Origin of the sequence: Kribbella sp. VKM Ac-2568 (assembly GCF_004345365.1) — a bacterium.
In the GTDB taxonomy this organism is placed as follows: Bacteria; Actinomycetota; Actinomycetes; order Propionibacteriales; family Kribbellaceae; genus Kribbella; species Kribbella orskensis.
On the sequence record NZ_SLVF01000025.1, the window covers coordinates 1 to 52317 of the forward strand.

The 52317-nt window shown below is 66.7% G+C and carries 54 protein-coding genes, 1 tRNA gene and 3 pseudogenes; 38 read left to right on the forward strand and 20 right to left on the reverse strand.

The features are described from left to right. The coding region (locus EV648_RS41515) for an ISL3 family transposase (protein ID WP_132301846.1) at nt 1-723 on the forward strand (723 nt) is incomplete at its 5' end. Nucleotides 724-1034: 311 nt separating this feature from the next. Here EV648_RS41515 and EV648_RS41520 read toward each other — a convergent pair. Together EV648_RS41520 and EV648_RS41525 are read right to left on the reverse strand one after the other, a co-directional pair. Further along, entirely contained in the window at nt 1035-2498 is a 1464-nt protein-coding gene (locus tag EV648_RS41520) for an XRE family transcriptional regulator (protein WP_132301848.1), read from the reverse strand. A 147-nt stretch (nt 2499-2645) separates the two neighbouring features. Then, nucleotides 2646-2993, reverse strand: coding sequence for a GntR family transcriptional regulator (locus EV648_RS41525; protein ID WP_132301850.1), 348 nt, complete (start codon nt 2991-2993; stop codon nt 2646-2648). 117 nt (nt 2994-3110) lie between these two features. On the opposite strand from EV648_RS41525, the gene EV648_RS41530 reads away from it, so the two are divergent. From EV648_RS41530 to EV648_RS41605, 16 genes are all read left to right on the forward strand, one after another. Then, entirely contained in the window at nt 3111-3359 is a 249-nt protein-coding gene (locus EV648_RS41530; protein WP_132301852.1) for a helix-turn-helix domain-containing protein, read from the forward strand. A 112-nt stretch (nt 3360-3471) separates the two neighbouring features. After that, nucleotides 3472-3873 carry a hypothetical protein gene (locus tag EV648_RS41535; RefSeq protein WP_132301854.1) on the forward strand — a complete coding sequence of 134 codons (402 nt, stop codon included), beginning with the start codon at nt 3472-3474 and terminating at the stop codon, nt 3871-3873. Beyond that, nucleotides 3870-4388: a Pycsar system effector family protein gene (locus EV648_RS41540; RefSeq protein ID WP_132301855.1), complete on the forward strand. Its 519-nt coding sequence runs from the start codon at nt 3870-3872 to the stop codon at nt 4386-4388. Before EV648_RS41535 ends, EV648_RS41540 begins: the two co-directional genes overlap by 4 nt. Further along, the gene (locus EV648_RS41545; RefSeq protein WP_132301856.1) at nt 4385-6655 is read left to right on the forward strand and encodes a type IV secretory system conjugative DNA transfer family protein; all 2271 of its coding nucleotides are present in this window, start codon (nt 4385-4387) and stop codon (nt 6653-6655) included. The genes EV648_RS41540 and EV648_RS41545 overlap by 4 nt, the downstream gene beginning before the upstream one ends. Beyond that, nucleotides 6652-6993, forward strand: a complete 342-nt coding sequence (locus EV648_RS41550; RefSeq protein WP_132301857.1) for a hypothetical protein — start codon at nt 6652-6654, stop codon at nt 6991-6993. The genes EV648_RS41545 and EV648_RS41550 overlap by 4 nt, the downstream gene beginning before the upstream one ends. Further along, nucleotides 6990-7724 carry an RRQRL motif-containing zinc-binding protein gene (locus EV648_RS41555; protein ID WP_132301859.1) on the forward strand — a complete coding sequence of 245 codons (735 nt, stop codon included), beginning with the start codon at nt 6990-6992 and terminating at the stop codon, nt 7722-7724. Before EV648_RS41550 ends, EV648_RS41555 begins: the two co-directional genes overlap by 4 nt. After that, a complete protein-coding gene (locus tag EV648_RS41560) occupies nt 7721-7918 on the forward strand; it encodes a hypothetical protein (protein ID WP_132301861.1) in 198 nt (65 codons plus the stop codon). Before EV648_RS41555 ends, EV648_RS41560 begins: the two co-directional genes overlap by 4 nt. Beyond that, the gene (locus EV648_RS41565) at nt 7918-8661 is read left to right on the forward strand and encodes a hypothetical protein (protein WP_132301863.1); all 744 of its coding nucleotides are present in this window, start codon (nt 7918-7920) and stop codon (nt 8659-8661) included. The genes EV648_RS41560 and EV648_RS41565 overlap by 1 nt, the downstream gene beginning before the upstream one ends. Then, on the forward strand, nt 8658-9503 hold the full coding sequence (locus EV648_RS41570) for a hypothetical protein (RefSeq protein ID WP_132301865.1): 846 nt from the start codon (nt 8658-8660) through the stop codon (nt 9501-9503). Before EV648_RS41565 ends, EV648_RS41570 begins: the two co-directional genes overlap by 4 nt. Before the next feature lie 247 nt (nt 9504-9750). Beyond that, nucleotides 9751-14406 carry a MobF family relaxase gene (gene mobF / locus EV648_RS41575; protein WP_199235147.1) on the forward strand — a complete coding sequence of 1552 codons (4656 nt, stop codon included), beginning with the start codon at nt 9751-9753 and terminating at the stop codon, nt 14404-14406. 311 nt (nt 14407-14717) lie between these two features. Next, a complete protein-coding gene (locus EV648_RS41580) occupies nt 14718-14951 on the forward strand; it encodes a hypothetical protein (protein ID WP_132301869.1) in 234 nt (77 codons plus the stop codon). A gap of 83 nt (nt 14952-15034) precedes the next feature. Then, complete coding sequence (locus tag EV648_RS41585) at nt 15035-16579, forward strand: DNA cytosine methyltransferase (RefSeq protein WP_132301871.1); 1545 nt, start codon at nt 15035-15037, stop codon at nt 16577-16579. Between the two features lie 108 nt (nt 16580-16687). Beyond that, complete coding sequence (locus tag EV648_RS41590) at nt 16688-17542, forward strand: hypothetical protein (protein ID WP_132301873.1); 855 nt, start codon at nt 16688-16690, stop codon at nt 17540-17542. A 3-nt stretch (nt 17543-17545) separates the two neighbouring features. Continuing rightward, nucleotides 17546-17995, forward strand: coding sequence for a hypothetical protein (locus EV648_RS41595; RefSeq protein ID WP_132301875.1), 450 nt, complete (start codon nt 17546-17548; stop codon nt 17993-17995). Beyond that, entirely contained in the window at nt 17992-18216 is a 225-nt protein-coding gene (locus EV648_RS41600; RefSeq protein ID WP_132301877.1) for a hypothetical protein, read from the forward strand. Before EV648_RS41595 ends, EV648_RS41600 begins: the two co-directional genes overlap by 4 nt. Further along, nucleotides 18213-19136 carry a bifunctional DNA primase/polymerase gene (locus EV648_RS41605; RefSeq protein WP_132301879.1) on the forward strand — a complete coding sequence of 308 codons (924 nt, stop codon included), beginning with the start codon at nt 18213-18215 and terminating at the stop codon, nt 19134-19136. The genes EV648_RS41600 and EV648_RS41605 overlap by 4 nt, the downstream gene beginning before the upstream one ends. Before the next feature lie 77 nt (nt 19137-19213). On the opposite strand, the gene EV648_RS41610 is transcribed toward EV648_RS41605, so the two are convergent. After that, nucleotides 19214-19639, reverse strand: coding sequence for a hypothetical protein (locus EV648_RS41610; protein WP_132301881.1), 426 nt, complete (start codon nt 19637-19639; stop codon nt 19214-19216). 294 nt (nt 19640-19933) lie between these two features. Continuing rightward, entirely contained in the window at nt 19934-20092 is a 159-nt protein-coding gene (locus tag EV648_RS42965; RefSeq protein ID WP_158294229.1) for a hypothetical protein, read from the reverse strand. 234 nt (nt 20093-20326) lie between these two features. On the opposite strand from EV648_RS42965, the gene EV648_RS41615 reads away from it, so the two are divergent. Further along, complete coding sequence (locus EV648_RS41615; RefSeq protein ID WP_158294230.1) at nt 20327-23080, forward strand: ATP-binding protein; 2754 nt, start codon at nt 20327-20329, stop codon at nt 23078-23080. Nucleotides 23081-23660: 580 nt separating this feature from the next. Next, nucleotides 23661-25296 (forward strand): annotated as a pseudogene (locus tag EV648_RS41620) (IS1634 family transposase). Between the two features lie 216 nt (nt 25297-25512). On the opposite strand, the gene EV648_RS41625 reads toward EV648_RS41620, so the two are convergent. After that, complete coding sequence (locus tag EV648_RS41625) at nt 25513-26400, reverse strand: hypothetical protein (protein ID WP_132301885.1); 888 nt, start codon at nt 26398-26400, stop codon at nt 25513-25515. Nucleotides 26401-26885: 485 nt separating this feature from the next. On the opposite strand from EV648_RS41625, the gene EV648_RS41630 reads away from it, so the two are divergent. Continuing rightward, nucleotides 26886-27218 (forward strand): Lsr2 family protein, encoded by a 333-nt coding sequence (locus tag EV648_RS41630; RefSeq protein WP_132301887.1) that lies wholly within the window; start codon nt 26886-26888, stop codon nt 27216-27218. A gap of 303 nt (nt 27219-27521) precedes the next feature. Here EV648_RS41630 and EV648_RS41635 read toward each other — a convergent pair whose 3' ends face one another. Beyond that, nucleotides 27522-27839 carry a hypothetical protein gene (locus EV648_RS41635; RefSeq protein WP_132301889.1) on the reverse strand — a complete coding sequence of 106 codons (318 nt, stop codon included), beginning with the start codon at nt 27837-27839 and terminating at the stop codon, nt 27522-27524. Between the two features lie 63 nt (nt 27840-27902). Between EV648_RS41635 and EV648_RS45515 the strand changes: the two are divergent. From EV648_RS45515 to EV648_RS41655, 4 genes and pseudogenes are all read left to right on the forward strand, one after another. Continuing rightward, nucleotides 27903-28181, forward strand: a pseudogene (locus tag EV648_RS45515) (SOS response-associated peptidase family protein); the annotation flags it as partial. A 199-nt stretch (nt 28182-28380) separates the two neighbouring features. Beyond that, on the forward strand, nt 28381-28827 hold the full coding sequence (locus EV648_RS41645; protein ID WP_132301891.1) for a hypothetical protein: 447 nt from the start codon (nt 28381-28383) through the stop codon (nt 28825-28827). 587 nt (nt 28828-29414) lie between these two features. Further along, on the forward strand, nt 29415-29594 hold the full coding sequence (locus EV648_RS41650) for a hypothetical protein (RefSeq protein ID WP_132301893.1): 180 nt from the start codon (nt 29415-29417) through the stop codon (nt 29592-29594). A 147-nt stretch (nt 29595-29741) separates the two neighbouring features. Further along, on the forward strand, nt 29742-31250 hold the full coding sequence (locus EV648_RS41655) for a hypothetical protein (RefSeq protein WP_132301895.1): 1509 nt from the start codon (nt 29742-29744) through the stop codon (nt 31248-31250). Here EV648_RS41655 and EV648_RS41660 read toward each other — a convergent pair. Continuing rightward, entirely contained in the window at nt 31243-32133 is an 891-nt protein-coding gene (locus EV648_RS41660) for a DNA adenine methylase (RefSeq protein WP_241996119.1), read from the reverse strand. The genes EV648_RS41655 and EV648_RS41660 overlap by 8 nt on opposite strands. A 444-nt stretch (nt 32134-32577) precedes the next feature. On the opposite strand from EV648_RS41660, the gene EV648_RS41665 reads away from it, so the two are divergent. After that, nucleotides 32578-32979, forward strand: a complete 402-nt coding sequence (locus EV648_RS41665; protein ID WP_132301897.1) for a hypothetical protein — start codon at nt 32578-32580, stop codon at nt 32977-32979. Between the two features lie 603 nt (nt 32980-33582). Here the strand turns inward: EV648_RS41665 and EV648_RS41670 are convergent. The 3 genes from EV648_RS41670 to EV648_RS41680 are packed head-to-tail and all read right to left on the reverse strand — an operon-like array spanning nt 33583 to nt 36733. Continuing rightward, nucleotides 33583-34671, reverse strand: coding sequence for a DNA methyltransferase (locus tag EV648_RS41670; protein WP_132301899.1), 1089 nt, complete (start codon nt 34669-34671; stop codon nt 33583-33585). Then, the gene (locus tag EV648_RS41675) at nt 34668-35615 is read right to left on the reverse strand and encodes a hypothetical protein (protein ID WP_132301901.1); all 948 of its coding nucleotides are present in this window, start codon (nt 35613-35615) and stop codon (nt 34668-34670) included. Before EV648_RS41675 ends, EV648_RS41670 begins: the two co-directional genes overlap by 4 nt. Then, a complete protein-coding gene (locus tag EV648_RS41680) occupies nt 35615-36733 on the reverse strand; it encodes a ParB N-terminal domain-containing protein (RefSeq protein WP_132301903.1) in 1119 nt (372 codons plus the stop codon). The genes EV648_RS41675 and EV648_RS41680 overlap by 1 nt, the downstream gene beginning before the upstream one ends. 620 nt (nt 36734-37353) lie before the next feature. On the opposite strand from EV648_RS41680, the gene EV648_RS45520 reads away from it, so the two are divergent. The 3 genes from EV648_RS45520 (at nt 37354) to EV648_RS41695 (ending at nt 38840) form a co-directional block, all read left to right on the forward strand. Then, complete coding sequence (locus tag EV648_RS45520; RefSeq protein WP_132301905.1) at nt 37354-37641, forward strand: HNH endonuclease signature motif containing protein; 288 nt, start codon at nt 37354-37356, stop codon at nt 37639-37641. Beyond that, a complete protein-coding gene (locus EV648_RS41690) occupies nt 37572-37913 on the forward strand; it encodes a hypothetical protein (RefSeq protein ID WP_132301907.1) in 342 nt (113 codons plus the stop codon). The genes EV648_RS45520 and EV648_RS41690 overlap by 70 nt, the downstream gene beginning before the upstream one ends. A 462-nt stretch (nt 37914-38375) precedes the next feature. Beyond that, nucleotides 38376-38840, forward strand: coding sequence for a hypothetical protein (locus tag EV648_RS41695; RefSeq protein ID WP_132301909.1), 465 nt, complete (start codon nt 38376-38378; stop codon nt 38838-38840). A 131-nt stretch (nt 38841-38971) separates the two neighbouring features. On the opposite strand, the gene EV648_RS43645 is transcribed toward EV648_RS41695, so the two are convergent. Next, the gene (locus EV648_RS43645; RefSeq protein WP_199235148.1) at nt 38972-39502 is read right to left on the reverse strand and encodes a GntR family transcriptional regulator; all 531 of its coding nucleotides are present in this window, start codon (nt 39500-39502) and stop codon (nt 38972-38974) included. Nucleotides 39503-39617: 115 nt separating this feature from the next. Here EV648_RS43645 and EV648_RS44620 point away from each other — a divergent pair, with 115 nt between their 5' ends. Beyond that, nucleotides 39618-39779, forward strand: coding sequence for a hypothetical protein (locus EV648_RS44620; protein ID WP_241996120.1), 162 nt, complete (start codon nt 39618-39620; stop codon nt 39777-39779). On the opposite strand, the pseudogene xerC reads toward EV648_RS44620, so the two are convergent. Continuing rightward, nucleotides 39702-40358 (reverse strand): annotated as a pseudogene (gene xerC / locus EV648_RS45525) (tyrosine recombinase XerC); the annotation flags it as partial. The gene EV648_RS44620 and the pseudogene xerC overlap by 78 nt on opposite strands. Here xerC and EV648_RS44625 point away from each other — a divergent pair. Continuing rightward, nucleotides 40287-40676, forward strand: a complete 390-nt coding sequence (locus tag EV648_RS44625) for a hypothetical protein (protein ID WP_241996121.1) — start codon at nt 40287-40289, stop codon at nt 40674-40676. The pseudogene xerC and the gene EV648_RS44625 sit on opposite strands and share 72 nt — an antisense overlap. 176 nt (nt 40677-40852) lie before the next feature. On the opposite strand, the gene EV648_RS41705 is transcribed toward EV648_RS44625, so the two are convergent. Then, nucleotides 40853-40925, reverse strand: a tRNA-Lys gene (locus EV648_RS41705). A 218-nt stretch (nt 40926-41143) separates the two neighbouring features. Here EV648_RS41705 and EV648_RS41710 point away from each other — a divergent pair. From EV648_RS41710 to EV648_RS41725, 4 genes are all read left to right on the forward strand, one after another. Then, entirely contained in the window at nt 41144-41569 is a 426-nt protein-coding gene (locus EV648_RS41710; RefSeq protein WP_132301911.1) for a DoxX family protein, read from the forward strand. A gap of 63 nt (nt 41570-41632) precedes the next feature. Next, on the forward strand, nt 41633-42142 hold the full coding sequence (locus EV648_RS41715) for a sigma-70 family RNA polymerase sigma factor (RefSeq protein WP_132301913.1): 510 nt from the start codon (nt 41633-41635) through the stop codon (nt 42140-42142). Beyond that, nucleotides 42139-42801, forward strand: coding sequence for an anti-sigma factor (locus tag EV648_RS41720; RefSeq protein WP_132301915.1), 663 nt, complete (start codon nt 42139-42141; stop codon nt 42799-42801). The genes EV648_RS41715 and EV648_RS41720 overlap by 4 nt, the downstream gene beginning before the upstream one ends. 313 nt (nt 42802-43114) lie before the next feature. Continuing rightward, nucleotides 43115-43789 carry a GAF and ANTAR domain-containing protein gene (locus EV648_RS41725; RefSeq protein ID WP_132301917.1) on the forward strand — a complete coding sequence of 225 codons (675 nt, stop codon included), beginning with the start codon at nt 43115-43117 and terminating at the stop codon, nt 43787-43789. Nucleotides 43790-44029: 240 nt separating this feature from the next. Here the strand turns inward: EV648_RS41725 and EV648_RS41730 are convergent, their stop codons facing one another. Both EV648_RS41730 and EV648_RS41735 read right to left on the reverse strand, forming a co-directional pair. Next, entirely contained in the window at nt 44030-44269 is a 240-nt protein-coding gene (locus tag EV648_RS41730) for a hypothetical protein (RefSeq protein ID WP_132189198.1), read from the reverse strand. 63 nt (nt 44270-44332) lie between these two features. Continuing rightward, the gene (locus tag EV648_RS41735) at nt 44333-45040 is read right to left on the reverse strand and encodes a helix-turn-helix transcriptional regulator (RefSeq protein WP_199235149.1); all 708 of its coding nucleotides are present in this window, start codon (nt 45038-45040) and stop codon (nt 44333-44335) included. 65 nt (nt 45041-45105) lie between these two features. Here EV648_RS41735 and EV648_RS41740 point away from each other — a divergent pair, with 65 nt between their 5' ends. Then, entirely contained in the window at nt 45106-45750 is a 645-nt protein-coding gene (locus tag EV648_RS41740; RefSeq protein WP_132301919.1) for a flavin reductase family protein, read from the forward strand. Here the strand turns inward: EV648_RS41740 and EV648_RS42970 are convergent. After that, nucleotides 45701-45862 (reverse strand): hypothetical protein, encoded by a 162-nt coding sequence (locus EV648_RS42970; RefSeq protein WP_158294231.1) that lies wholly within the window; start codon nt 45860-45862, stop codon nt 45701-45703. The genes EV648_RS41740 and EV648_RS42970 overlap by 50 nt on opposite strands. Before the next feature lie 63 nt (nt 45863-45925). Here EV648_RS42970 and EV648_RS41745 point away from each other — a divergent pair, with 63 nt between their 5' ends. Continuing rightward, nucleotides 45926-46321 (forward strand): RidA family protein, encoded by a 396-nt coding sequence (locus EV648_RS41745; RefSeq protein WP_132301921.1) that lies wholly within the window; start codon nt 45926-45928, stop codon nt 46319-46321. A gap of 49 nt (nt 46322-46370) precedes the next feature. Here the strand turns inward: EV648_RS41745 and EV648_RS41750 are convergent, their stop codons facing one another. Both EV648_RS41750 and EV648_RS41755 read right to left on the reverse strand, forming a co-directional pair. Continuing rightward, on the reverse strand, nt 46371-47243 hold the full coding sequence (locus EV648_RS41750) for a serine hydrolase (RefSeq protein WP_132301923.1): 873 nt from the start codon (nt 47241-47243) through the stop codon (nt 46371-46373). Further along, on the reverse strand, nt 47240-48121 hold the full coding sequence (locus tag EV648_RS41755; RefSeq protein ID WP_132301925.1) for a LysR family transcriptional regulator: 882 nt from the start codon (nt 48119-48121) through the stop codon (nt 47240-47242). Before EV648_RS41755 ends, EV648_RS41750 begins: the two co-directional genes overlap by 4 nt. A gap of 144 nt (nt 48122-48265) precedes the next feature. Here EV648_RS41755 and EV648_RS41760 point away from each other — a divergent pair, with 144 nt between their 5' ends. Beyond that, nucleotides 48266-49231, forward strand: a complete 966-nt coding sequence (locus EV648_RS41760; RefSeq protein WP_241996122.1) for an MBL fold metallo-hydrolase — start codon at nt 48266-48268, stop codon at nt 49229-49231. Between the two features lie 11 nt (nt 49232-49242). Here EV648_RS41760 and EV648_RS41765 read toward each other — a convergent pair whose 3' ends face one another. Together EV648_RS41765 and EV648_RS41770 are read right to left on the reverse strand one after the other, a co-directional pair. Beyond that, nucleotides 49243-50109: an oxidoreductase gene (locus EV648_RS41765; RefSeq protein ID WP_132301927.1), complete on the reverse strand. Its 867-nt coding sequence runs from the start codon at nt 50107-50109 to the stop codon at nt 49243-49245. A 116-nt stretch (nt 50110-50225) separates the two neighbouring features. Continuing rightward, on the reverse strand, nt 50226-51002 hold the full coding sequence (locus EV648_RS41770; protein ID WP_132301929.1) for a GntR family transcriptional regulator: 777 nt from the start codon (nt 51000-51002) through the stop codon (nt 50226-50228). A gap of 130 nt (nt 51003-51132) precedes the next feature. On the opposite strand from EV648_RS41770, the gene EV648_RS41775 reads away from it, so the two are divergent. Next, nucleotides 51133-52227: a YeiH family protein gene (locus EV648_RS41775; RefSeq protein ID WP_241996123.1), complete on the forward strand. Its 1095-nt coding sequence runs from the start codon at nt 51133-51135 to the stop codon at nt 52225-52227. Nucleotides 52228-52317: the final 90 nt, after the last annotated feature.

Here is a 52317-nt window from a genome sequence, read left to right on the forward strand (position 1 = left end):
CCCGCCCGGCTGCTCGACATGGTCGAGGGCCGCTCCAAGCAAGCGTTCAAGTACTGGCTCGCCGACCGCGACGAGGCCTGGCGCGACGCCGTGGAGGTCGTTGCGATGGACGGCTTCACCGGCTTCAAGACCGCGGCTGCCGAAGAGTTGCCCGACGCGATCGCGGTCATGGATCCCTTCCACGTCGTCCGGCTGGCCGGCGATGCGCTGGACCTGTGCCGCCGCCGCGTCCAGCAAGCCATCCACGGCCACCGCGGCCGCAAGGACGACCCGCTCTACTCGGCGCGCCGGACGCTGCACACCGGCGCCGATCTCCTCACCGACAAGCAGACGCGGCGACTCACCGACCTGTTCGCGACCGACGAGCACGTCGAGATCGAAGCGACCTGGGGGATCTACCAGCAGATGATCGCCGCATACCGCGAACCCGACCGCACCCAAGGCAGGAAGCTGATGCAGCAGCTCATCGACTCGGTCAGCCACAGCGTGCCCGCCGCGCTCGTCGAAGTCATCACACTCGGCCGGACCCTGAAGAAGCGCGCCGCTGACGTGCTGGCCTACTTCGACCGGCCCGGCACATCCAACGGGCCGACCGAGGCCATCAACGGCCGACTCGAACACCTCCGCGGCTCCGCACTCGGGTTCCGCAACCTCACCAACTACATCGCCAGATCCCTGCTCGAGACCGGCGGCTTCAGGCCGCAACTACACCCTCGATTGTGAAGAGCCAGATTAGCTCTCAATCGGCCATTTGATTCGCAGCCTTTCGAAGGCGACAGCCGGCAACCGGCAAGGAGAACACTGTGCACTGCAATGGCAGTAAGCAGACGATCGCCGCGACCGGCATCGTCCCAGCTCGACGGTGCGCCATCAGCGGATGAAGTGACCGCGACGTCGTGACATCTGCCCTGTCCACGTGTCACGTGTATCGGTTCATGCATTTGCTTTCGGCGGGGACGACGTAGCGGGTTTTGGGAGTTGCCGACGCTCGCTGCCCGGCCGCATGCTCCTTCTGCGTTCGCGACGCCAAAGGATTATGTAGATGCCGGACCAATAATGCTGTGGCGATGCCGCCACGCCAGGCTCAGGCAGGCGGCGCTGGTTTGGCCCAGTGGCTCCGCTGTGATGAGGCGGGTGACGGTCTCCTGGTCGAAGGGCAGGCCGCGGATTGACTTGTTGTTGTCGAGGGAGAGTACGACCTCGCCTTCGGGGTTGGTGGCGACCAGGTCGCGGAAGAGGTGGTCGAAGGTGCTGGCGTCGATGACGGTGACGGTGGCGACGGATGCGTTGAGGCTGAGTGCGTCGAGGATGACGCCGAGCGCGTAGGCCTGGAGCCTGCCGGTGTTCTTGGCCTCGGTCATGTCGCGGTAGAACGGCCATACGTCGTAGTCGACCGGTGTGCCGGTGCTGCCGTCGTGTTCGGGGTGTCCGAGCATCTCTTCGCTGTACTCGCGGACCATGTTGCGCCAGATGTTTAGGTCGGTCTGGATGCTCTCGGTGGCGATGCTGGCGGGCTGAAACTCGCCCGCTGGCAGCAGACTGTAGTGTCGGCCGTTGGTGACCTGCGTTGGATCGCGGCGTAGCAGGAAGAAGGTTCCTGATCCGTCTGAGGTATTGCGGCGGATGGTGAGGGTCGAGATGCCGGGGTTGACGATCCGCGCCGACAGATCAAAGGGGTCGGCGACGAGGGCGCGGAACGGGAGCCGCGGCCAGCTGAGGTCTCCGGCCATCTCGGCCTGGGCCGATTCGTGCGCGATCGGCTCGGAGACGTCGAGCTTGTCGAAGAACGTCGCCAGCCCGAACGTCAGCTCGCCGGCGCCCTCGCCCCAGTTGAGGTCGGTGAGGCGGTAACTGTGCCTGTTCTCGAACAGGGCCGGTGGCCTGAGGTAGCGGATGGCGGCGGTGTATCGCTGGAATGCGTGGCCCGGAGCGCGCAGCGGAAGGGTTGGCCGAGCTTCCGCCTGCTCGCCAGTGACCCGCGGTACAGGAGGATTTGCCGTCCATCGGAGGGTGAGGTTGTCGAGCGCCACCGGCGCATCCGGCAGCCAAGCCTGAGGCGTAAGTGCCGGCACCTCTCCTACCCGCAATTGCTTGTCGTACAAATCGGCGGTCCGTGCGGCAAGTCCGATGCCGCTCTCGATGAGGTACTGCCGCACCTCGCGCCACGCGGCTTGGCTTGCCTCGACCGCCGCTACGGGCAATGGCCGAGAGTCGGTCGTAACTGTAGCGGTGGCGGGCCGCAGGACGTCGGCTGCTCCGTCCTCCGCTGCCGCTAACAGCAGCCCGAAGCGGCGCTGGACTGCGTCCCCGGCGTCGGCCAGGGCAGTGTCGAGGATCTCTTGCATTGCCGGGGATAGCACCACGTCCGGTTTCGCCTCCCAGTTCGCCCCGGTGCGGACGCCCGCGCCGAGCCGGTTGGCGAATGCCTCGTTGCTCATCCGCAGTGATGCTCGGAGCGCCGACGCGCGCCGACCTGTCCAGATGTCCACTACGTCCATCGCGGGTGTCCTTCCGCAAGGTCAGCGCAGGGTCGGTGCACTGCGGTGGCACTGTCGATGCATCGTGGTGGCATGTTGCTCAAGGCAACGTGAGTATTCACTAGTTCCTATGAACGCAGGAGCAAACGGGAGCCGAGTGGACCACTCTCACGTCGAGGCCCCATCGCTTGTATCCAGGCGTTTCTCGACCGCAGCGAGTCTGCGCCCGAGATTCTCGACCGTCTCACGCAATGCTGCGAGGTTGTCGGTAGGGACATCGCCGTCCCCGGCAGCTACGAAGACGCCGCGGCCCTGCTGGGAGTACACAAGACCTTCGTCGCGAAGTTGGTCGATGGCCTTCTGGAGAGTCATCAGGGCTACCCCCCACTCCCTGGAGAGGTCGCGGCCCGAGGGCAGCTTTGTGCCGGCCGCCAGTGTGCCGGACTGGATTGAGGCGCGCAGACCATCGGCGACCTGCATGTACGCCGGGCGAGGGTCGTTGGTGTCCACCTTCATGTTCCAAGGGTAGTCGACCTAGATAACTAGATCAGCTCGCACGGCGAAGTCTTGTACAGGCAAGCGGCCTAGGTTAACCTAGGTCAACCTAGATAACCTTTGATAAGGAGAGCGGTAGTGAGAGAAGACACAAGGCCCAGTGAGGTCGCACGGAAGTTCCTGAGTGTGGCTGCAGCAGCCGAGGTGCTCGGGCTGTCCGAGATGACCCTCTATCGGGTGATTCAGGCGAACTCGTTCCCGGCGGTCCGGGTCGGTCGCAGGTTGTTCATTCCGAGTCAGGCGCTGGACGACATGGCCACGGCGGCTATCGCCAGCGGGGGAGTCGTCGATGCGGCTGAGTGGCGGCCCTCGCAGGTAGCGGGATGAGACGCCACCCGCCATCGCAAGGCCAAAACGTTAAGACCGGCCCCGCACAGGCGCCAACCAGAACAGGGCCGGTTCTCCCATCACTCAGCAACGAGTTCGAGAGGTCTACAGCATGACTGACGCAGGTGAGAAGGGCACGGAGTGGGTGCCGCGGTTTGGGATGTTGGAGGTGTCGCGGGAGCGTGCGGAGCTGGTCCGGGGGTTGTTCGAGCTGGCGGCGTTCGTGGCCGATCACCCCGAGGTGCCCGTGCCGGCGGTGACCGCGTGTGTGCCGACGCGGTACGACGGCTGGGACGCTGAGCGGTCTCTGGTTGCTGACGTGGCTGCGGCGCTTGGCGTCGAGCCGGAGTTCAGGGCCGGCGGCGGCCACTACGAGGCCGAGAGGCTTTTCGGGCCGGTGCGGACGTACTCTCTGGCGATCACCCCTGAGCACATGGCGGCCTACGAGGCGTGGTCGTCGTACAGGGGCCTTGTCCAGCCTGTGGAGGATGTCGCGGCGGGTGAGTCGCGATGAGTGGGCGCGCGGAGCTTGATTTGGCGTGGCGGATGCACGACTCGGCGGCGCTGGCGGTTGACCGTGCCGACACGAAGGCTGGTTTCGCGGCGGCGGCGGAGACCGCTCTGTCGGCGGCGGTGTTGACGTTGGTGTCGCAGTCGCAGACCGCCCCGATCGGTGCGCGCGCGTTGTTCGGGTTGGCGCTGGTCGCGTTGGCGGTGGCGTTGGGTTCGGCGTTGCTGGTGGCGGTTCCGCGGCTGCACCGCCCGGCCGATGCGCTGGTGCCGGGGGAGTTCCTGTACTTCGGCGCGGTGCGCCGCCGCTCGATCGACCAGCTGCTGGACCGCCACCTCTCCTCGACGTACTCCGCCGACAAGGTCGCCGACCCGCTGGCGGCGGTCACCCACCAGGCCAAGCGGCTGGCCGACATCGCGTGGACGAAGCACCAGTGGCTGCGGGTGTCGTTCCTGGCGGTCGTGGTCGGCGCGGCGTTGACGGTGGCCGGCCTGCTGCTGGGCGGTGGTTCCCGATGAACCGGCGGCCGACGACCAGGGAAGGCGCGATGGTTCCGCGGTTCACCCTCGCGATGGTCGCGCTGCTGGCCGCCGGTGTCGCCGCGATCGCGGCCGACCAGACCCCGGGGCTGACCGAGGTGGGGTACTGGGCCGGGGCGGTCGGCGCGGTCGGGGTGGTGACGGCCGGTCTGTTGTTTTGGCGGTTGATGCACGGCGCGGTGATCGCGGCCCCGTTGTGGGTGTTGCTGGCCGGTGCGGTCGGGCTGCGCGCCGGCGCGCCGGGTGGTGCGGCGGGGTGGGTGATCGCTGCCGGGGTGTTGCTGCTGGTGACGCTCGGCCTGGTCGCGGTGAACCGCCCGGTCGGTGGCGGTCTGGCGGTCTCGCTGTGGCTCGGCTACGCCGGGTTCTTGCTGCGCGCGCTGCCGGCCGAGGTGGAGGCGTCGTCGCGGTGGTGGTTGGTGCTGCTGGCGGCCGGTGTGTTGGCGGCCGGGACGGCCGGGTTCACGCTGCGGTCGCGGTCCAGCTCGCGTGGCCTGCTGCGGCGGCTCGGCCGGGCCGGACGGGTGACCGATGGGTTGGCCTCGGGTTGGGACGTGCACCGGGTGTCGTCGGGCGGGATGCTGCGGAAGAAGGCGAAGGTCATCCGCCCGGCCCTGGCGCAGCTGCCGGCGTGGAGGCGGCGCTTCGTGCCGTTGACCGATCTGGGTACGACGGTCGCGACGGTCGGCTGGTCGCGGCTGCGGTCGTCGGCCGAGGACCACACCGCGACGTTCGCCGGGCCGCGGGCCGGTAAGACCGGCCTGCTGATGGGGCATCTGCTGGACGCCCCGGGCGCGGTGATCGCGACCTCGACCAAGACCGACATTCTCGACGTGACCCGCACCCTGCGCGCCAAGCGGGGGCCGGTGTGGGTGTTCGACCCTGACGGGCTCACGACGGATGGTTCCACGATCACGTTCGACCCGCTGACCGGGTGCACCGATGCGGCGGTGGTGATGGACCGGGCGGCGGACCTGCTCGACGGGGTCGGTGGCAAGTCCGACGACGCCGCGCACTGGGTGGACCTCGCTAAGCAGGCCCTGACCGCGGTGATGCACGCCGCCGCGCTGGGCGGCTACTCGATGGCCGACGTGCAGCGGTGGATCGCGCACCCTGACGACCGCGCGAAGGGTGACGTGCTGTACGAGCTGCGGGCCGCGAACGCGACCGGGTTCGAGCAGCAGGCCACGCAGTTCTTCACCAACAACGAACGGACCCGCTCCAGCATCAGCACGACGATCATGCCCGCGCTGAGCTGGCTGTCGGTGCCGGCGGCCGCCGCCGCGGCGGCACCGGGTGGGGTGCCGTTCGATGTGGAGCGGCTGCTGGCCGAGACCGGCACCGTGTACCTGCTGGGCGCGGACGACCGCAAGACCGCGCCGCTGGTGACCGCGTTGACCGCGCACATCGCCCGCCACGCCAAGGCGCTCGCGGTCCGTACGCCGGGGCGGCGGCTGGACCCGCAGCTGACGATGGTGCTGGACGAGGCCGCGCTGATCTGCCTGATCCCGCTGGACAAGTGGACCGGCGACTTCGGGTCCCGCGGGATCACGCTGCACATCTCGGCCCAGTCCAGGGCACAGCTGCGCGACCGGTTCGGCGAGGCCGCGACCGGCGCGCTGATGACCAACGTGACCACAAAGGTGCTGCTGGCCGGCACCAGCGACGACGACGACCTGCAGTTTTGGTCCACGCTGTGCGGCGAACGCCTCGAGCAGGTCGCGACCCGCGACCGCACCACCGGCGGGGTGTCGGTCAGCGACCGCCGGGTCGCGGTCCTCACCCCGGGCCAGGTCGCGCAGCTGCGCGCCGGGCAGGCGCTGATCATCACCCGCGGGATGCCGCCCGCGATCGGGCGGGTCAAGATGGCGTGGAAGCGCCGGGACCTGCGGCTGGAGCGGTTCCACAACCACCGCGCCGTGCAGTGGGCCAGCCGTCAGTTGTCGGCCCTTGAGAGCCGGGCCGGTGCCCGGCTGCTCGCCGACGCTGCCTGGCTGCGCGACGAGATTCTGGCGCTGGCCGACCGGGCCGCGGCGGCCCGTCGGCGGGTCACCCGACCCGCCGTAGGCCGGGTGATGGATGGTCTGGCGGCCGCCTTGGCGTGGCTTGAGGTCAACGACCCGGCCCGGGAGCTGATCGCCCGGCTCCGGCTGGCCAGCGCGACCCGGCGGGCCCGCGCGGCGCTGGCCGCCCGCGGCACCGAGCAGCCTACGTCGGTGAACGAGCTGGACGGAGGCCGGCGATGACGTGGCCGACGGCAACGACCGTCACGGCCGGTCGCCTGTCCGTGGTCACGATCTGCGGTTCGACTCGGTTCCGGGCCGAGATGGCCGAGGTGAACCGGGAGCTGACCCTGGCCGGACACATCGTCCTCGCGCCGGGTGTGTTCGCCCACGATGGCGACGAGATCACCGACGCGGACAAGGCCAAGTTGGACCGGTTGCACCTGGCCAAGATCGACCTGGCCTGGTGGGTCTACGTGGTCAATCCCGGCGGCTATGTCGGCGACTCGACCCGACGCGAGATCGAGTACGCCAGGACTACCGGCAAGCCCGTGTGGTTCCTCGTCGAGGTGGCGTCGTGACGGGGCGCGGGGTGGAGTGGGTGCTGTTGTGGGACGGCCGGCGCTGGCCGGGCCGGGTCCGCGACGGCCTGCCCGAGTTCACGTTCGGGCAGGCGCCGTCGGGGCTGTCCACGCGGCGGCAGTTGCGTGAGCGTGGCCTGTGCCGTGGTGGCCAGGAGCCGTTCGCCCGGCTGACGTGGAAACGCGACCGTCGGTTCGCGTGGCTGTACGTGGACGACAAGGCGAGGGCGAAGCGGACGCCGAGCGACAAGCAGCTTGCCGCGGTGAACAAGGCGCTGGCCGCACGGAAGGTCTGCGCCCAGTGCGGCCCGGTCGATCACTACGTACGCACCAGCGACCAGCTGTGCGGTGACTGCCACACCGCCGGAGCCACGCCCACCGCGAGCGGCACCGCCGGATGGCGCACCGTCCAGCGCTGGCAGGAAGAAGCCCCCGACGCCGACGACGAGGCGCAAGACCGGGCCGACAACGCGGCGGACGAGCACGGGGCCGGTCGGCTCGAGCGCCACGAGGGCTCGGCGGTGGCTGCCCGCGCCGCCGAGGCCCTCGCGCAGTCCGCCGCCCGGTTCGATCACACCGACCGCGCCGAGCCTCACGGCGGTGGCGAGGCGGAGCGCGACGAGGAGCTCGCGCGCTGGCACGACGACGACCGCGCCGCCCGGCTCACCGCCGAGCAGGCCGACATCAGCGCCAGCCAGGCCCAGTGGCGCGACGAGAGGGGAGTGGCATGACGGCACCGATCGGAGCCGGAGGCAACGACCTGCGCGCCCGCTGGGCGTGTGCCCACTACGCCGACACGCGGGACCTCCCCGCCGTACCGGCCTTCGACGAGCACGGCCGGCCGGCCGGGTGGGTCGCGATCGACCCCGCGGCCATTGACGCCTGGCTCGCCGCCCACCGCGAGGAAGAGGAGGAGGACGACTGATGCAGTACGACGATGAGAAGGACCCCGGCACCGCTGCGCTCGCGGCGGTGGCCGGGCTGGCCCGCTCGGTCGAGTCTCTGACCAGGGATGTGGCCGCGATGAAGACGGGCCTGCAGCAGACCGCCAGCAAGGCCGCCGTAACGCGGCTCGGCGACACCGTCGCCTCGCTCGGCAACACCGTTGCGTCGTTCGAGGACCTGCTCAGCCGTATCGCTGCCAAGCCCGGCAAGGGCAAGGCGGAGCCGAGCTCGGCTGAGCCGGTGCGGTCGTGGCTGCGGCTGCCGGAGGACCAGGCCGCGGCCGAGACTGTTCTGAGCGAGCTGCTGCCGTGGATGCAGACGACCTATCTGCGCTACGCCACCGCCCGCGAGGCGTTGCCGCCGTGCTGGCTGTGGCACCCCGAGATCGTCGAGGAACTGCTGTGGCTGATGGACGCCTGGGCCGGCGCCTACGAAGGCCCCGAGGCGTCGAACAAGCTCGTCGGTGACTGGCACGACCGGCAACGCCCCGGCGTGACGCGCCGCATCGGCGAGTACGCGCCGAGTTGTGACGTGCTCGCCCATCGCGACGGCGCAGGGCAGCCCGCGGTGACGGTGCCGCTCGCGGCCGACGCCGACCCGTTCGTGACCTGGTGGGCCACCGGCCGCGACGACAACGGCCCCGCGCCGACCCTCGAGCAGATCAAGGCAGGTCGCCGCGGCGGCCTGACCGCCGTCTCCGACACCGCTGGAGGTCAGCGATGAGCATCCTCACTGTTGCCCCGCGCAACTTCCTCGACCGCCTGCCGACCATCGGCGACGTGATGTGGCCGATGGCCGCGGCCGGCGGAGTGGGACTCGTCTTGGCCGCAGGTCTGGCGGTCGTGCTGGTCTGGCCGCTGGACGCCGCCAAGGCAGCCCGCAGCGCGTGCCTTCAAACGATCCGCGACGGACTCCTGTCCGCCAGCGACCTGGCCGCCCTCCTGCCGGCCGCCGGCCGCCTGAGCCCGGGCGAACTCCTCGCACTGGTCGACTCCGCCGCGCTTGGACTGACCGCCCCCACCGCGCCGGCCGAGGCGACCGGTCCGGATGGCCGCGCGACTGCACCGACGACCACTGCACCGTTCTGGCTGGTCGCCTACCTGCTCGGCGCACTCCGCGTCGGGTCGCCTGCACCGGTGCACGACACCACCCGCACCGATCTGCCCGCACCGGTGCAGCAGACAGACCGTGTCGGTGCGTCCGCACCGGTGCACGCACCGCACCGCACCGACACCACCGACGTAGACACCGCCGCACCAGCCAAGCCCACACCGTCGAAGCCGCGGGCGCGGCGCTCCGACGATGACGACCTGACCGAACTGCGGCGGGTCTCCGACACCGACCACGGCGGTGCGCCGCTGCCGCAGCGCGAAATCATGCGCGTCCTCAACTGCGGGTTCCCCAAGGCCCGCCGCCTCGCCGACCTGGCCGGGTGGCTCGACCCGGATGCCGCTCGGCCCGCATCCGGCGACGACCAGCACCCCGAAACCCCCACCAACAACCCCAGCGACACCGACGACCAGACCAGCACCGACCGCGAACTCGAAACGAGCAGCAGCCGATGAACAGCCCCAACAACACCCCAGCAGCAGTCAGCCACCAGCACCCGAACCGAACCCACCAAATCACCCAGCACACGACAACCCAGCAGACCCCAACACACAGCCACAGGACCAAAGAACTCAGATCACACCCAGGCATCACGATCAAGTGGAGCCTCGACTCCGATTCGCGTCGTCGTATCGGCTTGCCGCCGGAGGCGGCCGTCGGAGCTGTCGCGCCGGTCGCTGCGGGGGGTGCGGCATGGCGGTGATGAGCATCCGCAGCGGCCACCGCGCCGACTATCTGACCGGCGCTGTCGCGGCCGGCAGGGAGAACTACTACACCGGGGCTGTGGCGGCCGGGGAGCCGCCCGGTCGCTGGTTCGGCAAGGGAGCCGAAGCGCTCGGGCTGGCCGGGGAGGTCGATGCGCAGGATATGACCGCGCTGTACGAGCGGTTCATCGACCCCCGCGACGAGGCCTTTCGCGACCCGGCGCGGTGGGACGAGGCCGAGACGCTCGGGCACACCGGGCGGGTGTACAAGACCGAGGAGCAGGAGTACGCCTCTGCATTGGCCAAGGAGCCCGGTGCGTCACCGGAGCGCCGCGCTGAACTGCGTGCACTGGCTGGCAAGGCGGTTCGCAAGAGCGTCTCGTTCCACGACGCGACGTTCAGCGCGCAGAAGTCGGTGACCGTGCTGCACACCGCGTTCGAGGCACAGGAGGTGCAGGCGCTCGGTGCGGCCGAGGCGGGCCGCGGTGCGCTCGCGGAGGCGCACCGCACCGGTGACCTGGCCGCGGTGCACCGCTACGCCGAGGCGGTGCGGGCTGCGGAGAGGGAAGCGGTGCAGTGGGGCCAGCACCGCCAGGCGGTCGAGGACGCGATCCGGGCCGGGAACCACGCCGCGCTGAACTATCTGCAGGACAAGGCCGGCTATACCCGGGTCGGCCACTTCGGTGGCGCCGCCGGTCGGTGGGCCGACGCCCACGGTTGGACGGTCGCGTCGTTCTTCCAGCACGACTCCCGCGAGCACGACCCGCAGCTGCACATCCACAACGCGATCCTCAACCGCGTGCAGGGATCCGACGGCAAGTGGCGCACGGTCGACTCCAAGGCCCTGCACAGGGTCCAGCCCGCCGCGGCCGCCGTGGGGGAGCGGGTGATGGAGCAGCACCTTGTGAAGGCGCTCGGGGTGCAGTTCGTGACCCGGCCGGACGGCAAGTCGCGCGAGATCGCCGGGATCGACCGGGCTGTGATGGACCTGTTCAGCTCCCGCCGCAAGGCGATCACGAAGAAGACCGCGACACTCGTGCGCGTGTTCGAGACCAGGATGGGCCGCGAGCCGAACAACCTGGAGCTGGCCTACATCCAGCAGCGGGCGTCGCTGGCGACCCGTAAGGCCAAGTCCCACACCGGTGAGACCGTCGAGCAGCGGTTGGAGCGTTGGGACCGGCAATTGCGAGCCGAGGTCCGCGGGGGACTCGGGAAGGTGGCCCGTGACGTGCTGGCGTTGCAGCAGCGCCAGTGGCTTCCCGGCCGGGTCAACGAGGCCAAGGTGCTCGAGACGGCACTGGCCGAGGTGCAGTCCAAGCACGCGACCTGGCGCTCGGCTGACCTGACCCGGGCGATCAGCAACGCGCTGCCCGACAACCTCGGCAACATGAAACCGGCGAAGATCGAGCGGTTGCTCGACCGGCTCACCGAGCGCGGTGTGAAGCTCGCCCAGCGCGTCGATGCCGACCGTCCCGGCCACAGCGAGGCTGAGGTCGCCGCGCTGCCTGACGAGCTGCGACGCGGTGACGGGTCGTCGGCGTACTCGGCTCCCGGCTCCACCCGGTACGTGACGCCGGATCACGTGAAGGCAGAGCGGCAGCTCGCCAAGGCGGGCTACGCCCGCGGAGCAGCCGCGATGGCTCCGAGCGATGTCGAGACGATCGTGAAACGGCTCGCCGCCGATGGACTCCAGCTCGGCGACGACCAGGCTGCCGCCGTTCGCGGCATCCTCGCCTCCGGCGCGAAAGTCGAGACCCTGATCGGCCCCGCCGGCACCGGCAAGTCCCGCGTCGTCGGCGCGTTGGCCAAGGCGTGGGAAGACCCGGACCTGTGGGACGGCGAGCAGCACCGGATGGTCGGGCTGGCCGCGTCCCAGGTCGCCACCGAAGTACTGACCGCCGACGGCGTCACCGCGCAGAACATCACCCGCTGGCTGATGACCCAGCACCGCATCGCCGACGGCTCAGCCTCGACCGAGGAGCAGGCGTGGACGGTGCGCGAGGGTGATCTGGTCGTGGTGGACGAGTCGGCAATGGCCAACACCAGCGACCTGGCCGACATCCACGCCCACTGCGACGCCGCGGGGGCGAAGCTGCTGCTGGTCGGAGACCATCGCCAGCTGGCCGCGGTCGGCGCCGGCGGCGGCATGGAACTGGTCACTGCAGGCGCCCTCACCCACGAGCTGACCGAAACCCGACGCTTCAGCCAGGAGTGGGAAGGCCTGGCGTCGCTCCGGCTGCGCAACGCCGACGAGTCGGTGCTGGAGGAGTACCACCGGCAGGGCCGCATCCTCGACGGCGGCCACCTCGAAGCCGCGCAGCGTTCCGCGGCCGACGCGTGGCTGGCCGACCACCTCAACGGTCGGCACGCGCTGCTGATCGTGGACACCAACGCCCATGCCGCCGACCTGTCGGCGCAGCTGCGCGCCCGGCTGGTCGAGTACGGCCAGGTGGACGACGAACGCACGGCCTGGCTGGCCTCGACGGGCAACCGGGTCGGTGCCGGTGACCTGATCCAGACCCGGCTCAACGCCTGGCACCTCAACGGCTACCGCGGCAACAAACGGGCCGCGTTCAACCGCGACGAGTTCCTCGTGACCGAGGTACTAGACGACGGTGGCCTCCGGGTCGCCCCGCTGATCCGAGGCACCCGCCGGCCCGTGCCGGGCGAGACGATGGTGCTGCCGGCGACCTATGTGCGGGACTGGGTCGCGCTCGGCTACGCCGCCACCGTCCACTCCTGCCAGGGCCTGACAGTGGACTCCAGTCACCTGGTCGCCACCCCGAACACGTCGGTGCATGCGCTGTACGTCGCGATGACCCGCGGCCGCGCTACGAATACCGCGCACGTCGTGACTCAATCAGTGTCAAAGGCGGCGGAGGTCGGCGAGACCACCGGCGCGGCGAAGCGGACGCCGCTGTCGGTGCTGCGTGGCGCGTTCGAGCTGGACGACCCGCAGCTGTCGGCGTTGCAGGCCGCTGCCGAGTCGGCCGCCGAAGCCGACCGGCTGCGTACCCCCGCCGAACTGCTGGCCGACGGCATCGCACTGGCCACCGCCGGGCGCACCGCCGCGTGGCTGGACGAACTCGCCGACGCCGGAGTGCTCACCGATGACCAGCGCACCGCCCTCGCGGTCGAGGACGGCGCCGGAACCCTCGCGAACCTGCTGCGGCGGGTCGAGTTGGCCGGACGCGACCCGCGCCAGGCGCTGACCGAGGCGATCCAGCGGCGCTCGCTGGACGACGCCCGCCAGATCAGCAACGTCATCCAAGAGCGCATCAAACGCGGCGGCAACCTGGACCCGGTCGGCGACACCTATGCCACCCGGCTCCCGCAGGTCGATGACCCGAAGTGGTCGGCGTACCTGATCAAACTCGCCAGTGAGGCCGACACTCGCGCCGCCGAGCTGGGCGAGCGGGTCGCGGCAGAGCTGCCGCAGTGGGCGGTCGAGGCCTTCGACCGACCGCCTGTCGAGTCCGGTCGCGGGCGCGACGACTGGATTCGGCGCGCGGGCCAGGTCGCCGCACACCGTGAGGTCATGGGCCACGAAGTCAGCGACGACGCGCTCGGAAAGGCACCGAAACCCGGCCAGGTCGAGCAGTACGCGTCGTGGCGGACCGCCTGGCGCGCGCTCGGTCGACCCGAGGCCGACCGCGCCGAGGCGGAGATGTCGAACGGCCAGCTGCGCGTCCGGGTCCGCGCGTACGAACGCGAGAAGGCGTGGGCACCGCCCTACGTCGGCGAGGAACTGGCCGGCACCCGGCAGAGCGCCGAACGCGAACGGCGCATCGCCGCCTTGCGCACCGCGGAAGCCGATGCCAGCGACAACGAACCGACGCGCGAGCAGCTGTGCACTGAAGCCGAGCAGGCCACCGCGCTGGCCGCGGCACTCGACGCCCGCGCCGCCGAGCTGCAGATCGCCGACGACGCCCGCGCCGTCTGGCTCGCCCACACCGCCGCAACCCGCGCCGCCGGCGAGCGCGCCGAGGCGGAGCTGAAGGAGCGCGGCATCGACAACAGCGACGACGGGCCAACCCCTGAGGAGTGGCTGCACATCGATGCCAGCGAAGCCGCCGGGGACGAACACCGCGAGGTCACCGCCGAGCATGAGCTGGCCGACGTCGCCCAGCAGCGCGACGCCGACACGATCGAGGCCCGGCCCCGGGTCGATGGTGCGGAGACGGAACTGGTCAACGACCAGCTATCCAGCAAGGCGGCGGTAGCTGGGGAGATCGTTGCCGACGACAACACCAGGGCGCAGCAGCCGCGCGCCGAGTCGACCGGCCCCGAGGCGGACCAGAAGGCGGTTGAGGAGCGGGAGGCGCAGGAGCGGCAGGCACCGGCCGACATCCGCGAGGTCGCCGCCGGCGAGGCACCGGTCGCGGAGTCGGACTCGCCGCGGGTGCCCACCGCGGACGAGACGGCCGAAGCGGTCCGTCGTGCGCAGCGGGCGCTGCTCGAGATTCAGCACCGCCGCGAAGCCGAAGAACGCCACGCAGACGAGGAAGCAGCCCGGGACGAGGAACTCGCCCGCTGGCACGCCGACGACTCGAGCATCGGCACCGGCCGGGGCCGACTCGCGGCAGCGAAGGCGTCCGAGCCCTTGGTCGAGGACAAAGGACCGGTGCTGGAACTGGGCAGCTACGACGACTGACGGGTGTGTAGCCCCGAGGCTCTCCCGCCCCGGGCGGGCGGGAGAGCACCCCGGCCTCCGGCCGGGACGAATCCCTTCTAGGGCTGGGTTGGTGGGCGGCTAGCGGACCAGGTCCCCTCCACCCAAGTTGGTTCCGGCAGTTCTCACCTGGAGGACAAACCGCGTCCACCAGCTGACAACGACCGAAACCAACTTGGCCGGAGCCTCTGACCCGGCCCGCTAGGCGGCAGTAGCCGGCAGGCCCCAAAGGACGGGGCTGCCGCCACACAAGCCCACCAGCGGGCAAACGGACCAGTCGCAAGGAGACCACCGTGAACCACCGGACCAACACCACCCCGCACCTGCACCTCATCGAGCCCGTTGCCGAGCGCAACGACACCGGCTGGCCCGAGCACCGGGACGTGACCCCGGCCCTGCAGCCGATCCGGAACGGGCAGGTCGTGAGCGTCTGCTCGTGCGGCCGCAAGTTCGTCGGGATCGACCCCGACCACGCGGACTGGCAACTCTTCGACCACATCGACAACAGCGACAAGACCGCCAACTAACCCACCGGCACGGGGAGCGTCGTGGTGACGGACCACGCACCCACGGCGCTCCCCGCACCACCCTTCAGAGAGGAGCTGAACCGATGACGTTGACCGTAACTGATCTGTTCTGCGGTGCCGGTGGCTCGAGCACCGGCGCGGTCCAGGTGCCCGGGGTGACCATCCGGATGGCCGCGAACCACTGGAAGCTGGCCGTGGACACCCACAATTCGAACCACCCGACCACGGACCACGACTGCGCGGACCTGTCCCAGGTCGACCCGGACCGCTACCCGCGCACCGGCGTGTTGTGGGCGTCGCCGGAGTGCACGAACCATTCCCAGGCCAAGGGCCGCAAGCGCAACGTGGACGCGTTGCCGGACCTGTTCGGCGACACCCTGCCGGACGAGGCGGCCGAGCGGTCGCGGGCGACGATGTGGGACGTGGTCCGGTTCGCCGAGCACCACCGCTACTCAGCGATCGTGGTGGAGAACGTGGTCGACGCCGCGCTGTGGGTGCTGTGGCCGGCCTGGCGCTCGGGCTTGGACGCGCTTGGCTATTGCATGCATGTGGTGTACCTGAACTCGATGCATGCGCAGGCGAGCGGGCTCCCGGCGCCGCAGTCGCGGGACCGGCTCTACGGTGTGGCGCACCAGCGCACGACCACCTGCCCGGACCTGAACCGGTGGACCCGCCCGATGGCGTACTGCCCCGGCTGCGACCGGATGGTACGAGCGATGCAGGCATGGAAGAAGCCTGACCGGACCTGGGGCCGGTACCGGGCGCAGTACGTGTGGCGCTGCCCGGACGTTGCTTGCCGCAACCAGGTGGTCGAGCCGGGCTGGCTCCCGGCCGCTGCGGCGATCGACTGGAGCCTGGTGGGGGAACGGATCGGGGATCGGGCACGGCCGCTAGCCGACAAGACGATGCAGCGGATCCGCGCCGGACTCGCCCGCTACGTCCGGCCGGAGCTGCTGATCCCGGTCGAGGGCCGCGACGGCAAAACCGCCGCCTCGGCCTGGGACGCGATGCGCACGATGACGACCCGCAACGAGACCGGGCTGCTGGTCCCCGCCGGGGGGACCTGGAACGAGACCGCGACGCCGCTGAGCGAGGTGATGCGGACCCGGACCACACGCGAGTCCGAGGCGCTGGTGGTGCCGCTGCGCAACAACAACACGACCAAGCAGGTGTCGGAGCCGTTCGACACGTTCGCGGCCAACGGCAACCACCACGCCCTGCTGATGCCCTACTACGGCAACGCCACCACCCGGATCACGGCTGAGCCGCACGGCACGTTCACCACGCGGGACCGGTACGCGCTGATCATGCGGAACAACAGCTCGCGCGGCGAAGGTGCGGAGATGTGCACCCCGGCCACCGAGACGCTGCGCACGATCACCACCGCCAGACACCAGTCGGTGCTGGAGCCGCAAACCGTGGCGGTCGAGGACTGCCTGTTCCGGATGCTCGAGCCGCACGAAGTCGCCGCCGGAATGGCGTTCACGCCCGGATACGTCGTCTTGGGCAGCAAGCGGGAGAAGGTCCGCCAGCTCGGCAACGCCGTCACCCCACCCGCAGCCCGCGACCTGATCGCCGCCGTCGCCGAATCCCTCGACCACGACCTCAGCGACCTCAACGCCGCCTAACGAGCTGGTGGGGGCGGCCTCGCCGCCCCACCAGCATCCAAGCAACGTCAGCGCCCGCGTCGCAAACCACCCGCGATGCCAGAGCTACCAGTTAGGAGAAGCCTCACCATGACCGCCCACAACATCGACAACGACATCCCAACCGCCGAGGGACCGGACGACTTCCAGGTGGCCGTGACTGCGGTCACCCGGGCGCTCCGTGCGATCAACGCTGACCAGCGCGGCGGTGCCGGGGCCGAGTTCGTCACGCACCTGCTCGCCACGGTCGCAGCGAACCTCGGGAGCAGTGATGCACTCATCGCGGCCCGTCCGGGGTCGTGGGAAGCCGCCGGCGTGGCCGACCTGCTGCGGAGCACCGTCGGATCAGACGACGAGTACCTCCTGACCTTCCGCACCGGGCCGATCGAGCTCGTGGTCAACAGCGTGTACGAGCTGGACGACCTCGGCATCTTCGAGACCTACGAGGCCAGCACCAACCACATCGGCCACGCGCTGTTCGGTGACCGCTGGAGCCGATCCCGCGACCGGCTGACCCTGAACCAGCTGGAGCAGATCGAAGACATCGAGGAGCAGCTTGTCGAGCTGGAGAAACGCGACCGCGCCGAGTACCAGCACCGGTTCGCCGCGACCGTTCGGGCCCGGTTCGAGCAGTTGCGCGCCGATTATCCGGGCCGCTACCCCGAGCACCTGGCCGTCACGGTCCGGTTCGCCGACGACAACACCAGCAACGACGACCTGACCGACGGCTGGGGGCTCGACCTGGCTAGCCGCCTCTACCAATACGCCCGCGAAACCACCCCGCTTCCCGGCAGCGACACCGCACCGGACTGGACCGCCAGCCAAAGCCACGCCGAAACACTCCTGGCCGCCGGGCATTGGCCACACCTGCGCATCCCCACTCTCGCCCACTACGGAACCCCCACCACCGCACCGAACACCCTCAACACCGACAAGGAGAGCTGACCCATGCAGAACGTGCCGCCGACCGTGTTCGACCCCTACCTGTCTGGCGGATCGATCGACGACGTACACCCCGACAGCCACGCCGCGACCCACGGCGCCGCCTGCCGCCGCTGCGGCCTGCCCTGGCCATGCGGCGGCAGCAGCAGCTGGGAAGGACGACACTTCCCCTCGCTGATCCCGAACGGCGCAGTCGTCACCACCTCCGAAGACATGTACCGCCTCATCAACTGGGCACCGCGAGCGAACTGCCCTGTCGTACTCGACACCACCGGCGTCGCCTGGATTCTGTTCGCGACCGAGGACGGCGACACCTACGCCGGAACGAGCGAGTGTCCCGACGACGGCACCCCGGCCCGGTACGAGGTGGACGACCTGCCTGCCGAGCGCGGGCCGCTGTACGTGCTCTTCAACGGTGACTACGACGCCCTTACCCAGAAGGGGGTGCAGCAGTGACGATCAAGCTTCGGCTGTCCGGAGAACCCGACGAGATCGACGCCATGGTTGCCCACCTGAGCGAAGGATTCGAGGTGGCCGGCGGGGACCGCGCCTACCCGAACCGAGGATCGTTCGGTGTCCGCGTCTACCTCGAAGTCCGCCCCCGCGGTGACCAGCCGCCCGTGCACCGCGTGCAGAGCGAACGGGTGCACCCGAGCCGCGAGGAGATCGAACCTTGAACACTACAACGGATCCGAGGGCTAGGACGAAGCGGGCTGGGGCTCGAGCTACCGGACCCGACCGGCTCGCCCGGTCGGCGCACTGGCACGCCGACCGCGGCCTGGCCGTGTTCCCCCTCCGGCCTGGCTCGAAGGCTCCAGCGGTCGAGGACTGGCCGCACGTCGCCACGACCGACGCCGAGCAGATCACGCGCTGGTGGCGGGAGGCCCCGTACAACATCGGTGTCGCCACCGGAGCGTCTGGGCTGCTGGTGATCGACCTGGGCCAGCCGAAGAGTGCCGGCGAGATGGTGCCCGAGCCCTGGGACACCCGGGGAGCCGCGTGCGGGCGCGACGTGCTCGACCAGCTCGCCGCCGACGTCGGGCAGGCGATGCCCCGGACCTGGATGGTCAGCACGCCGAGCGGGGGACAGCACCTGTACTACCGGCAACCCGACGGGGCCGAACTCGGCAACAGCGCTGGACGGCTGGGCTGGAAGATCGACACCCGAGGCCACGGCGGCTACGTCGTGGGCGCCGGCTCTGTCATACGCGGCACGCGCTACCTCGCCGACGTGATCCGCCGCCCTGCGATCCTTCCCGACTGGATCGCCGCCGCGCTCACCCCGCCGCCGACGCCCACTGAAACGCCGACAGGCACACCCGACCCGACGAACGCCAGCGCCTACACTCTCGCCGCCCTGGCCGGTGAACTCGACAAAGTCCTCGCCGCCGCACCAGGCCACCGCAACGACACCCTGAACCGGGCCGCTTTCGCCCTCGGCCAGCTCGCCGGCGCCCACCTCCTGGACGAAAGCACCGCCCGCGACGAACTCGTCTCCGCAGCTGCGCGCATCGGCCTACCCCCTGGCGAAGCCGACCGAACAATTACCTCAGGACTGACCGCAGGAGCCCGCCACCCACGCCAACAACCCGCCTAACCGCAAGCTCCTCCGCCAGCGTCGACACACGAAAGTGCCTCAGGCCGTACAACGGCTTGGAGGCCCCTTTCCATGGGTCAGCCTGCTTGGGCGGTGTCCACCTCGATCGGCGGCACACCCGACCGGCGCCATGCCCAGTTCAGCGTCGCAAATACGCCGTCAACAAATCCCGGCTTGCCAGGCGGGCTGTCAGCAACCACCTGCTCCGCGGCCCGCGTCTCGTCGGCGATCAGCTCCTCGTACGCCTTGTTCGGTATGCCAGTCACAGGCGACGGCACGAACACACTGGTCGGCCCATTCACGCCGTGGACCCTGATGATCACGCCCGCAAGCCACTCGCACGTCGAGCACACACCCCGCAGGTACGAATCCTCCGGCTCGCCGGCCGCTTCCATCGCATCGGCACGCCGCTCAGCCGTCAACCACAGCCGGGCAAACTCACGCGCCGGAATGCGGAGGTTCGTCCGCGGTATCCGGTCGAAATGCCTGCCAGTCAGCTCCATGCCACAACACGGTCCCAGATGGCGCCGACGGTTTCCGCGCCGGGGCGCCCGGTAGATGACGCCTCAGTGACGTCGGTGCGACGGTCAGCCGAGATCGCCGTGCTTCGAGCCCCGCCGACGACGCCCGAACGGTGGCCAGGCCACCACGACCACCTTGTCGACCTTCAGCCGCGTGTCGCGTTTCGGGCAGAACCGGTGGACTCGGGAACGGCCGCGCCTTCGCACTTGGCGCACCACCACTCACGGCTACCAGGATGCGCTGGGCCATTGGCTGCTGTCGCCCTCCTCGAGCGGTCAGGCGGCGGGGCGCGGTACCGCGGGCGCCGGTTCGATGGCGGATCGCTTGGCATGCAGGAAGGCGCTGTACGGGCGGAGGAGTTCGGGGTCGACCTGGTCGACGGGCAGGCAGTTGACGCCTGTCCAGACCCAGAGCTCCTTGTTCTCCCTCGTCACTGTGGAGACGCCGACAACACTGTGCTCGAACCCAGCCAATACCGCCGCCCAAAGGCCCTTCCAACATGACGATCACGAACTACGGCTGTCGTACTAGCCTAAGCTAATGAGAGGCGCCCCTGCTGCCATCCCTGGGCAGACTGCGGATCCACGGCGACGACAACGTCCATAACCTCTCAAATGCTCCCCGCCAGGCGTATGAAGCGGTATCGTGCCTCGAGGGGAGAGTCATCTGTGACTCAGGTGCTTGCATCAGGGGGTAATTTGCGAACCGAAGCGAATCCGCTTGCCGCATGGCTTTGGGAGGAATGGCCCGCCGAAGGGCCGGCCGTCGCCGTATTGGAGGGCTTCAGCGGGGTCGGCAAGAGCTGGGTGGGTCGAGAAGTTGTGCGACGCTGGAGCGCCGCGGCCGTTCGTGCTGAAATACCAGACGACGGCATCGGTTTGGAGGATCTACTTCTCGACGTAGCCACACGCTTCGAGGATATCGGCGATCGGACCATGTCCGATCGAGAAGACCTTGACTTGGTCGCTGGTCTAAAAAATGTGCTGCGTAAGGGCGCATTGCTTGTGGTGGACGATGCACAATTGATGCTCGATCCGAGCACCCGCCTTCCGACCGGCGATCTTCTGAACTTGGTACGAGTGGTCGGTGACAATAATGGCAATGGTCGCCTTCTGCTTATAGTAAATCAAGCGCCCGCTGAGGGCCTCTGGCTTGAGAACGCTCGTCGTTTCGTTCTCCATTCGCCTGAGCCTGGCAAAGCTCTAGCGATGCTCAACGGCCTGCTCAAAGATCGGGGAGTGGAAGCCGAGATTCCAGAATCGAAGCGTATGGACGTGGTGCGATGGCTAGGCGGCAATCCTCGTGCGATGCGGGCGCTCGTAGCTTGCTTGGGAGATGAACCTCTCGAGAGATTGATTGAAATCGAGCCTGATGCGTGGCTCTTAAGGGATGAGGCGGTTTCACCCCAACTAATCCAGAAACTAGAGGCATATTTCCTGACGCGAACACTCGATCAATTGGATGGCAATTCGCTGTTGTTGCTCGAGCATCTATCGGTCTACAGGAAGCCCTTCCGAGTCGATGCAATAGAGCGACTGCAGCGAATCGTTCCTGATGTTCCGGCCGCGCGCGAATCGCTGAGCAGTCGCTATCTGATCGGCATGAGCAATGGCTATTGTTCAGTGCATCCTGTAATGAGACGACTGGCACGTGTGCGACTAAGTAACAATCCGCGCAGGGAGACGAGGGCTCATGGAGCTGCGGCGGATCATTTCAGTCGCCGCCTCCACGGCGCACCGTCGCAGACAAACCTCACCGCTGTCGGCGAGGCCTTTGTTGAATCTAGGTACCACTTACTTACGGTCGGACGCGAGGTCGAATTCGAGGCGATAGCCTCTGTGTACCGACGCCAATTACTAGCTCACTATCAAGACCTGGCGAAGATTCCAGTTGGTCCGTCTGCGCGAAACCAATTGCTGTCCACCTTGCAGGCGGCCTTGCTGGAGGATGACCGAGGGTACGCGCGGTTACGAATAATCCTGGCGCGCCTTCTCCTACTGCGGGGTAATCCGGGTGACACCCGGATCGCCCTGCGACAACTGACTGTAGCTTCTCGCGAATCCAAAGACCTCTATTGTTGGAAGACTCGCCTGGAACTTACGTCGGTGATTGAAGGACTGTCTTCAAGTAGATCAGTGGCAGAGCAGGCTCTTACCGCTCTCCACCAGAGCCATCATTGGATGGTCTACCACTGGCACTCATCGATTCTTCTAACGCGCCGACAAGACCGCGACGCTCTCGACTGGCTGGCGAAGGCATTGGATGATGTTCCAATTCAGAATCTGTATAGTATTTACTCGCTGTCATCATTCGTCCTAACGAGGCTTCACCGGCGCGCGGAAGCCGTCGAATTGTTGCTCAACGGTCATAATAGGCTGGGGGCCGGCGATTCAAATTCATGGAGATTGCTCGAGGAGGCAGCTTTCCTTGCCGCTGCGGTGCACGACCTCGAGCGAATTTCCCGTGTCCGGGTGACTGCCTTTGATCAAGAGCGGGGACAGGCGCTCGTCATACTCTGTGATGTTCTCAGTCTCCAAGCGAAACGACGCTTTCATGAGGCTGCAGCTCTTGCGGAGAAGCATTCCTCTGCGGCACTTGTTGCGCAGGCGGCATTTAGCTATCTGTGTGCTGGTGAAGTGAGTCGCGCTTCGGGCGTCTTAGCAGGTAGAAGTTTGCCTCAGAATCCCGCGTCTTCCTGGATTCGAGCATTGACAGCGCTGTGTGCTGGTCAGGCGGATCTATATGTTGAAGAAATGTCGGCATGCCTAGGTCGTCAACTGTCGCCCGAAGAGATGCTCGACTCTTCGTTGTGGCTGAAGGTCTGGGATCGAGTGCCAGATCGACTGGAACCATTCCCTGCGTTCTACTTTCCGCGTCTTCCTGCGGCTTTGACGGGATTGCCAGGCGAGCTAGTCCGACTATCGGAGTCGGGTGATGCTGTCTCGGCTATCGATGTCGCCTCACTCCAGTTGCCTTCAAATGTAGACCCCGGGAATCCGTTGGAGGCGGGTGCAGGCGGGGGCAGCAATGCCCCGGCATCAATTTCATTTACAGTAGAAGGAGATCTAGTTATGAGTCGTGATGTGTATAACGTTTCAGGTCAGGCGGGAGCTGTTGGCCCGAAGGCGTCGGCAGAGCGGAATACATTCAATCAATTCGTGGGTGGCATGGACGAAGGAGAGTTGGCTCAGCTGGCCACAGAGTTGTCACAGCTCCGTCTCACCATGAGGGAGTCCGCGAAGTCTGCAGAAGAGGACATGGCAGTTGCCGAGGTTGCCCAGGCGGAGGTCGCAGCAGCGGCGGGCGACACTGCCACCGTTGAACGCCACCTGGCCAAGGCGGGAAAGTGGGCCCTTTCGACAGCCACCGCGATCGGGGTCGCCTTGGCAGCGGCAGCCATTAAGGCGGCGATTGGTCTGTGAAGATGACAGGATGACGCAAATCCCGTTGATACCTGTACTGTCGGTCGTTGCACCGAGTCATAGGTCCTCACCATGTAGATGCTTTGCGACTTCGGCGGGGGTGTCGTGGAGTTCGTGACGAAGCCGGCGCGGTGCCCTGTGTGTGCTCGGCCGCCGGAGCCCCTACCGCCAAGGCCCGCGCCGATGCTCCCGCCGAAACTGCCGCAAGTGCTGGGGTTTGTGCATAAGGTGAAGCCTTCGGCGTGTGCAGAGCTGGCGCCCGCTCTGCCTGCCCATGGTGGACTGCCTGTCGATCCAGTTCCTCGAGGTCCCGTGGCGCGGCCTGTTCTGGATCGGTCTCGCGGTCTGGGGCGCGGCGGCGGGCCTTGGTGGTCCTGCACCTGCGTGCGGTTCGTTGTTCAGCCTCGCTCAAGGCACCGTGCGGCGGCGCTATGCAACGTCGACCAGTTGCCTGGCGACGTAACTCGAACCTGACTTCGGTCACTCGCTCGCGGTTTGGCTGGGCGCAGGGTGCTGACCTGCGGTGATGCTTGGCCGGGCGGTCGATTTGAGGCACTAATTGGTGCTTTACGCTCGGCCTGTGGCGTGGGTGCGGCGGGTTCGGACGGCCTCGGGTGCGACGGCTGTGCAGATCGCTGAGTACGTCGACGGACGCCGGCGGATCGTGACGCACGTCGGTTCGGCGCACACCGAGGCCGAGTTGGGTCTCCTGATCGAGCAGGCCCGTGGGCTGCTCAGCGATGCTGCTCAGGGCGAGTTCGACCTGGGCATCGACCCGACCCCGCGCAAGGCCCAGCTGGTCGCGCCCGCTACCGATGCGGGACTGTTCGCCGCACCCGCCCCGCTTGGCCGGCGGGGCGAGCAGCCGCGTGTGGCTGCCCCGCAGGTGACCGGCGCGTCGTCGCGGTTGCTGTTCGAGGTGCTCGCTGAGGTCTACTCCGCCCTGGGGTTCGGGGTCCTCGGGGACGAGACCTTTCGTGACCTGGTGATCGCCCGCATCGTCGAACCCACCTCGATCCTGGACACCGGTCGCGTGCTGACCGACCTGGGGCAGAAGCCCGCGAGTGAGAAGACGATGCGCCGCACGCTGACCAGGTGCGCCGGCCGGGGCTATCGCGACCAGATCGCGACGGCCTGCTTCAACCACGCCCTGACCAGCGGTGATGTGTCGCTGTGTCTCTACGACGGTCACGACCTTGTACTTCGAGGCCGAGAAGGAGGACGACCTGCGCAAGGTCGGCTACTCCAAGGAACGCCGCGTCGACCCGCAGATCGTGGTCGGTCTGTTGGTCGACCGCCGCGGTTTCCCGCTCGAGATCGGCTGCTTCGAAGGAAACAAGGCCGAGACCACCACAATCGTCCCGATCATCAAGGCCTTCCAGGAACGCCACGGCCTGGCCGACATGGTCGTGGTCGCCGACGCCGGGATGCTATCCGCGTCGAACCTGCGTGAGCTCGACGAGGCGAACCTGCGCTTCATCGTCGGATCGAGGGTGACCAAGGCACCGACCGATCTGGAGTCGCACTTCCGCTGGCACGGCGACGCGTTCACCGACGGGCAGGTCATCGACACGATCACCCCGAAGAACCAGCGCACCATCGAGAACGACTCGAAGATCAAGGCCGAACCTGTCTGGAATCCCGAGCAACACCACGCGTCGTGGCGGGCGGTGTGGGCCTACTCGACCAAACGCGCAGTGCGCGACAACAAGACCCTCACCATTCAGGAGAACCGGGCACGCGAGGTCATCGCGGGCGAGAAGACCGCTCGAGCGCCGCGGTTAGTCAAGACCACCAACGGCAGCAGGACGCTCGATGAGGCGGCGTTGACGCGTGCACGGCGGCTGGCCGGGTTGAAGGGCTACGTCACCAACATCGGTGCCGATGTCATGCCCGCGGGCGAGGTGATCGCGAGCTACCACGACCTGTGGCACGTCGAACAGTCCTTCCGGATGTCCAAGACCGACCTCCGCGCCCGGCCCATGTTCCACCACACCAAGGACGCGATCGAGGCCCACCTGACCATCGTGTTCACCGCCCTTGCCGTCAGCCGCGAGGTCCAGAACCGGACCGGCCTCGCGATCCGCAACCTCACTCGACAGTTGCGGCCACTGCGCTCAGCCACCATCGCGATCAACGGCACCGAGCACACCTTCCCGCCCGCGATCCCCACCGAGAAGCAAGCGATCCTCGACGCGCTCAACAACCCCAACTGAGGCACTAAGCCGAATGACCGAAGTCAGGAGGTCCCGTGGCGCGGCCTGTTCTGGATCGGTCTCGCGGTCTGGGGCGCGGCGGCGGGCCTTGGTGGTCCTGCACCTGCGTGCGGTTCGTTGTTCAGCCTCGCTCAAGGCACCGTGCGGCGGCGCTATGCAACGTCGACCAGTTGCCTGGCGACGTAACTCGAACGACCAGCGAGTAGGTGCGTGGGGTCACTGCTCGCCGGACTCGCATCTGTCATACCAGGCCTCTAGGTGGCCGGCGTCGAGGGCGAAATATCCGCAGGCTGCATGTGCTGCCGCGTACAGCAGTCTGCTTGCACCGCGCACGACCGATACCCACTGATCGGTGTCGACGCGGTAGGTGAACTCGACATGGTCGCCGACGGAGTTCCTCTCGACAAGCATCGCCAGCGTGATGGGGTTTGGATGAGCAAACAGGGACAGCACGTCATAGACGCCCGCGAGGCTCTCGACGCCGAGGTTTTCGATCAAGCGGGACTGCTTGCCAAGCGTCGGGTAGGTCTCACCGGCGATCGTCCAGCCCGGATTCTCCGCAGGATCGTCCCATTCAGTGTCCGCGCCCGGAAAGCGCAGCAGCAGCTGCTGGCGGATCGCCTCGCGGGTCTCCTTCGCGCCGCGCTGCTGAGCCCTCGTCGCCTTGCGCGCTGCCATCATCCACCGGTATCGATGCGCGCCCGCCAGACGAGCCATCCACCGCCGCGCCATCCGGGCCTCCGGCGCAATCCCGGGCTCGAGTAGCCATGCCGCGTGCGCGACGTGCTCGGCGATGGCGCGCGCTACCGGCCAAACTGTCAGCGCCACTGTTCGGCTGTCCACCAGCACTCGCAACCCCAGCACGTGCTGCGCAGCGGCGTCGATCATCTGTACAGCGTCAAGACCGGCGCCAGTGCCCTCGGGCTTGTCGCACTCGCGGCAGAGGCCAGCAAGCACAACATCGTCGCGCGAAGCCGGCGATCCCTCCGCCGGCCCAGCGGCGAACTGCACGTTCGTTGTCCTCCAGGCGATGTAGACGTCAGCGAGGACTGCGCTCCACCTCTCGAACACGTCAGCGTCGTCGCCGTTATGGATGGAAGACACCATCACAGGCTACGCCGCCGACCCGCATCGGCCCCTCTAAGCGGCCAAGGCGGCTACGTGACCGCCTTCCGATGACAACTGTAGGCGAGGCCGTGCTCGTTAGCTCGCCGGTGCCGTCGACGCCTGGCACCATTTCGGCGAGCTGGACGCTTGGTCAGCGAGCGAGCGGCTGCTGGCTCGGTCGTGCGCGGCGGCCTGATGGCCGCGGAGAACTCCCGGCTGTGACCGAGCCGTCTGCCGCTCTATGCGCTCGGGCGCGGTAGCCTCGGACCGATCTGGCAGTCACAACGCGCTAGAGCGGCTTGGCGGGTGAGCACCCGCTGGCCGGCCAGGTCCGCGACGTTTGGCCGATCAGGAGTTCGCGGACAGCCCGACCGAGGAGCCGCTTTAGGCGGCGGTGATCCGCGGGTGGCGTCGATCCACGCGCGAAGAGCGTCGATGCACGATGCTGTGCACTACGTGCATTTCTTAAGAGGAGGCGACCAGTGGCTCAGAGAGTGGAGATCCTGCTCACAGACGACCTCGACGGCCGCGATCTCCCTGCCGGCAAAGGGGAGACCTTGATCTTCGCGCTCGATGGCAAGTCGTACGAGATTGACCTCCGCACCAAGAACGCCGCAGCGCTCCGCAAGGTGCTGGCTGTCTACATCGAAGCAGGGCGGCCGATCACGAACAGGCGAGGCAAGAAGGTCACCCGCTCGACCGTCGGTGCTGATGCTCGCACCGTGAAGGAGTGGGCTCGCGCCAACGGCTACGAGGTCAACGACCGCGGCCGAGTGCCGGCCGACATCAGGAAGGCCTTCGACGCGGTCAACTGACTCGACTCGGCCCAGTGCGCCACCATCTCGGCGTTGGTCACGACCGCCCGGCTCTCGACTGCTCCGCAAACGGTCGTTTACGGAACAGTCCGCAGCTCCAGATAAGGTGACCTGCGGCATCGCTGCTGGTGTCCGTGGAGCGTGGCAGGCTGGCAGGCATGTGTGGTCGATACGCCTCGGTGGCCAGCCGCGTCGATCTGCTCGAGCGCTTCGTTGTCGATGAGAGCAAAGCTGGCGAGCTGCGGGGCCGGGACTTCAACGTCACCCCGCCGAGGGCCATCCACAGGTTCTGATCATTGCTCTTCAGCCGGCGACGTCGCCCGGATACCTCTTGGACAGTTCCTCAATGATTTCCTGAAGATCAGCGATCGCGACCGGGTTGTCGTCGTGCGCGCCACTGTTCAACTGTCCGACTAGGACACCGCAGAGCGCTGCGAGTAGCCCACTCTTCCGATCCGCAGGAATCTGATCCACCCAGAGGCAGTTCATCGCCACGGCAACTTCGACGACGTACTTGTCGGCCGGGTGAGTGAGACGACTGTCAAGATCGTTCATGACAAGTTCGAATGTCGGACTTTTCATGAAGACTTCGCCGCGCTCGAACGCAAACATCGCGGACATCTGTCATCCTCAGTTCAAGATCTTTGGTGCCTTCGATGACGACCCGAACGCCATCGTGCCACGTACACGATCATCACAACCTCCGCGACCGACCCGGTCGGCCGGGTCCACGACCAGATGCCGATGGCAATCACCCCGGAGCACCGGGCCGACTGGCTCGACCCCTGTAACCACGACGTCGACGAGCTCCGGACGCTGATGGGGCCACCGCTGGACCGCAGCCGGACCAGCCGAACAGGCCGAACCACGACGGCTGTCCACGCGAGAATTCACCCACTGACTGCCGGTTCGGTGATCTTGCGGATCCATCTCGGTCATGGCGGGGCCGCGGTTCACTCGTGATTCAAACGGGTGAGTCGAGCCCCGTCCGGCGCGCGACAGGTACGGGCGGGGCCCAGAAGATCAGCCGCACGCAGACGGGGGCCCAGACACTGTTCGTTCGAGCCCGTATCTTTCGCGTGGTTTCTCGATCCGAGAGATGAGGAGCAGCCTGGGGCGTGGGCTGGGGGTCCTCGGCTCCTGAACCGGCAGCGCGAAGTGGTTGGTCGCGCTGGTCATCAAGGAGAAGGGGTGCACAATCATGTCCAATCCGGTTTGGAGTACCAGCAGCTGGATCGAGCAACTGCCGACTGCACAGGGCAGCGAATTGCGGGACGACCAGGCTCTCTATCCCGGCGATTCCCTGACGTCGCCCAACGGGAGGTACAGCCTCACCTATCAAGGTGACGGGAACCTCGTCGTGTGGGGCCCGGCGGGCTCTGTCGTCTGGGCGTCCGGGACGGGAGGGAAGCCGGCGGGCCTGTGCAAGCTGGTTAGGGTCGGCGGGCCTATTGGTGTTTCGCTCTTCGGTCCAGGGATGACGCTGATCTGGGCCAAGCCAGGCCAGACGGAGCTCCAGTTCGATGACCATCCCCGCCTGGTCATCCAAGATGATGGGAATCTCGTGCTGCTCGGCACAATGGGCTACATAAGGACCCCGGAAGGGTGAGCGACGAGTCGTCTAGCAGAGGCGCAGCTTGCTTGGGACGACGTGCTGACCGCGTCCCAGACGCCGTACTGGCCGGCTTCGGTGTCTGGGCGCACCTTGAATCGTCCGAACATGGCCACAGGATGCCATCAATCGAAAGTATGTTCTACTTGAGTCTGGATGGCTGGACGGGGCCGCTTGTACGGGGAGCGGAGGGGGTCACGGTGGGCTACAACAACCCGCCGATTCCGCGATCGGATTGACGGATCATGACGGGGCACGTCCTCGAGATCCGTCGTAACTTCACGCAGCGAAGAGGCAAAGCCCGCGAGAAGGACACTAAGACACACCAGATGCGGCGGATCAGTCTCGATCCAGACCGTCGACCTCCTCCAAGAGCATCGCCGCCGCGCGGAGAACCAAGTCCAGCTGTTAGGCATCAAGCTCAGCGACACTGCATTCGCCTTCTCCGACGAGCCGGACCACGGCCGGCCGTGCAAACCCGGACGGCATCAGCCATCGCTACGCACGAATGTGCGCAGACCTCGCCATCACAAGCCATCTCCAAACCCTGCGGCATTACTCGGCCAGAGCTGATCACCTCTGGCGTGGACATCCGCACGGTCGCCGGCCGTCTCAGCCACGGCGGCGGAGTCACCACGACCCTGCGCGTCTATGCGGCCTGGGTCGCCGAATCGGACAAACAGGCCGCAGCCATCCTTGCCAACAAGATGGTGCGCCCCACCTCTACAACTGGTGGCGCTCCGGACGGCACCACGCCCAGCTGATCGGTAAGTCGAGTTCAAGGTGAGAGCCGTCCTCCGCATCTCAAAGCCGGCGACGCGCGGGCGCTTGGCGATCCACATTCCTCCAGCCCAGGTGTGTGAGATGCTCCTTGCCGACCTCGACGGCAGTTGGGCTGATAAGGAGTAGCGATGACCTACGACCCGTTGCCGATCGAGACGGTCGCTGTAGACGACTTGGCCCTGGACCTGGAGAACTACAGGATCCCAGTGGCAAGCACCGATGAGAACGCTGCGCTGAACTACCTCTACGCCGAGGAAGAAGTATTCGAGACCGCTCGGCTCATAATCCGGGACGGCTACTTCGACAACGAGGTGCCGATCGTCGTCAAGGACGGCGACACCTATGTGGTGCTTGAGGGTAATCGTCGCGTCAGCGCTCTGAAGGTACTCAGCGACCCTACGCTTATCCCTGCCCACGAGCATGCGATCCGGGCGCTGCTCAAGCGGTACGAGACCGAAGCCGACGATCTCCCAGACGAGATCCGGGTGCTCGTGGCGCCGAGTCGCAGCGTGGCCGCCCGACACATCGCGCGTCTGCACACCACCCAGTCGAAGCGGCCGTGGAGCCGCGACCAGCAGGCGACCTATTACTACTCGCTGCTGGACCCCACCCGGACCGTCGACGATATCCGCCAGGCCTACCCTGGGGTGAACATCCCGCGCTTCTTGCGGATGGCTGTCATGAGGCGACTGCTCAGCGGCGCGAAGTTCAAGGACCGCAGTCTCCACGCCTACGTAACTGGTACCGAGCTGAAGATGTCGTCGTTTGAGTACGCCTACAAGAACGGCGACATCGCCTCCGCGATCGGCGCCAGTTTTGATAAGGACGGACTCCTGCTGCCGATCGGCAAGAGCCCGGAGAAGATCGGCGCCGCCCTGTCGGGCGGGCAACTAAAGGCGCTGGAGTACTTGATGACCCAGTTCCGCCTCGGCAATCTCAACACGCGCTCGGATGAGTTCCGCAAGGGCACCGTCCCCCACGACGCGCTGATCGCCAAATTGACCGGCGTTGAGCCTCAGCCCGTCGCGGACTCGGATCCCGCGCCGGAGCCGGACACCGGCGGCCACGGTCCGGAGGATGAGCCGTGGGAAGACCCAGTGGACGAGCCCGGTGAGGGGCCACAGAGTGGCCTAGGTGGGCAACCACCCACGAGACCGCCGCGAGGCCCAAACCACCCCGACACTAGGGACCATTTAGTACTGACCGGCCTGGATTACCAGACCCAGAGCTCGGTCAATTTGCAGCACCGATACCACGAGCTGCGTCAGCTAAGCCTGTCCAAGACCCCGGTGGCGGCGGCGATGCTGCTACGCGCGGTGCTCGAGTCGACAATCAAGGCTCACTTCGAGTCAACGTCCACTCCAGCCACCGGGGAACTTAAGGCGTGCATGACCGTTGTGAAGAACGTTTACGCCCAGGAACGCCCCATTCGAAACGCGATCGACAAGATCTACTCCGGCAACGCCCGCACGCCCGGCACCGTCAGTTGGTTCAACGACGTCACCCACAGCGCCGACGCGGTGGTCACCGCCGATACCGTCAGGCAGGCGCTAAAGCTGCTCCACCCGCTGCTCAGGCACCTGCTGCGGCCCGCGGCCGGTCCCGCGGCTAGCTCGGGGGCGGGTGGTGCTACTTGATCTGCGACTGGTGCCGACGAGTGATCGCATCGGCCACACGGGCTGAGGCCACCACAAGCTCCTGGGCCTTGCCGGGGTAGCGAGCCGAGTAGTTCAGGGTGAGCCGGCACTGGAAGAGGTCGCTGTAGAGGATCTCGATGAGCGGTGAAACGTCATAGGTAATGAGCCAGTGCGCCTGCGAAATATTGTGCACCATCCGCGCGAGCGCCTCGTGATCACGGCGCTCGAAGGAGTTCAGGTACAGCTGTGAACCAGCGGCCACATAGGGCGGGTCAATGTACATAAACGCGGACCTGTGCGAACTGTAGCGACGGATCACGCTCCGCCCGTCGAGGTCGGTGACCTCAATCCGGTCGGCCAGCTCTCCTAGGGCCGAGAGCCTCTCAACGAGCGTGTCCCGGTTGAAGCGAGCGTCGATCTTGTAATTACCACTCTGGTCCTGGCCACCGATCACCCCGGCGTTCAACACTCCGGAGCGGTTGGTGCGATTCAGGTAGAAGAAAGCAAACCCAAGTTCGAGCGGTGCGCCTGACCCCGACCGGTAAATCTCACGTTGGCGCCGCCACTCCTCGACAGTCAACGGCGCTGAAGCAACGCGGTTGACGAACTCGGAGTTGTGCTCGATTACTGCGCTCCAAAAGGCGTGGACCGCGGGGTCGATGTCGTTGATCACGAGCCGCGCAACAACTCCCTCTCTAAGGAGCGCGATGCCAGCGCCCGCACCCCCCGCATACGGCTCTACGTAGACCGGATCCTTCAGCCCGAGATCCTTGATCACATCGGCGAACAGGCCGGCCAGGGCAGCCTTGCCGCCCGGATAGCGCAACGGGGAAAGGGTTCCGAAGCGTCTGGAAGCTGCGACCTCCACCGATCCGATGGTCACGCCGCATCCCTCATCCGCTGCCGGTAGGCCGCCGTGCGGCACCGACCGGAGCAGTACCGGGCACCAAACCTAGCCAAGAACTCGGTTCGGCACTGCCCGCAGGTCTGCCAGCGCCCCAAGCGGCGCAGCCGCTCCATCCGTACCTGCGCCGCCAAACGTTCAAGCTCGGCACTGCTGCGCCTCTCAAGATACCTCATAGTGACGATTATAAACGTCACAAGAGTTTTGTGCTGCAGACCCTTCAGGTGATCTCCCTGCTGCCACCCACCTCGCGCTGAAAGTCCGCCAGCGCTTGTATTCCCTGAAGCTGCAGCGGGCCCAAGTCAGCGGGTGATCACCGCCACCGCGAAGCCGTGATGTAGCGAGGCATGCAATGGTCCTGGTGTGATTTGGTCACCGTAAGCGACGATGTAGGGCTTCCGGAGTGCAGATACCGTTGGGGTCATGGCATCGCACAATCTCTATGAACTGCCGGCTGTGGACAGCGACTACGACGCTGTGCGGCAGTTCGTCCTCAAGGCGGAGGCAGCAAATCTTCAGGCTGAGGCCGGCGAGCTGGGGGCCGACCCGAACGCCCGATACGACACGTACGGCGAACGCGGAACCGAGACGGTGCGCTGGTGCAAGCCCGCCGACCCGAACAATCCCCGACCTCGCACCGTACGGCGCGGTCTTCCAGGCCGAGCTCGCAGCGGCAGCCTCTGCGGAGAACCTTCCGTAGGCACCCTCAGTTCGTGCGACGTTTGCAAGGCGACCGCGCGCAAGGCTGCTTCACCGAAGAAGCCGACCACCGCCACGGCCAAGCCGACAACTCATCAGGAGTTGCGTGACTCCGCTAATGACTAGCATGGCCGTGCCTCGGCGTCGGGCTAATGACTAGCATGGCCGTGCCTCGGCGTCGCCGGTCCCGGGCCTGCCTGTCGACAGCGCCTCGCGCCTCGACGCCGTGCGTGCGGCGGCTACACCTGCCGGTCGCTCCGGGCTGGGGACCCGCGACACCGCACCAGTGTGCCCATCAGCCCGGTTTGGCACCGGAGGTTATCCACAGGGATCGCGGCGAACGTGGGCTGCCGGCGTCTAGCAGGCCGCAGGAATGGGAGCGCGAGCTTCCTCGCGCCACTGCGGTCGGTGCGCAGGCGTGGGCTGGTTTCTGGGTCGATCCCGACACGAGCGTCCGAGGGTGGATCCGTGTCGAATGTGACTCACCACCGGCGTAAGCCTCCGACTCGACCGCTGGAACCCCGACGAGACCGCCGTTTACGCACTGCACATCGGATGGTGACCCCCACCAATAGTGGCCGACATACAGGTCACGGCCCGATAACCCAGGGAGAAATTCGGCGCCTGTCCGGCAAACTAGAGACATCGCCGGCCGCGGCCAGCGACCCAATGCTTCGAGTCTCGTGGCAGCCCCGGCGGCCCACTGCGGGGATCGGTCCTTGTCCAGCGCTATGCGAGAGTGACATGCATGTCGATCTCCCAGACACAGCCACGACTTCCGGGTCGGAACGCGTCGGTTTGGCGCCGACCGATCTCGCTGTGCTCGACCGACCGAATAGTCGCCTTTCGTGGCGACAGCAAGACAGACGCTCTCAACTGCTGCTCGAGATGCTTTGGTGATATTCCAGTCGCGCCTACTCGCATAACGACATGGCCGCGGGGAGCCAAGATAGCTGATGAAACGCGCCAGAAGTCGCCAATAAAGTTCCAGTAGTCGTCTGCCTTTATATGCCGGTCGTCTCGCGTGATGCGAGATTTATTCGGCCGATCAGGGCCTCCGAGGAACCATAGACGTAGCCACTGATCTTCCTCGTAACTTGTGACTGCCCGGTACGGCGGGGAGGTGATTATAAGCTTGGGCGCCTCGCGTCTCCACTTGCGCGGAACGTCTCGAATGTCGCCGAAAATCGTCTCACCGGCCGCATCAGGAACCGGCGACGCATAGCGGAAACTCAGCGCTTGTCGAAGCATGTCGAACGCATCCCGCTCCGGCGCCTCTAAGGAGCGCTCAGTCCAGAACCGAACTGAGTAATCGGGCTTGGTGCTGATAGTTCGAGGCATCTGGTTGCTCAGGTAGCGCATCGACGACACTTCGCCATGGAGTCCGCCCAAAATTAGAGCGCTAACCATCGCGTCGGTGCGACGAGCACGCCAATCGAGCGACTCGCGCAGATATAGCAACTGAGCTAGCGTTCGCCGATGATATGCAGCCTGAAAGAACTCAGATGTAGTCGATGCTGCCCGCATCCATCGCCGATGCTGGTAGTCGTCCTCGAGTCGATTAAGGCGCCGGAGCACTGAGGAGGCCTGAGGTGCTGCCAGTTTCGCACGATTGAGGCAGGCCGCAACAGGATTGATGTCGCCGCCGATGCCGACGCGTCCGAGTAAGAGTGCCTCGAACGGCGCGGTGCCTCGGCCGGCGAACGGGTCGAATACGACCTCGCCCGGCTTCGTCAGCCGCTCGATCCATGCCCGAGCAAAAGCTTCGGGAAACATTGCGAAGTAGGGGCACATAGAGTGGAACCGGTGGCGACTCATCGGCTAATCCGTTCGAGTACATACTTCGACCAACGCTTTGTCCGCCCTTGCAGGTCTGCAGGCAAGCCCGCGTCGGCGAGCATGGCTGAGACTCTGCAGCGATCAAACGGCACTGTATTTCCAAGAAATGAGACCGAATCCCATTCCTCGTCGCTAAGACACCCAGGCACGAAGAAGAATACGACCGGAGTAAAAGCGAATCTGCTGGTCAGTAGCCATAGGCCTGTGAATTGCATGGGACTAAGCTCGGTTGCCTTGCCGTCCCAGTTGTCGCCTGCGGCGCATTGCCCGAAAGCGATCACCTTTCCGTTGCGGCCGTCTGCAAATGGCCGCCACGCGACGAGGTCAAGCTTGGCGTCCTTCTGGTCCTTGCGTGATGGGCGTGAGCGCGATCCGCCACCCTCGCCAACGGCTTCGCAGAGCTCATTCAGAGCAGCCTCGAACCCGGCGGGTGTCGTTCGACGGGGGAACCCGAAATGAAACGACCGGACGCCACTCGCTGTGCCGCCTAGATAGTGCCGCGCGGCAACTTCAGCTAGTTCCTCAAAATTCCCTGCACCTTTGACCGTCCGCGGTCCTGCTTTCACGCCGAAATGCCGAAGGAGGAGCATGAAGACGTACGGGCTGTCGATAAAGTTAGGATCACGGACAGACACCGTCTGGTCAGCTATCTTGAATGGGTAACCGTCGCCACACGATTTGGATCGGACGTCCAGTCGCGAAAAGGCTTCGTCGGCGAGTTCTTGGCTCTTCTCGCTCCCACGGTCTGGTGCCAGCCGCTCGGTCACCGCGTCCAAGGTGCCGGATCGTCGGAATTCGGCAACAAGGTCTTGATAGGAACTGTCTCTGTCCGCCGACAAGAGTGCGAGTATCTCCAGCCAGTCCGCATGAGCCTCGGCGCCGTCCGAAGCGATGGGTGCGCCGAGCGTGAGTGCCGTAGTCATTAATTGGCAAGCCGCTTCGATCTACGCTGCCGCTTCAGATAGGCATTCATGTCATCGACGATAGACTCGCTCAATGTGAGGATCTCGTTTGCGAGTTCAAGCAGATCCCTCTCGCCGACAAACCCTGTCAGAACCTTGCCGCGGGAATCCTGAAGCAGTCGCCTCGCGGCCACCAGGTCCTCCCTCAGTTTTGCCGAGTCACCCTTGGCGACATCGAGTGCTACGCCAAGTGGTAGACCTTGCCGGATGGCTGATACGGCATTTCTGTTTCCAAGAACCTGATCGAGCTGCCGCAGATTTGGGTTCTGTGACGCTACCAGGGGAGGGATCTCATCCTTCTTGCTACCAAACATCCAAAGCATAAGTTCGCCCAACTCGGGCAGACGCTCTTCGGGGACGGGATCTCTCGTGTCAGCCGGAGGCCCACTCAGGCCAATGTGCGACTGAATTCCTGAATAACTGTTTAGCCCCACAAATAGGTGCGAGAAGGAGAAATGAGCCTTGTATCGGTCCTCCCTGCTCCATACGCCATTGCGCTCAGCCTGGTCGAGAGTCATCAGCGCCCGGTAGAGACGGAGGGTCGTCTGATGCGTGTCGCCGATCGTCTCAGCGATCTCGTCGAGCGGAATCCTCAGTTCATTGTGAACCCAGGCAATGTACTGAGCCTTACTGTAAGACTGCCACTGCTGTGGTCCGTTGACATGCTTGAAGCCGATGAACTGCCATGCATCTGCCCGTGTGCTGATAATGACAGGTAGTGTCCGTAACTCAGCGAGTCGGGCATCGCCTATTGTCGGCAGATCGGTCGCCCCGACTCGCTTGCGGTGGCTTGGATCGGTGAGCAGCTTCACAGCGGCCAAGCGGCGGTTGCCCTCGACAACGATTAGCCGGCCACCTTCTTGAGCGACCACGAGAGGCTCGTATGTCCAGAAGCCGTTGGCAGCGATTGATAGAGCTACCTCTTTGACGGCGAACTCGCTCCACATGGTTTTGAGGAGGTCTACGTCAGATCCGCCTTGCTCAATGAGCCGCGGATTTTTCGAATCAAAGTGCAGGTCGGATGTAGCGATGTCGATGACCTCGACACGCGACGCGGGGGCTGCAGGCTTGACTGGCACAAGCCCAGCCTAGTATGCGGAGAGCCTGCCGTCTCGCCAACTCACAGAGATCTCGCCTACCTCGCTCCGCATCGCGGCGCGCGTTGGACTCGTGAGTTTGATCGACCGGGCGCCGCGCAGCAAGCTCGGTCGGGACTAGTTGGGGGGCAGGCACGAGCTTGCTCGGTAGTCGCGCATGTACTCTACGATGTCGATTTGCGCGAACGATGCCGTAAGCATCGATATATATGGCCAGGATCTCCTGCGATCGGGCTTTGGAGGACGCCTGGTCCGCGCTCCCTGCTCGGTAACGACGCGGTGAATGGTCGGATGAACTGGCTCCTGGCCCGCCGCGGTAGATCACCTTGTGCCAGTCCACCGCATCGCCGTCAGACATGGCGAGAATCGTCTCACGGGGCTGCGCGCCGAGACGGCACAGCAGCGGCGATGCAGTCGTGCAGTGGCGTCGGAATCAGGTGATCCGGGCACGGCCTAGGGAGGCAGGTCAGTCGCCACGAGGAGTTGGGCAGCCAGGGCAGCCCTTAGCCCAGGTCCAGCGCGATCCGTCCGCGTACATCTCCGCCGCCCAGCACCGCCGCTGCTTACAATCCTCGGCCGTCGGTCCGGGATAGGGTGCTGAGATGCCTGATGGACGCCCGGCGGTGCCCGCAGAACTACAACGCGATGTCCTCGTTGAAGCCGGCCACCGTTGCGCGATTCCTACCTGTAGAGCGACCCCCACGGAGATCTGCCATATCGAGCCGTGGGCGAAGGCCAAGGCACACCGATTCGAGAATCTGATCGCCTTATGCCCACCTGTCACGCGAGGTTTGACAGGGGCGAGATCGACCGTAAGTCGATGCTGCAGTACAAGTCGAACCTCGGCATCATCAACGGTCGCTACGGCGAGATTGAACGCCGCATCTTGACTCTGTTTGCCGAGGATCCCTCGATCAACGTGATCGGGATGCCACTAGCCTCAGACATCGCTCTGCTGCACCTAGTCAAGGACGGACTGTTTGTCCGCGGCTTCGACCAGCGCGGAGGGTTCGGGTTGGTGGTCCCCAACGGCAGCAGCGCAGAGATCGACTTCACCGGCAGACAAGAGTTCTACTCGGTCACTGAAAAGGGCCGGGAGCTGGTGAGACGACTGGCGGAGGCACGACAACTCGATTCCGACGTCGCGAACCCCGTCAGCTGACCTCGGCTCGCAGGCCTAACGGGTCTGGTTTGCGCGCCGTTGCCGTCCGGCGTCGAGATCCTAACGCCGCCGCCGGCACCCCAGGGGGTGACTTTCGCGGGTGTCTGCGGCCCCGGCGTCGGAATCGTTGGCATGCCGAGACGATGACGGATCGTCCCATCTGGGTGCGTCTGCTGCGGAGGAAGGTGAGGGTGAGGTTGTAAACAGGGCAGCCGTCGGTGCGGAGCGCCGCTCCTGATGCCTCGTCTGTGTCGTGGGGCTGATCGTGGTGCGAATGACGGACAGCACGGGGAAATCCGCGCCTGGTGCGGGCGGGCGTGTTAGCAAGGCCGCTGGTAGAGACAGATGCGACGGTGTACTTCCTCCTCGAAATGAGAAGGTCGTCAGATATGCAACTCATCAGGGAACCGCCGACTGGCACTGGCCCAGCCCGAAAGGCCCCGAGAGGAAGGCGGTACCTCCATGACGACACCGTTGTGGCTTGCCGTGATTTCGAGCGCTTCTGGCCTAGCTGGCGTGACACTCGGCGCAGCACTCACAGGCCGGGCTCAGAGAAGGCAATGGGCGAGAGGCAAGCAAGTCGACGCCTGCGCAGCGATCGTCGTCGAATCGACACGAGTGCAACTCGCTCTGAGGCGGCAGTGGAGACACGCAGGACGAGTGGATTGGGTGCCATGGAACGAAGCCCTGGCTGACATCAGCCTCGTCGCTGCCCCTACGGTTGTCGAAGCCGCCGGCGATGTTGACGAGCTGTTCTGGCGGCACAGCGACCAAATCGACCGTGGCGACCTCAAGGACGAGGCGGCATGGGTCGCGGCGTCCGGCCTGATGGAGACGGCTCGCCTCGCCTTCACCAACGCCGCGAAGGAATACGTCATCGGTTCGAGCAAGCGTCTGGAGCGGTTGCCGATTCGCCGGCCCCAGTGAGTACTTGCCTGGCGGCACCGGCGACAACTCAGGTGCTGACGCGAGCCAGTAGACGTCTGTGGTGACCCATGGCTAGATCGGCAATCGGCTCCACCGATGCACACGGGCGACGAAACCTGGGTCAGCATGCTCTATCTGGTGGCCACAAAGGTTGTCACGCGGGTCGGCGATCCTGCGAGATATACGACGAGTTCGTAGTCGGAAATCTCGGACAGGGATCCGCCGCTTCGGCGGATCGCGCCCACGAGCAGGGCACGGAGATCAGTGTTGTCTTCCGGGTCCGCGTCTGCTCGAAAGTTGGCGATGGGCGCGCCGAGTTGGCGGACCTCGAGGTCGAGGGAGCCGGGCGAAAGAGCTACTGCAGAAGGCGCCTCCGCGATGGCGGTGGGGACGGCTGCGGCGTACTTGACGATGGTGCGGCGGCCGGAGTTGAGTTCTACGAGGCCCCAGTCGGCTAGGAGTTTGACGGCTCGTTGGGCTGTGCCTACTGAGGTGTCGTGGTCTGTGGCGATTTGCTTGATGGGTGGGATGGGGAGGCCGGGGCGGAGGGTGCCCTCGAGGATTTGGGCTCGCAGGGCGACAGCCGTGTGTTCGTATGGGCTGGTCGGCTTGAAGTCGTCGAAGGGAACGGTCGGCGCAGCCGTGGTGGGGCGGGTTGGCATGCGGGTGGCTAGGGAGCCGGCGGCGCGTTGGTCTGCTTCTGAGACCCAGGCGGTGTAGGCGCGGAGGGTTGTGGTTCCTCCTCCGCCGTGGCCTAGACGGCCCGCGACTGTGCGGATGTCGACGCCGGCCGCGATCAGCTCGGTGGCGGAGTTTGTGGATGGTGGTCTTGATCTCCAGGCGCTCGACCAGCTTGCGGTATCGCTGCCCGACGGAATCTGGGATCAGATGTGCGGAACCGTCGGGGGCGAGAGAGAAGACGTAGGCCTCGTCGCGTAGCTCAAGCTGTAAGGCGGCCGCGCGGGCTAGGAACCGGGCGCGATGCTCGCGGAGAACCTCGACGGTCTCCGGATCGAGGGTGATACGCCTGTCCTGGTGGGCTTTGGTGTCCTTCTCCCACTTCTTCGAGCCTCGTTGGCCGATGGCCCTCTCTAGGTGCAGAACTCCGTGGTCGAGGTCTAGGTGAGACCAGCGGATGGCGCAGAGTTCGCCGCGTCGCTGGCCGGTGACCATGGTCAGCCAGACGAGTGCGCCCCAGTCGGGGTCCTTGAAGGCCTCGTTGATGATTCGTGCGGCCTGGTTGGGTGTTGGCGGCCGCGGGTTGCTTTTCGGGGCGGCTGGTGGTTCGGCGTCGGCGATGGGGTTCGTGGTGACCCACTTCCATCGCACGGCGCGCCTGAGCGCGCCGTACAGGATGAAATGGATCTGCCGAATGGTTGATGCGGCCAGTGGCTTGCACTCGTGTGGTCGGCAGCGATCGTCGCACTCGTGCGTACGGGATGTCCTGTGGTCGACGTGACCATTGGTCTTCGTACAGTGTTCGCGGCACCGACGGAGTTCGGCGTAGAGGGAATCCATTACGCCGGCGTCGAGGGAGCCGACCTTCTCCTTGCCGAGGAACGGCCGGATGTGTTTCTCGGCGTAGCCGCGGTACACGTCCAGGGTGTTGAACTCGAGGTCTGCTTCGTCGAGGTAGCGATCGAGCAGCTGGTTGACCGTGGCCTTCGTCCGGGGGTTGCGCCGCTCGTACAGCTGGTTGAGCAGGTTGACCTTTGCTTGGTTCGCCAGCTTCTCGGCGTCAGGGCCGACCGGGATCGTCTCCGTCAGGTCGTGCCGACGTTTGGTAACGGGGTCGATGCCTGCGTATACGCGCACTCTGAAGGCGCCGCTGGGTAGCTCGTCGATGCTCCCGAGCTCGCGCTTCTTGCGACCGTTCGACCGCGTCATGAGGCGAGTCTAGGCGCCGTTTGTGTCACGAAACGTGTCATGGCGCGAGATCGAGGGCACGGAAGGGCCGCTCAACAGCGTGGCCTCTGACCTGTTTGTGCAGGTCAGAGGCCACTTCTTTACCGTAGGCCCCGTCGGACTCGAACCGACAACCCGCGGATTAAAAGTCCGCTGCTCTGCCAATTGAGCTAGAGGCCCTGGGTGTGGGGAACAGTGTGTCAGGTCTTGGGGGTGGGGCGCTAAGCGACCTGCTTGGGAGTAGACCAGTGCGCGGACTGGTTTCGGAGGGTGATCGAGAGATCACGGGGTGTTGAACCGGATGGGACCCTCGCTCGTTCTTCACGGGTGAGGGCATTGCCGGTGGCCGACCTCTGCTGGTGATGCGTGAATCCGTCCGTTCACCTGAGGAGTGAGCTATGACCGTGCTGGAGCGCTGGCAGGACCAGGTACTCGCTGTCTTCCGGATCGTCGTGGGGTTCTTGTTCGCCACCCATGGGGCCGCTGCCCTGTTCGGGGTGTTCGGGGATGACAAAGTGCAGGCTTTCGTCTGGCCGACCTGGTGGGCGTCGGCGATCCAGTTGGTGGGAGGGCTGTTCGTGATGGTCGGGCTGGGGACCCGGTACGCCGCGCTGCTGTGCTCGGGCTCGATGGCCTACGCCTACTTCAGCGTGCACCAGTTGGGCGCGTTGCTGCCGGTGCAGAACGGCGGGGAGAAGGCGGCGTTGTTCTCGTTCGCTTTCCTGCTGATCGCGTTCCTCGGATCCGGCGCATGGGCGCTGGAGCGGCTGCCGGTGTTCCGGCCGCAGCAGGAGTCGCGGCAGCTAGAGCCAGCCACCGAGTGACCCGGTCGAATGGCCAGGATCAGAGCCCAGGATGATGACCCGTACGCGAGCGAGGGAGTGCCGATGGCCGACGACCGGGCGGCGCTGCTGCGCGAGTTGCACGACGTGCACGCGCCTTCGCTGTGGCGGTTCGTGGTCCGGCTGACCGGGGACGATCGGTTCGCGGAGGACGTCGTTCAGGAGACCCTGCTGCGGGCGTGGCGGCGCCCGCAGATCCTGACCGAGGACGAGGCGGGGGCGCGGGCCTGGCTGTTCACGGTGGCGCGCAACCTCGTCATCGACGACCGGCGCAGCGCCCGCGTCACCCGGGAGGTGGCCAGCGATGACCTGCCGGAAAGACCGAGCGCCGACCATGCGAACGCAGTACTGGACGCGTGGCTGGTGGCGGACTCGCTGGCCCAGTTGTCGGACGACCACCGGCAGGTGATCGTCCGCGCGTACTACGGACGCCGCACGGTCACCGACATCGCCGAGGAGCTCGACATCCCGGCCGGCACGGTGAAATCGCGGTTGCACTACGGGTTGCGGGCGTTGAGGCTCGCGCTGCAGGAGAGGGGGGTGACGAAGGAATGAGCGACCCGTACCGGGAGTGGGACGCGGCGTACCTGCTCGGGGCCCTGTCGGCGAAGGACCGGCGGGCCTACGAGGAGCATCTGCACAGCTGTCCCGACTGTTCGGCGGAGGTGGCGTCGCTGGCCGGCGTACCCGGGACTCTGGCCATGCTGCCGGACGACCGAGCGCTCGCCACGATCACCGCCACCCCGCCGAACCTGTTGCCGAAGCTGGTCCGCGGGGTGCAACGCGACCGCCGCAGGAAGAGGCACCTGTACGCCGCTGTGGTGGCGGGCGTCGCCGCTACGGCGGCCGTCACCGGAGCGATCGTGGCCGGGCAGTTCGGCGGAGACGCGCGGCCGGGCGAAACCGTGGTGCTCGCGCAGACGGTCTCGAGCAAGTTGTCCGCGGACGCTCGACTGGTGGACGAGCCGTGGGGGACGACCATCGAGATCAGCTGCCGGTACGAGCAACTCGCCACCCCGAGCGAGCGGGCCAGGGGCTACGAGTTGTACGTCACGGACCAGGCGGGCAAGGCCACTATGCTGGCGAGCTGGACCGCGGCGCCCGGTACGACCGTCAAGCCGGCCACGACGACCAAGCTGCACCGCAACGAGATCAAGACTCTCGACATCCGCGGCTCCGAGTCCGGCCGGGTCCTGCTTGCCGTTCACTTCTAGCAACAGAGCAAATCTGATCGCACAGCGACAGAAAATCTGAGCGGACAGTAGCCGAAAACCTGATTGGCCATCGATTCAAGGGGCACCTGAAGGTCAGGAGCGTCCGGTCGCTCGAGAGGTTGGCCACTCCAGGTCCCGGCGTTCAGAGACGTGCGCCGGGACCGCCGCATATCTCGCGGCGGCCGGGGTATGGTTCTCCCCGGTTGGGAAGTCAGCCGGTGGCGCAGCATGCCGCCCGCGATAGACGGTACCGACCGACCCGCGAGGATGCACCGACGGTGAGAATCCCCCTGCCCTTCCCGGTGACTGCCGAGTGAAAGACAAGTTCGCCCAGGAACTGGCTCAGATGGCGCTGGCCCTGCACGAGCAACCCGATGTCGAGCAGACCGCGGAGCGGTTCCTCGACTACGTCCAGTCGACGATCGGCACCCAGCACGCGAGTGTCGTGCTGCTGCACCGAGGCGGCCGCCTGGAGTCCGCCGCATCGACCGATGCGCTGGTCGAGGAGGCCGACCGGCTGCAGGTCGAGACGGGGGAAGGCCCCAGTTACGCCGCGATCCACGACGAGGAGAGCATGGTCTGCGCTGACGCGGCGAGCGACGCCCGGTGGCCGGCCTGGTCCGCCGAGGTCGCGATCGTCGGACTGCGCAGTGTCCTGAGTGTCCGGCTCCGTACGCCGACGACGACGATCGGTGCGCTGAACCTCTACGACAAGGCCGAGCAACGGTTCACCGCCGCGGACCAGGCCATCGCCCAGGTCTTCGCGGACCACGCGGCGGTGGCGGTCGCGAACGCCCGTAGCGAGTCGACCCTGTGGCAGGCGATCGAGGCGCGCAAACTGATCGGCCAGGCGCAGGGCATCCTGATGGAACGGTTCGACCTGACCGACGAGCAGGCGTTCGCCGTACTGCGTCGCTACTCGCAGGACACCAACGTCAAGCTGCGCGACGTCGCGCAGCGGCTGATCGCCACCCGGAGACTCTCCTGAGCCACTCAAAACTCCGCTGAGCAAAGGAAATCTCCGCGAATCTGTAACGCCGGGGTAGTGACGAGCGATACACCGTGTGTAACGCCACTGAGGATCCCGTCCCAGGTCAACCGCCCGAAGGGCCTGGGCCGGGGTTCTCGTCTGTCGCCCTGAGGCGCCCCGACTCCAGTCGTTACGCGAGAAGGCCCCCGGAGAGTCTCCGGGGGCCTTCTCGCAGTTCTTCCTCCTACGCCGTGGTTTCTACGACGCTCGCTCAGTCGGTCGGTCCGACTCCGGCAGCGCGATCCGGTCGGCGGGCAGCCGTTCGGTTCGCTCGATACCGTCGTCGCCCTCGTACTGCACCATGCCGGTCCATCCGGTCTCCTCGTGCTCGCGGCCGATCAGCCACGCAGGCCGCCACTGGCCGTCCGCGAGGACGATCACGTGGCTGGGCAGCGAGAGACGGGACACCAGCTCGGTGTCGGGCTCGAACTCAGTCATGGCCGAAGGCTAAGCGGTTTCACCGACAATTGCCCGTCCAAGGTGTGTTTTCTGCCGTCGGTCTCACGATCTGGAGAGTAGTTCTCGCACCACTCCAACAGGCAGACCGAAAGTTTCCACCGACCCGGTGACCTTGAGTGCCCGCCCACCAGTGATACGTGTCACCCAGCCTTGCTGCAAAGCGTGTGTGCACAAGGCTGCGCCGACGGCACCGGCCACATGCGGCCGTCGCTCGGTCACATCCAGGCACGACCGTACTGCGGGACGCCCGTGCCGCGACTCGACCACGATGCCCAGTTCGTCCAGCCACCGGGCGCCTTCGGGGGTGAGCGCGACCCCGTCGGACCAGTCGAGCAGCCCGCGCTCCGTCATCGCGTCGGTCAACGCGACCCCGAGTTTCCCCGCGAAGTGGTCGTAGCAGGTGCGAGCCCGCGCGAACGCGTCCCGCTTGCTCGCCGCCGACAGGCTGTTTGCGACCTCTGTACGCCGGGGCGCCAGCGCGGCCAGTCCTTCGAGCAGTTCGGCCGTCTCCGGCCCGGCCAGTTTCACGTAGCGATGCCGGCCCTGCCGTACTTCGGACAGGAGTCCGCCGTCGACCAGCATATTGAGGTGCTCGCTGATCGTCGGCCGGGAAACCCCTGCCAGCTTGGCGAGTTCAGTCGCCGTCCAGGCGCGTCCGTCGAGCAGCGCGAGGCACACAGTCGCCCGGGTGGAATCCGCGAGCATCTTGGCCCAGGCGGCCAGCTCCTGCCCTTCGGTGGAGGTGTTCACGGCACCATCCTGCCTCGCGGTCAGTTCGGCGCCGGCCGAAGCAACCCGCTCCTAGCGTCGAAGACATGACGCACCTGACGATCGAACCGTCCATCCTGTACGTCGGGACGCCGGTCGAGCTGATCTCCACCGAGAACGGCGACGGCACCTACAACCTCGCGCCGATGTCGTCCGCGTGGGCCCTCGGGGACGTCGTGGTGCTGGGATTCGGCGCGGAGGGCCAGACGGCGTACAACCTGCAACGACGGCGGGAGTTGGTGATCAACTTCCCCTCGCCGGAACTCTGGGAGTCGGTCGAGCGGATCGCCGGCGTGACTGGGCGTGACCCCGTTCCCGAGCACAAGCGGGCGAGGTTCCGCCACGAGCGGGCCAAGTTCGAGGCGGCCGGGCTGACGCCGGTGGAGTCCGAGCTGGTCCGTCCGCCGCGCGTCGCCGAGTGCCCGTTGCAGTTCGAGGCCCACGCCGTCCACACCGAACTAGATGCTGAGGGCAACTTCCTGATCGTGCAGGCGAAGGTCCTCCGCGTCCACGCCGACCACCGCGTCGTCGTACCGGGCACGTCGTACGTCGATCCGGACGCCTGGTCGCCGTTGATCTACAACTTCCGCCACTACTTCGGGCTCGGGTCGCAGCTCGGCGAGAGCTTCCGCACCGAGACGCCTACCGCTGATCGAGTACCGGCCGGAGCCGGTCGAGCTCCTCGCCGCTGAGTACGAGGTCGAGCTCGGCGAGCACCGCGCCCACCTCGTCATCGCGTACTGCACGCCGGGTGGTCCGGCCGTCGGCGTACTCGGTGGTGAGCTCCACCTTGTTTGAAGTCAAGGGACCGTGGGGAGGTGGACCGGGGGCGGGGGAGGATGGGGGTCTGATCACTGGAGGTGTGTTGTGAGTCCGATTTCCCATCCGTCGCCCGAAGGTGTTGCCCCAGGCAACGGTTATAGCCATGTCGCGACCGGGCCCGGTCGCTGGGTCGCGATCGCCGGCCAGGTGTCGCTCGACGCCGACGGCAAGTTCGTCGGGGTCGGGGACCCTGCTGCCCAGGCCCAGCAGGTCTTCGCGAACCTCGAGCGCTGCCTGACCGCCGCCGGCGGGACCTTCGCGGACGTGGTGAAACTGAACTTCTACGTCACCGACATCGGCATCCTGCCCGCCGTCCGCACCGCCCGCGACGCGTACATCGACACGGCCAACCCACCGGCCAGTACTGCGGTCCAGGTGGTCGCCCTCTTCAGCCCCGACGCCCTCCTCGAGATCGAGGCCTACGCGATCGTCGCGGACTGATACGAAGCGGCCGGCCAAGCCTCAGCGGAGAGCGTCCAACGGAAGGCGTTCAGCGGAGGTGGTCGACGGCCAGGCGGGCGGCTTCGCCAATGGCGGCGTCGACGCGGGGAAGTCGTCGATCACCTCGGGCCGCGTGGGTGAAGACGGCCACCGCGTAGGCGTCGCCGCCTGGCAGCGTGACCACGGCGACCTCGTGCCGCAGGGCTCCGAACGTCCCCGTCTTCCCCGCGATCCGCACCCCGTCATGCGGAAAGCCCGCCGCGATCCGTTGCGTGAACACCTGCTGCTCCATCGACCTCCGCACGAACGCCGTCTGCCCCTCCGACAGCAGCCCCCCGCCCCATACCTCGCGCAGCAACAACGTCATGTCCCGAGCAGAGCCGGCCGACAGATTCGCCGCGTCATACACCCCAGCCGGATCCGTCTGATCGTTGTCAGCCAGTACTGCGAACGCCGCGTCCGGGTCACTCGCCCCGGTCCGCCGGACGAGTTCGACGAGGTTGCCCGCGGCGCCTCGCCGTACCCGGGTGTGCTCCAACCCGAAGGACTGCAGGAGCTCCGCCAGCCGATCGGGCCCGACCTTGTTCAGCAGGGCGTCCGCGGACGCGTTGTCGGACACGGTCATCATCGTGACGGCCAGGTCGCGCAACGACATGGTGACCGGATCGGCCAGGATCGACAGCCCGGTCGGACCGGGGATGCGCGACTCCGGGGAGAGCGTGAGTTGCTCGCACGGATCGAGCTCGCCAGTGTCGACCAGCCGGCAGAACCCGGCGAGCAGCGGCAACTTGTAGACCGACGCGATCGGCACGACCACGTCCGCGTCCAGTTCGACACTGTCCTCCGGGCGGTCCAGAGAGATCGCATGCAGCCAGCCCCGAGCACCCGCGTCGTCGAAGACCGCGCGGATCCGGGCGTTCACGGCGTCTCCAGGGCCTGGCTGAGCTGCGCCATGACCTCAGCCGGCAACGCGTTCGGAGTACGGGACTGCGGCCAGACGAGTCGTAGCCGCACTGGCAGCGGGTCGTCGATCAGGGGGTGCCTGCCGACTCCTGCGGCCGCCAAGGACGGGTCGGGCGTCACGACGATCGCCTGACCGGCCGCAGCCATCGCCAGGCCGGCCCGCTCGTCGGTGACGATCACTGTGCCGCCACCTGGGCGGTGCAGAGCAAGCGTGTCCAGGAAGAGGTCGCGAGCTGCAGGAGCCTCCGCACGCGGCCGAACGGCTATCGGCAGCCCCTGCAGCTTGCCAAGCGGCAGCGCAGCCCCGTCGTCCGGATAGAGCGCAGTAGGGACTAACGCCCAGGTAGACATCAACGTGACCGGCCCAGCCTCGAGCCCGTCGAGCACCGCCGGATGCAGTACTGCGGCCAGCCCCAGCCGCCCGGCTGATACCTGCTGCACCAGCGAGCTGGTCGGCGCAGAGATCACGGAAACCCTGCTGCCGCGTACCGCTGCGCTGCAGGCGGCTGCCACTGCGGCGCCGACGGAGGCGGGCACCTCGGGAGCGAGTCCGAGCCGGATCTCCACGCCTTCGGGGTCCTGCGCGCTCGCGGCGTGGTGGAACTCGTCGATCGCGTTCAGAGCTCGCCGGGCGTGGGGGAGCAGTGCCTTGCCGGCCGGGGTGAGTTCCACTTGGCCGGGCCCTCGCTCGAACAGCTTCGCGCCGACAAGAGCCTCCAACCGACGGAGTCCCTGGGAGAGCGGAGGCTGGGTGATCCCGATGACTCGGGCCGCGTCGCCGAAGTGCTGCTCGTCGGCGAGCGCCACGAAGATCTGCAGGTATCGCTCGGTCAGCACGGCACGGGACCCCGCTGACCTGCGGCGATATCACCAGAGGATCGACTCATATGTAAGAGCCTATTCGACATCGCGGATGCGCCTCACCTTGACTGGTCGACCAGGCCGGTCGCGCGACCGGCGTACAGGATGAGGGGAGACGACGTGACCTTGAGTCGACGAGGAATGCTCGCGGGTGCAACGGCGGCGGCGGTCGGCGCTGCCGGAGCCGTCGGTCTGCGCGCAGCCGGCTCAGCCGATGCCGCACAAGGCGGTGCCGCCCAAACAGCGGCCGCACAAGCAGAGGCTGGAGCCGAGCGGCAGCCGGTGGAGTTCACCTGGTGGGGCAACCACGCCTGGCAGATCCGCAGCGGCGGCAAGGTGGTGCTGACCGATCCGTGGCTGACCCGGTTCCACACCGGCACCTACACGGCGGAAGGCGCCGACCCGAAGACGAAGATCATCAGCAAGCCGTCGGTGATCGACCGCTACGTGACCACGGCGGACGCGATCCTCGTGCACCACGGCCACTACGACCACCTGCCAGACGTGCCGTACATCGCTCGCAAGACCAAAGCGACCGTGCTCGGCAACGAGACCCACCTCAACCTGTTGCGGGCCCTGCGGGCGCCGTCGGAGCAGTTGTCCCAGGTGACGGGCGGCGAATACCTGCCCTTCGAGGGCTTCACGATCGAGGTGTTCAGGTCGCTGCACTCGTGTGGCGGGACGCGGCACCAGTTCGCCTACCCCGGCACCCGGCCCGGCGCAGTACCGCCCAAACCGCGGACGATCGACGACCTGGTCGAAGGCGGCACGCTCGCGTACGTGATCACCATCGGCGGTCTGCGCATCCTGAGCCTCAGTACTGCGGGCTTCGACCCGGTGGCTCTCAAGGACCTGCAGGTGGACGTGGTGCTGGCGGCGCCGGGCGGTGAACCGGGAGTCATGGACCGGCTGCTGCAGACGATCAAGCCGGTGAAGACGGTGATCGCCACGCATTGGGACGACTTCGACCAGCCGCTGGAGAAGCCGGCGATCGACTGGGGCGGCCTCGGCAAACTCCGGGCCTCAGCCACCGCCGCCGGTTCGTCCTTCGTCGTGGTCGACCACCTGCAATCCACCACCCTCTGAGCTGAGCGGCCCTACCGGCCGATGGTGTCGAGCTCGGCGACGGCGTCCTCGGGCAGCACCAGCTCGGCCGCGGCGACGTTCTCCCGGAGGTGCTCGACCGAGGAAGTGCCGGGGATCAGCACGATCGTCGAAGAGCGCTGCAGCAGCCACGCGAGGGCGACCTGCTGCGCCGAGGCGTTCACCCGGGCCGCGACCTTCGTCAGCGTCTCGGACTGCAGCGGCATGAACCCGCCGAGCGGGAAGAAGGGCGCGAAGGCGATGTTCTCCGCGGCGCAGCGATCCACGAGCGCGTCGTCCTGGCGGTTGGCCAGGTTGTAGAGGTTCTGCACGGTGACGACCGGCGCGATGGTCAGCGCCTCGGCCAACTGGGTGTCGGAGACGCCGCTCAGGCCGAGGTGCCTGATCAGCCCTTCCTCCTGGAGCTCGGCGAGCGCACTGAACTGTTCGGCGATGGACACGTCAGAGGTCTCCTCGTGTCCCGGGGCGCGGAGGTTGACCACGTCCAGCGTCTCCAGGTCGAGGTGCTCGAGGTTCTCGTGAACCTGCGCCTTCAAGTCATCAGGATCCAGCGACGGGATCCAGCTGGCATCGGCACCGCGCCGGGCGCCGACCTTGGTGACGATGCGCAGGTCGGCCGGGTAGGGGTGCAGGGCTTCCTTGATCAGCTCGTTCGTGACGGCCGGGCCATAGAAGTCGCTGGTGTCGATGTGGGTGATGCCGAGCTCCACCGCCGCACGCAGTACGGCGAGAGCCTGGGCGTGGTCCTTCGGCGGTCCGAAGACGCCGGGGCCGGCCAGTTGCATGGCGCCGTAGCCCATCCGGGAGAGGGTGAGGCCGTCCGCGAGTGTGAGGGCGCCGCCGGGAACAGTGGTGGTCATCTGCAACTTCTCCTAGTTCGCTTGCCACCGGCGGATCGATCGATCTGCCGACACTTCCGAGTCTCCGTCGCGCGACCCGGGAGAAGAAGGCTCCCCTTGTCCTGGGAGTGCGAGGGCTAGGAAAGCGCGGTACCGGTCGACGCGGGCGCAAGGCGGTAGCCCTCGTGCGCAGAGAACTCGGCGGCCAGCGCGAACCGGTCGCCGCGCACGATCGTGTGCCGCCACTCGATCTTGCGTCCCTGCGCGTGCCCGAGCCGGTTGATCGAGAACGCGGCGGCGTCCGCCGGGCAGTGCAGCAACGCGCGCTCCGCCGGTGTCGGGTTCACCGCGCGGATGTCCTCGCGCCCGTGGTCGAGCCGGAGCCCGGTCCGCTCGGCCAGCTCGTTGTAGAGGCTGGTGTGACTGAAGTCCGCGCCCAGCAGCCCATCGGCGAGTGATGCGGGCAACCAGACCCGGTCGATCGCCAGCGGCTCGTCTCCCGCGAATCGCACTCGTTCCAGATAGACCAGCGGGCTCGACGCCTCCAGATCCAGCCGAGTGGCGATCACCCCGTCCGCCCGCACATCCAGCGCCCGTACGACGCTGTGCTGCGTCAGGCCGGAAGCCTCCACTGAGGAGAAGAGGCTGTACAGCGCTCCCATCGGCTGGCGGATCTCCGGCGAGGTGGCGACCCGCGGCTGCCGACCGCGCTCCGCGACGATCAGCCCGTCGGCCCGGAGCTTGCCGAGCGCCTGCCGGACCGTGTGCCGACTGACCTGATACTCCTCGACCAGCGCGAGCTCCCCGGGGAAGACGTCGTCGAACTCGCCCGCGCGCAAGCGGCGTACCAGTTCCTGCTGCAACTGCTTCCACAGCGGCTGTCCACCGGTGCGGTCCAGTTTGCGCTCGCTCATCGGGGTCCTCGCGTCGTGTCGGATCCTGCCCGCCTTGCCAAATGTCCGGTCATCTCTTAACTTAAATGTACGCACATTTAGTCTCGAGGGGGTCCGGCGCGTGCTGCACACAGAGGTTAGGTCACCGGGTGTGTCCTCCTCAGCTGTCTCGCCGCACGTGGACAAGGCTCCGAGCTTCGCTGAACGCCTTCTCGCTCGGGTGCCCGGTCTGCTGATCGTTCTGGCGCTGGCCGCCGTGGCTGTTCCGCTCGGCCGCCTGGTTCCCGTGATCGGCGGTCCTGTGTTCGGGATCGTGCTGGGCGTGCTCGCCGGCCTGCTCATCCGCCCGCTGCGAGCGGATGCCTGCCGGCCCGGCTATGACTTCGCCTCGAAGACTCTCCTGCAGTTGTCGATCGTGGTGCTCGGTACCGGCCTGTCCTTGCAACAGGTGGTCCATGTCGGCGGTAGCTCGCTACCGGTCATGCTCGGCACTCTGACCGCGGCTCTCGGCGGCGCATGGCTGTTCGGCCGTCTGCTGGGTGTCCGGGGTGACACCCAGACCCTCATCGGAGTCGGTACTGCGATCTGCGGTGCCTCGGCGATCGCCGCAGCGACAGCCGCGATCGGGGCGAAGCGATCCTCGGTGGCCTATGCGCTGGCCACGATCTTCACCTTCAACGTGGCTGCCGTGCTGCTGTTCCCGCCGCTCGGCCACTTGCTCGGGCTGAGCGCCGAGTCCTTCGGTCTGTGGGCCGGAACCGCTATCAACGACACCTCATCGGTGGTCGCCGCCGGCTACGCCTGCAGCCAGGAGGCGGGGGATCAGGCGCTCGTCGTCAAGCTGACCCGATCGCTGATGCTGGTCCCGATCGTGCTCGGCCTCGTGATCCTCAAGTCCCGCCGCGAAGCCCGCGCGGCCGCGGCGCTCGCGGCGACCTCGGCGTCGTCAGCGGGTGTGCGCGTGCAGAAGCGCCTGCCGTGGCGCCGGATGGTCCCGTTGTTCCTGATCGGCTTCATCGCTGCCGCGGGTCTGCGCAGCGCGGGCCTGGTCCCGGACGGCTGGCAGGAGAACCTCTCCCTGCTGGGCACCTTCCTGATCACCTCGGCCCTGGTCGCGATCGGCCTCTCCCTCCGCCCGGCCGAACTCCGCGCCGCGGGCTTCCGTCCAGTCCTGCTCGGCGCGATCCTCTGGGTCTCGGTCGCCCTCAGCAGCCTGGGCCTGCAGTGGGCGACCGGAACCCTCTAGACGCATTTTCCGCAGTTTGATGTGTCTACTGCTCGTCGTGTTCTGGCCAGGGGAGTTCGATGGCGAGTAGGTCGAGGATGCGGCGTTGGG

Bases quoted from the DNA above. Each gene is read 5' to 3' on its own strand.
- EV648_RS41730 (WP_132189198.1), bottom strand. From the start codon at position 44,269: ATGACTGAGTTCGAGCCCGACACCGAGCTGGTGTCCCGTCTCTCGCTG.
- EV648_RS41675 (WP_132301901.1), bottom strand. From the start codon at position 35,615: ATGACTACGGCACTCACGCTCGGCGCACCCATCGCTTCGGACGGCGCC.
- EV648_RS41525 (WP_132301850.1), bottom strand. From the start codon at position 2,993: ATGAAGGTGGACACCAACGACCCTCGCCCGGCGTACATGCAGGTCGCC.
- EV648_RS41690 (WP_132301907.1), top strand. From the start codon at position 37,572: ATGCTGCAGTACAAGTCGAACCTCGGCATCATCAACGGTCGCTACGGC.
- EV648_RS44620 (WP_241996120.1), top strand. From the start codon at position 39,618: ATGTCGACGCCGGCCGCGATCAGCTCGGTGGCGGAGTTTGTGGATGGT.
- EV648_RS41535 (WP_132301854.1), top strand. From the start codon at position 3,472: ATGACTGACGCAGGTGAGAAGGGCACGGAGTGGGTGCCGCGGTTTGGG.
- EV648_RS41540 (WP_132301855.1), top strand. From the start codon at position 3,870: ATGAGTGGGCGCGCGGAGCTTGATTTGGCGTGGCGGATGCACGACTCG.
- EV648_RS41695 (WP_132301909.1), top strand. From the start codon at position 38,376: ATGACGACACCGTTGTGGCTTGCCGTGATTTCGAGCGCTTCTGGCCTA.
- EV648_RS41715 (WP_132301913.1), top strand. From the start codon at position 41,633: ATGGCCGACGACCGGGCGGCGCTGCTGCGCGAGTTGCACGACGTGCAC.
- EV648_RS43645 (WP_199235148.1), bottom strand. From the start codon at position 39,502: ATGCCAACCCGCCCCACCACGGCTGCGCCGACCGTTCCCTTCGACGAC.
- EV648_RS41740 (WP_132301919.1), top strand. From the start codon at position 45,106: ATGACGCACCTGACGATCGAACCGTCCATCCTGTACGTCGGGACGCCG.
- mobF (WP_199235147.1), top strand. From the start codon at position 9,751: ATGAGCATCCGCAGCGGCCACCGCGCCGACTATCTGACCGGCGCTGTC.
- EV648_RS41550 (WP_132301857.1), top strand. From the start codon at position 6,652: ATGACGTGGCCGACGGCAACGACCGTCACGGCCGGTCGCCTGTCCGTG.
- EV648_RS45520 (WP_132301905.1), top strand. From the start codon at position 37,354: ATGCCTGATGGACGCCCGGCGGTGCCCGCAGAACTACAACGCGATGTC.
- EV648_RS41710 (WP_132301911.1), top strand. From the start codon at position 41,144: ATGACCGTGCTGGAGCGCTGGCAGGACCAGGTACTCGCTGTCTTCCGG.
- EV648_RS41770 (WP_132301929.1), bottom strand. From the start codon at position 51,002: ATGAGCGAGCGCAAACTGGACCGCACCGGTGGACAGCCGCTGTGGAAG.
- EV648_RS41520 (WP_132301848.1), bottom strand. From the start codon at position 2,498: ATGGACGTAGTGGACATCTGGACAGGTCGGCGCGCGTCGGCGCTCCGA.
- EV648_RS41720 (WP_132301915.1), top strand. From the start codon at position 42,139: ATGAGCGACCCGTACCGGGAGTGGGACGCGGCGTACCTGCTCGGGGCC.
- EV648_RS41545 (WP_132301856.1), top strand. From the start codon at position 4,385: ATGAACCGGCGGCCGACGACCAGGGAAGGCGCGATGGTTCCGCGGTTC.
- EV648_RS41765 (WP_132301927.1), bottom strand. From the start codon at position 50,109: ATGACCACCACTGTTCCCGGCGGCGCCCTCACACTCGCGGACGGCCTC.
- EV648_RS41610 (WP_132301881.1), bottom strand. From the start codon at position 19,639: ATGGAGCTGACTGGCAGGCATTTCGACCGGATACCGCGGACGAACCTC.
- EV648_RS41585 (WP_132301871.1), top strand. From the start codon at position 15,035: ATGACGTTGACCGTAACTGATCTGTTCTGCGGTGCCGGTGGCTCGAGC.
- EV648_RS41655 (WP_132301895.1), top strand. From the start codon at position 29,742: ATGACCTACGACCCGTTGCCGATCGAGACGGTCGCTGTAGACGACTTG.
- EV648_RS41590 (WP_132301873.1), top strand. From the start codon at position 16,688: ATGACCGCCCACAACATCGACAACGACATCCCAACCGCCGAGGGACCG.
- EV648_RS41635 (WP_132301889.1), bottom strand. From the start codon at position 27,839: ATGTCCGCGATGTTTGCGTTCGAGCGCGGCGAAGTCTTCATGAAAAGT.
- EV648_RS41560 (WP_132301861.1), top strand. From the start codon at position 7,721: ATGACGGCACCGATCGGAGCCGGAGGCAACGACCTGCGCGCCCGCTGG.
- EV648_RS41570 (WP_132301865.1), top strand. From the start codon at position 8,658: ATGAGCATCCTCACTGTTGCCCCGCGCAACTTCCTCGACCGCCTGCCG.
- EV648_RS41595 (WP_132301875.1), top strand. From the start codon at position 17,546: ATGCAGAACGTGCCGCCGACCGTGTTCGACCCCTACCTGTCTGGCGGA.
- EV648_RS41670 (WP_132301899.1), bottom strand. From the start codon at position 34,671: ATGAGTCGCCACCGGTTCCACTCTATGTGCCCCTACTTCGCAATGTTT.
- EV648_RS41665 (WP_132301897.1), top strand. From the start codon at position 32,578: ATGGCATCGCACAATCTCTATGAACTGCCGGCTGTGGACAGCGACTAC.
- EV648_RS41565 (WP_132301863.1), top strand. From the start codon at position 7,918: ATGCAGTACGACGATGAGAAGGACCCCGGCACCGCTGCGCTCGCGGCG.